The organism is Butyricicoccus sp. AF35-5AC (assembly GCF_003477715.1).
In the GTDB taxonomy this organism is placed as follows: domain Bacteria; phylum Bacillota; class Clostridia; order Oscillospirales; family Butyricicoccaceae; genus Agathobaculum; species Agathobaculum butyriciproducens.
The window spans coordinates 1-55,809 of record NZ_QUDX01000012.1 but is presented as its reverse complement, the minus strand read 5'-3'; the positions used below and the strand labels follow the sequence as shown (position 1 = coordinate 55,809).

Sequence of the window (55,809 nt, the reverse complement as noted above, 5' to 3'; positions counted from 1 at the left end):
CTGCGATATCATTCCGGCCAATACCATCCTTGCGGGCATTGAGCAGGAGCTGCACAACGTCGGCAAAGAGATGACGCTCCGCGAGAAGCTGCGCGACGAGCAGACCGGTGTAGCGGAAGCGTACGATTATATCCTCATCGACTGTCCGCCGTCGCTTGGCCTGCTGACCGTGAACGCACTGACGGCTGCCGACTATCTGCTCATCCCGACCATGGCGGAGACCTTTGCGGCGTCCGGCATCACCCAGCTGTATGATACTTACAAGTCGGTGAAGAAATACACCAATCCGGCGCTCAGGATCGACGGCGTACTGCTCACGCGCACCGAGCGTACCCGCGTCACCAAGACCATTCAGGAGCTGACCGAGAAGATCGCGGACTACATGGGCGCGGATGTTTACCGCACGACCATCCGCAGCAACGTGATCATCAAGGAAGCGCAGGCTGTGCAGGAGAACGTGTTTGACTACATCGAGAGCAAGGCACAGACCAAGGGCGAGCGCGTTTCCGAGGCCAGCCGGAATTTTGTGAATGACTGTCTGAATTTCGTCAAGGAGTTTGTGGAGAAGGAGAGGGAACAGTAATGGCAAGACTCAGCGCAGAGGAAATGTTCAAGAATATGATCGGCCGCAAGGACGAGGAGCCGCAGCCGGCACAGGAAACCGCTGCCGCGCCGACTGCGGAAAAGAAGAAAGCCTCCACCGTGCAGGTGACCGTGCGTCTGCGCCCGGAGCAGCATAAACAGCTCAAGGCGGCAGCCTTCCACCGCGACTGCGATATGTCCGAGCTGGTACGGCAGGCACTCGATCAGTTTTTTGCGTAACTTCCGGAAATACTAAAGTCAAAAAGTCACAAAGTTATAGCTTTACGACTTTTTGACTTTTTAACTTTATGCTGAAATTCTGTTATGGAATACAGGATATACGGACAATTTACCGACAATACAGGAGATAAAAGTGAGAGTATACCGTGGCCGTTTATCTCAATCCGTGCAAGCTGCGTATTGTCGGCATGACGAATCACACGCACAATAAATACAAAACCGTGATGGAAAGGATGCTGCGCCACAAGGATACCTTCCCGTGGGAGCGTCTTGTTCCGCCATCACTTCCCGTGGAAGCAGGCAGAAGATGCCGTGAAGGCCGGTATGACCCGCGAAAGCATGAAGGTCGTTATTGACCCATGGATGGAGTAAGCATCCCGCTTCCGTCCCGCCTGTAAAACTGCCGTGCGGCTGAAAAAACGGGGGCACAGGGATTCCACCCGTCAAGCCGGATTTGCACCATCAAATCCGTTGCTTGTCAGACTATACCACGCCTTTTCTTCTCAATAAGCAAAACCCGGAGCATAGACTGAAAAAGCAGTCTGTGCTTCGGGTTTATTTGGCAGCGGCAGGTGTGGAGATCAGTTGATTTTTGCTGCCGTAAGGGAGAAGTGCTTCTGAAGCTCGAACAGGGTCCGATCGGGTTTCAGTACAAGCAAGAGCACTAAAAACAGCTATGAGAATTTGGATAATACTAACGAAATAATTGCAAATATTCGTTTGGCTATTGTGTTTATTTTTCAAATATGCTATATATAAGGCAAGCAATTCATACGTATGCAAAGAGGTGGAAACAGTTGAAAACGATTACTTCCGTCGAACTTGCCAAATTAGCTGGTGTGTCGCAATCAACGGTTTCCCGTTGCCTGAATGACAGTCCGCTGGTTTCAGAAGCAACCAAGGCAAGAGTCAAAAAGCTAGCGAACAAATACTCTTTTCAGTTTAACACTAACGCACGGGGGTTAAAAACCAACCGCACCGGTGTGATCGGATATGTATTCTCAGAGGATTTTACCGGCTTTGCAAACCATTATATTCAAAGTGACATTTACTATCGCATACGTATGCAGCTCGTAAAGGAAGGGCTGGATCTGGTGCCGGTGTTCGATGAAGGGAAATACGGTGAGTTTTTTTCCATCGAGAAGAGTATCAGCAATCGACGGTTTGATGCCCTGATCTTTAACCGCCCGCAGGTGGGTGAGCGAGTCAAAAGCCTACTGCATGAAACCAAAATTCCATTTATCTATATTTACGATACGAATGAATCACTGAATGAGTCGTATATGATCGCACCGAGCCATTCACAGATTGGCGGTCTGGTCGGCAAGGCGTTTTGCGAAGCTGGCTATACACGATTTGTGGAAATTATCGGACCGCAGGATCGAATCGACGTTATACATAAACATGAAGCCTTTGCACGTGTTTTGCATCAGCATGGGCATAAGCTGCCAGATACGCACATTCTGCATGCAGATTACAACCTGAAGCAGGCTACGCAGCAGGTTTTGGAGCATATTGAACTGTTCCAGCCGGGTACAGCGTGTTTTGTGCAGAACGATATGATGGCATTAGGCGCGCTGGAAGCACTGCGCGAGCAGGGCATTCAGGTGCCGGATGATGTGGTTCTGATTGGTTCGGATAATATCCCGATGGGCAGCTGGTTTACGCCGCATTTAACCACTGTGGCAATAGATTATGACAGGATTATCAATTTAACAGTAGAATGGGTCATGGCAATGGCATCGAACAAACTGCCGGATACCTACCGGTATATACTGGACAGCAAATTGATCATCCGAGACACATTCTGTCCCTCAGCAGGAGAATAATTCTTTTATTCTCCGCAATTGAATACGTATGCAAACGCGAAAAAGCGTTTCAAATATGAAAAAGAAAGAAGGAAAAGAAAATGAAAGGAAAAAAATTGATGGCTATGCTGATGGCGGGCTCCATGCTGCTGGCAGGTCTGACGGGCTGCGGCGGTGCCAATGCAAAGGGAGGCAATGCTGCGGCAGATGCGGCTGATTACCCGAATGGACCGGTAACAATCATTTGTCCGTGGGGTGTCGGCGGCGGTGCCGATGTCATCTCCCGCAAGATCTCGGAAGTGGCCAAGAATTATTTTGATCAGCCGATCATTGTAGAAAATCACACAGGCGCTTCCGGCACCATCGGCATGATGGATGCCCTGGATGCGGATGCGGACGGTTATACTATGGTCGTCACCAACGGTCCGTTATTCTCGTTGACTCCGAAGTACATCGATGTATCCTATGAGCTTTCTAATTTCACTATGCTGCGCGGTATGCGTCAGGTTGCGCTGATGATCTTCACTAATCCGCAGAAATCCGGCATGAAGACGTTTGATGATCTAATCAACTACGGCAAAACGCATAAGATCACGTATGCAACTTCCTCCGGCCCGGGCGGTGACCAGTACGTTGTTTCTTCTGCAATGTTCAAGGCGCTTGGTATCGAAGCGGAGCCGGTCGTTATGGGCAGTGAGGCAGAATCGATCAATGCAGTGGTTTCCGGTCAGGTAGACTGCGGTCTGGGTACGCCTCCGGCATACTACTCGCATCAGGAAGAGGGTACGATCCAGGCGGTCGCAACTTTCTATCCGGAAACGGTTCAGACTCCGTACGGTGAAGTAAAGTCCATCAAGGACTGGGGTGTTGATGTTGAATTTGCCGGCATGGACTGTCTGGCTGTTCGCTCGGACGTTCCGCAGGAGATTGTAGACAAACTGAATGCAATGCTCGATGACGTATATGCCGATTCCAAGTTCACCGGTTTTATGGACGAGATGGGTTATCCGCTGTGGGATGCCAAGGGTGACGAAGTGACGCAGTTTATCGAGGATCAGATGGACAGCATGGACAAATACGTGGAGATGCTCAAGTAACAGGCTGGTCTGTTTAATCTGGTGTGAGAGGTGACAAGATTGAAAGTAAAGCTAAATTCGAATATGATAACAGGCGTTCTGTTTCTGATCGTTTCTGTTGCCCTGCATATTCTGATACCATCGCAGATCCGGACGTTTGAAACCAGCGCGGTGACTGCTGCAACAGTTCCGACGCTTCTGATCCGCGGCATGATACTTTGCAGCGTGATCCTGCTGGTACAGGGTATCCTGTCTAAGGAAAAGACCGAATACACGATTTCAGGAGCCATTTTCACCAGAGAAAATCTGCTGCGGCTGAAACCGGTAATCTATATTGCCATGCTGATCGCATACGCGCTGCTGCTTCCGCATATCGGATTCATCATTTCCTCGCTGCTGCTTTCCAATGGCATTCTGCTGTATTTTGGTACGAGAAAATGGTGGTTCTATGCGATTGCCAGTGCAAATGTAATCGTTGCGTACTTTGCATTTCAGGCAATGAGCGTGACCCTGCCATAAGAAGGAGGAAGCGCATATGTTAGATAACTTGATGACCGGTTTGGCGCTGATGGCCTCGGTAGAGAGCTTCATTGCAATTTTCATCGGTCTGCTGGCAGGTATCATTATCGGTGCCATTCCGGGTTTGACTGCGGATATTGCGATCATCCTGTGCCTGCCGATTACATACAGTATGGAACCGATCCCGGCGATGCTTCTGCTGCTTGGCTTGTATTGCGGCGGCACATACGGCGGCTCCATTACTGCAATTTTGATCAATACACCGGGTACGCCCTCGAGCGCAGCGACTGTGCTGGATGGTTATCCACTGACGCAGCAGGGCAAGCCGCTGAAGGCTCTGACGATGGCGCTGTATGCCTCGTTTTTCGGTGGCCTGTTCAGTGCGCTGGTATTGCTGTTTGCTGCACCGAAAATTGCACATTTCACACAGATGTTTGGCCCTCCGGAGTATTTCTGCATCGCAGTGTTTGGATTGTCTATTATTGCAAGCATCTCGAACGGCAATATCATCAAGGGTCTGCTCGGCGGCCTGATCGGTATTTTCATTGCACTGCTGGGACAGGATTCGGTCAGCGGTACGCTTCGGTTTACCTTTGGTGTCCGTCGACTGGGCGCCGGTATCCCGCTGATCGTTACGCTGGTCGGTCTGTTCGCAATTGCCGAATTGCTCAGCCGCTCGGATTATAATCCGCGTACAGATGCGACGCGCAGTCAACATTTGAAGCTGGACCATGAGAAGCTGTCCTGGGCAGAGATCAAGCGCTGCCTCAAAACAATGACAATCTCTTCGCTGATTGGTACGATCGTGGGTGCTATCCCGGGTACAGGCGGCGGCATTGCAGCCTTTATCAGCTACGATCAGGCGAAAAAGACCTCCAAATACCGTGATCATTTCGGTCACGGCGAGATCGAAGGCGTTTCCGCAACCGAGTCTGCCAATAATGCAACGACCGGTTCTACATTGATTCCGCTTACAACACTGGGCGTGCCCGGTGACGGTTGTACGGCAATTCTTCTGGGTGCATTTATGCTGCAAGGCATGGTGCCCGGTCCCTCCATGTTCAAGGAGCACAGCGATATTCTATACGGCATTATGATTGGTCTTGTCGTTATCAATATCCTGATGCTGATTATCGGTCGTGTGTTTACCCCACTGTATGCCAATATCACACGCATTCCTTATGAGCTGATGAGCGCAATCATCATTGTTTACTGCATTACCGGTGTCTATTCGAGCGAAGCCAGCACATTTCAGGTACTTCTGGCGGTCATCATCGGCGCGTTTTCGTTCCTGCTGCGCAGGCTTGGATTCAGTGTTGTACCGATCATCCTCGGCGTAGTTCTTGGTGATCTGGTGGAAACGAATTTCCGCAACTCGATGGTAATGTCCAGCAATTCTCTGTCCATCTTCGTAACACGGCCGTTCAGCCTGTTGTTCCTTGCGCTGGCTGTGCTTTCGATTGGAATGTTCTTCTACAAGGCAGCAAAGGATAGAAAAAGCAAAAAACAGAGTTAAAAAAGGAGTTTCAGATGAAGTATTATACTGAGCCGAGCCGGGAGATCCCGGTTGCGGCAGAAACGGAAGTCCTTGTTGTAGGTGGCGGCCCCGCAGGTTTCGGCGCCGCCCTGCACGCAGCACGCATGGGACGAAAAACGATGCTGATCGAGCAATACGGCGCGGTCGGCGGTGTGGCAACCACGGGCATTATGAGTCATTGGACCGGCAGACAGGACGGCGGCTGCTTTGAAGAGCTGCGCGAAAAGGCACGCGACTGTGAAGCGGAGCAGGTCATCAATCCGGAAAAACTGCGTATTCTGATGCTGGATATGCTGATGGAGGCCGGCGTTAATGTACAGCTGTACACAGGCTTCAGCGATGTCATTATGGATGGAAACCGCGTTGCGGGTGTAATCACAGAGAGCAAATCCGGCCGGGAAGCGATCCTGAGCAAAATGGTGATCGATTCGACCGGCGACGGCGACGTAGCCGCACGTGCGGGCGTTCCGTTTGAAAAGGGACGCTCGACGGACGGCGGTATGCAGCCGATGACGATCATGTTCAAGGTTGCCGGCGTAGATATGGATCGCGCCATGTTCTTCTGGGGCTTTGAGGATACGGTCCAGCTGCCGGAAGGCGATCTGCAAACACTCGGTCGTCAGGAATTACCCTCTCCGGCGGGTCATATCCTGCTGTATCCTTCGTCGCTCCCCGGCGTTGTCACAGTCAACATGAGCAATATGACCGATGTGGACGGCACAAATGCAAGAGATCTGAATCGTGCTGAATACGTATGCAGAAAGCAGCTTCCCGAGATTATTGCATTTCTGCGCCGCCATGTGCCGGGATATGAAGGCTGTTATCTGATCGACAGCGCCGATGTGATCGGTGTGCGTGAAACCCGCCGGTTTGAGGCGAATTATCAGCTGAACGAGCAGGATATTGCGCAGGCTCGTACCTTTGAAGACTGGGTAGTTACCAAGTCGAATTTCTTCTTTGATCTGCACAATGTAGAAGGCGCCGGACTGGATGCCAATGGTGAATACAAGGCATTCAAGCAGCCGAAGCCGTATACGATCCCGCTGCGCTGCTTTGTACCAAAGACGGTGGAAGGTATTCTGCTGAACGGACGCAATATTTCGGGTACGCATAAGGCACACTCCAGCTATCGCGTAATGCCGATTGTAATGAATATGGGGCATGCTATGGGTATTGTTGCCGCGATGTGTGTTGCGCAGAACAAGAAGCCGCTGGAATTGGATATTCACGAAGTGCAGGATGAACTGCGCAGAACGAATGTAGAACCGTAAACTCAGGAAAGGAGACACAGTTAATATTATGCTGAAACGAATGCCCCGCACGATTACAGCAGAGCAGTCGCTGAAAAGCGGACTGTTCAAGCTGAGAGATATTGCCGCCTGTGCTTATGGCAATGGAAAGTGGATTCAATACCGGGATGCCGCAGGCACCTGTAAGCTTACGATGTCCATGGGAGAGATCGTAAAAAACGCCAGTCTGGAAGATGTTGAAGCGTCAAAGGCGCTTGCAGTGCTGTCGACAGGTACTCTGCCGGAGAACGGCGTAAAATCTATGGTGATTCTGCTGGTATCTCTGTTGGAAAAAGCGGAGAACCTCGGCTGCACGGAAGCGGATGTAAACGCAGTTTATGCGCTTCTGGAATATGCGGCAGAATATCTGCCGACTATCGCGAAAGAGAATAACGGTGAGCTGCTCGGCAGCGTGCTACCGTACATGACACTGATTAAGCCATTGAACAAACGGGCGCGTGAACTGGGCAATGAACGTGCAGCAGCAACGATGGAATATGCCCTGACAACGCTGCTCCTGACGTTTACCGAAGCCAACGGTGCAAATGGATACGGTGTATATGAACGCATGAAAGCACTGGCGCCCAATCAGTTTTTCAGCCTGAATCAGGTTGGCATTGAGAGATCAATTTCCGTGGATAGTCCTTATACTGACATCTGGACGATGGGATTTGATCCCATCGACGGAACGATTAAGGATTGTCGCGACATGGCATACCGCGATAAAGAGGAGGACGTACGAAACGTATTACTCGCGGTGAAGAATGCCCTGCAGGTTATTTGGAATATTGCCGCAAGTCTGTGATACAGGAATACACTGTCTGAGACAGCAGGTATGAAACCGCTCCAGCGATCGGCGTGTATTTACCCAATCTTCATGACCGGATAAACCAATATCCGTCTCCTCCTGTTTGTTTTTCAGATCTCAGTTGTTGAAAATCATATCACCCTACTTTACCCAAAAGGAGCTTCCACGCACAGCGATGGAGGCTCTTTTATTTTTCCGGCGCCCCGAACTGACGCCGCCATTTACTGGATCGTAGGTTACTACAGTCGGATCACTGACTGTCCATTCTACCTCATCGTTCGGAATTCGATCTCCGGTAGTAGGATTATAGGCAAATATGTTGCTAACCTGTTCACAATCGTCGATTCCCAAGACTTCGTGATCGGCTGCAGCACCAGCTGCTCCTGTGCGGCCGAATCGCCAGTGCGGCAGCGTGACAGAATTTCGCTCATATCTTTTGAGGGCATACAGAGATCTCCTGAAACTTATACGTCCTTGTGACTGCCGATGTATACGCTGTAGCTCGCGCCATCCCATGCAACAGCCTGATCGAGTGCATTGGAAACGGCGCGGACCGGCAGATAGGTCGTGCCCTTGCAAAGCAGCACGTCAACCGTCTTGCCGTTGACGTCGGTCGGAACAATCAGCTTGTCGTTCACATAGACCTTAACCCCGGTTTCAACAGCCAGCTTTTCCATTCGACGTTTCGCATTGTACTCGCCCGAGGCCTTGCCGCCCAGAATGGACGACTGCGAGTTGGCGATAGCTTTCAGCTTAGCAAGCACAGCATCTGGCGCAGGAGCCAGATTCGACGGAACAATTTTATCAAAGTCTGCGTTGTAAAGTGTTGTACGGTATTGCGTTATAGTTCCCTGTTCAAGCCATGTATGCATTTGTTCAGAGGCATTTCCATAGTCATTCTGTTTGCCAGTAACAAGGTCAACACTCATACCCTCATGAGCAACGGTATTATAGTCAAGCACTACACCGTTGTCCAAGTATTCTTTCACCTTGTATACCACATCATAAAATGCATATCCCTTGGATATCTGCCATTTGGAGTCTACAATGGTTTCCACATAATCTTTACTTAGTAGTGTTTGATCTTCAATCGATACACCATCCGTTCCGGGCCATGCAACCCATTCACCAGCCGGCTGCCAGAACAAATATTTCTTTCCATCACGAGATAGTATTTCCAGACTACGCGGGAAATTACGAGAATCATTCTGTGTAAAGATAAACGGTACTTCCTTCTCAACCAACTTTACCGCAGAAGATCCATTCCACGAGTAAACCATATACTTACTGGACGCATTTGTACCATGCTTATCCCACTGGTCAGCCGGAATCTTGTCCTTCGTATTGCAAACGCAAAGCAGTTCTTCGTTTCCGTCACCGTCAAAATCAATCAGCATCGCCGTCACCAGACCGCTTATAATACTGCCGCTGACAGCGCGCTTGCCGTACTTGCTCTGCAACTGCTCGATCACCGAAACATACGCTTTTGCACGGTTTACCGCATTCTGGTCTACCTTATGCTCGCCGAGATACGCACTGGACGTCGTTCCATCCCATGCGATCGGCACATTGAGCGCCGCAGATACCGCGCGAATCGGCAGATAGGTTGTGCCGTTGTACAGCATTGGCTCTACCGGATTGCCGTTTGCGTCACCCGGATTGAGCTTCTGGTCATCCACATAAACCGTTACGCCGCGACCAACCGTGATGTTCTTCTGCGTCAGCGCGGACGCAAACGGCATACTCATCACCAGTGCCGCACCCAGCAGACCAGCGGTCAGCCGCTTGCCGAATATTTTCATCGTTTGATTTTCATGCCTGTTCATACTTTTTCTTCCCTTTTATATTTTGAATGATAATGGAAACCATAATAACCTGATTATACCACAGTTTCCGACTATTTACTATTCTCATTGCATTCAATACATGGATAGGATATAATGGTATCAATATAATTTACATTAACACGAAACAGGATAAGGGGTATGAAAATGAAAAAAAGACTGATCTCCATTGCCATGGCGGCTGTTATGGCGGTCGGAAGTATTCCGGCGGCAGGCGCACTGCTTGATGGCTTCAACAATACGCGTACTTACTCCGATCAGTTTACGGATGTGCCATCAACAGCATGGTATTACAATTCGGTCAAATCGGCTTATGAACTTGGGATTACTGCCGGTACGAGCGCATCTAAATTTTCACCCGATCAGAATTTAACTACCGATCAACTGACTGTTTTTCTGGCGCGCATTCATGCGGCATACCATCACAATGAAATCGTTGAAGTGCAAAATCCATCGAGCTGGGCTGATAAGTACTATTATTATGTAGAGCAGTATATCGACAGCAGTTATCGAGACAGCATTTTCGGTGGCAGGGATCATGAGCAGCGCTGGCATTTTGCATACTGGATCAGCAAGGCGCTGCCGGATTCTGCATATACCGCTATTAATAATGTGCCGGATGGACAAATCCTTGATTTGACCGAAAATAAAATTTATACCGAAGACGGGTCTTTCGATGAGATCTCCAACCGCATCTATATGCTTTACCGTGCAGGCATTCTGACCGGCAATACGGCATACGGACATTTTAATCCGAAAGGATATGTTACCCGTGCAGAAGTAACCGCAATTATTACCCGTATGATCGATCCGGATCAGCGTAAGACATTTCAGCTGAAAGCAAAACCGACCTCCGGTCCTGCGAGCTTTTTAGGTGAATATTTTGCTTCTGACAATGACACAAGCCGTCCTTGGCTTGGCTGTTCGCTTGAAATTACAGATGTAACAGACAAGGAAGTAACCTTTCAGTTCGACCACATCAAGTCCGGACGCGTGATTCTTTTCACGGCGGAAAAAGCGAAATTTACTTCTGCGAATACAGCAGTTGCAAACGGAACCGCGTGCTATTCAGAAGTTCCCTCAACGATGGAGAAGATTAAATATGTGCTGACGTTTACTGATCATAATATCAATGTTAAAACGTATGGCAGCGACCCTTACCGCTATAGCTATAATGTTAATTTCACCAGTACAGGCGCAATGAATTAACAGCAGTATATATCCCTACACCAGTTTACAACTTTATAAATGATAGACTTGTTGATGAATCAGCTGCTTTAAGGCCTTTAATAACCTGCTTTTTTCCTGAAATTCAGGCATAACCTGCCGGATCATGGAGGCTGCCAGTTCCAGTTTAGATTCTTTTTTCTGCCACATACGATAGCCAGGAGGAACGGAAAGGAAATATTATGTTACAAAAATCATATATGTCTTTTTGACTATCTTTTTATATCTTCTTAAATGTCCGCAAAGCCTTATTTTATAGGCTCTACGGGCATTTTGCTTTTGTGGTAAACCTCACATATCTAGGTCTATCTTCTTATATTTTCGCTATCAAGCGTGGTTAAAATCGTGGTAAATACTTCTTATGCGATTAGACGCTGAACCTCTGATTTTGCGGTATCTATGGACGCATGAGCATACCAGTTCATTGTGATACTGATGTTTGAATGTCCCATGATATACTGTAAATCTTTCGGGTTCATGTTCTTGCTTGCCAGTCTTGTGCAGAACGTATGGCGTAGCGTATGTGGTGTGATATGTGGCAAGGGGTTATCCTTGTGGTGTTTGTTATATTTCTTTACCATACGGACAAATAAGGCGTTGTAATCAATCGCAACTTTAGGATTGCCTTTCGGATTGACGAACAGAAAATCTTTGTATCCGTCTATCTCTATCAGTTTCCCCTTTGTGCGTTTCCTTATGACCCGTTGAAATGCCTGTATCGTTTCTCTGCTTAATGGCACTTGCCTTGTTCCACTCTTTGTCTTAGGCGTTTCAATATAATAGCCCTGTTCCTTGCTCTTTAATAACTGGTGGTCGATAACCACAACCTCATTCTTGAAATCAATATCGGCTACTGTCAGTCCGCACAGTTCCGAGATACGAAGTCCTGTCTTTAACAGTATCAGCACATCATCATAATACTTGTGATACACGTTATCCGTCTTGATGAATGACAGTAAGGCTTGTTCCTGTTCCTCTGTCAATGCTACTTTCTCTTTGGTATCATTTTCTATGATTTCACTTAACTTGAAATTAAAAGGGTTTTTCCTTACACAATCGTCTTGTATGGCGATATAGAATGACGCTTTTAACGAGCGTTTATGGTTGTTAATAGTGTTATAGGAAAAGCCTTTGTCTTTCATGCGTAACGCCCATTCTTTAGCGTCAGAGGGTTTTATCGTATCAATGCTCCTAGCACCTAACTTGTCCTCTTTCAATAACCGCATGAGTTGTTCCCGTTGTTTCTGTGTGCTTTTCTTCACATTTGCCCTCTGTGCGTTCTGTTTGGCGTAGAGTTGGCAAAGCGTCATTTTCTTGCCTGTGCTGTCGATACCGTCCTCAATATCCCGTCTTATCTGCTGTTCCAGTTCACGAAGTGAGGGTTTTTCCCGTTTTCCCTTTGGTGTCGGGTCTGTGGGTGTCAATCTCCAAGCATACACATATTTTGTGTTTCCAAATGCGTCTACATATTTATATAAGTATTTTCCGTCTGTTCGTTGGCTCTCTCCAGTATGCAGGATACGTTCTTTACTATCCCGTCTTTTTTCTTTCATGGTGTCTGCTCCTTTCCTTGTTGGAAAGAGCCTTGATATGACTTGTATTCATCATAACACATACAAGGCTCATTTGCATTAGATTGCGTCCAATTTATCAATGACCTTTTCAAACTGTCGGCGTTTAATCTGTATGCGGTTGCCATTCATAATGAGCCAGCCAGCGTCCTTGTTTTCCTCTGCCAAGCGTCTTAACTTGTTTTCTCCGATACGGAAATACTTTGACGCTTCTTCAATGGTAAGGGTGTATTTTTCCCATACGGGAATATCGTTGTTATTCATCAGATACCCCCTTTCCCATGTTTCGTGTCATACTGGATATAGGGGATAAGGTCGGTGCGGTCTATCCTCTGTAAGTGGGCGGTTAATTTACTGGAAAGGGAACTGCTGTATCTTGCCCTGTCAAGCATAGTTCCCACTTTTTCCAGTCCACCTAATGCATCATGTTCTTCTAAGAAATAAAAACTTTTGACAGCAGAAATCACGCCACCCTCTGTGAGCCATTGCTGTGTTTCCTCAAGGGAATTATGTAGTTTCGGTACTTGCAGTTTCAAGACTTCCACAGCCCCTAAAAATCGTTCCCAAAACCGACACGTTTTCCATCTGCTCTTATTACTTTCATTTCTGTTTGGCACGACAAAGCGTAGGTTGTTTGCCAATAGCCCGAAAGCCAGTTCCCCAAGTTCCAGCGGTCTGTCTTTGAATGTCATGGCAAAAACATGAGCCTTATCATCACGCAGTTGCATTTCTGTCCGTTTCCAACTGCCGACTTCATCAAGTGTCTTATTATGTTTTGAACAGACTTCCTTATCCTTATCATAAAAGCGGTAGGATAATCCCGATTTACCAGCACCGATATAAACAGTCTTTGCGGTGTCGAAATCATCAAACTTGCTTTCGTCAAAGTGGTAGCCCTCACTATTAGAAATAAATTCCTCTTTTTCGCATTTCTTCTTTATCTGCTCTATGGTAAAGAATGGCTTTTCGTTCTTATCATCAATGGCAATATCAAGTCTTGTGAAATGAAAGTTATCCAGTCCGTATCTTCGCTCACAGCGTCGAAACATATCCCCAAAGGTATAATTCCTACTGTCGAGAATACGGAAAATATCATCACAACCTCTGCCAGTCATAACAAGATAACAGCCTAGCCCCTGTGGGTTATCCTCTGTCTTTCTTGCGTCCCCCGATACATAAATATCTCCAATCTGCCAGCGTGCTTGATAAGTCTTGAATTTTATCATTGCTGGATAAACATTGAAAATGTCAGTCGGTAAATCTAAAATGTGCATGATTATATCTTCAGCGGTTGCCGTTTCAAATACAATGCTGATGTAATCAATCTTAACGGATAAATTTTTGTGTGTAGTTATAGTGCATTGCTCCTTTCGTATGCCCCGTTTTTTGCGGGTAAAAATCGTGTTTTTTCCTTTATTTATCACAGTTTCTAGGTACTATGACATGTATACGCAGGGCGGTGTTACATATACGCCCTCTGCGAACGCCTTTAGGCGTTCCTTTTCCAAAAGGAACTGTCTGTCCGAACACGTCTGGGGGACGTGCCCCGTCCAGCCAGCCCCTTTTGGAAACCACTATTTTCGGTCTGATAGTCCATGCTTATTCATGCTATCAAAGTGAAAATGTATCTTCTCTATGCTTACTCAAGCGTGTGATTGACCTTATCGTGCTTAATCACTCTATCTGATACGATAATAACGCCATTAGAATTACTTGTCAAGAAGTTTTTGTTGACTTTTAGATGTAGATTAAGTATGATATGCTTATAAATACCAAGAAAAGCAACGAAAGGAGCGGTTATACTAAGTTATGGAGCATTACGAAAAGAAAATCAGTTTCTTAGGAGAGAACATACAGACCATAAGAAAACACAGAGGAATGAAACAACAGGAACTTGCGGATAAAATCGGTATCAATATGCAGAGCCTTTCCAAGATTGAACGAGGTGTGAATTTTCCTACCTTCGATACATTAGAAAAGATAATGGACGTGCTGGGTGTAATGCCCAATGAATTATTATCGGGAGAATGGAAGTATGTTAATCAATCCGAAAAGGAAGTCTGCCAGTTTTTAAGAATTGAAGAACGATTAAATGCAGAACTAAAACATGGACATTATGACAACTTCTTTGACAGCGAGGAAGAATGGCTGGAATATGAGTTGGAAAAGTTACGGGAATATATTACCGACTACATCAACGGGAAAAGTATTGTAGCGTCCGACCTTTATCCAATCAAAGAATTTATCCAGCATTTGAAGTTTCAAAAACTGTTAGACCGCTATGATGATTTATACAGCATGGATATGTTCGGGGAAAGCATAGAGGGACATAAATATAGGACACCTTATCAAGTCGTAAAAATGATAAACCCCAATTCAAAAGAAGATATGGAATTATTACGGGAAGTATTGAAAAATAACCATTTTGATGATGAGGACGAATAACTTTTTCCCTCTTTGTAGAAGATACAGCAAACAAAAAGCCCAGTAAAGAGTGCAAAGCACCACCAATGGTGGCAAGGCTCTTGACAGGGCTTTTTCTTTTCTGTGGAGGGTAATCAAGAGGAAGAAAAGATAAAATTTGATTTGTGGTAAATCGGATAATATCAATGAAATTGTCACGGTACAAATTTGGGCTATATAAGGAATAGTAACTGGAAGATTGTAGGGTAATCAAAAAGGCGTGTATTTTAAATCAGAGATACACGTCTTTGAAATGAATGAAATTCAATGAATTTTATTCATTGACAATCGTTCATTCACGAGATATAATTTTAGTGAAAGGAGTTGATTACATGAATATTACGAAACAAAAATCACAAAAGACTTTTGATAAGCAAGCTGCCGATTATGATACAAATATTCAGGGGGAACATGCTCGAAAACTCTATAAGCCGATTATAGAAAATTTAAAAAATAAGAATATACATTCTATATTAGATTTAGGTTGTGGAACGGGTGCGTTACTTAAAGAAATAAAAGAATTAAATATAGCAGAACAACTATTTGGAATAGATATATCTCCCAATATGCTTGAAATTGCAAAAAATAAACTAGGAAATGATGCAACACTTATCTTAGGCGACTCTGAGAGATTACCTTTTGAAGATAGTTCTTTTGACGCCATTGTATGTAATGACTCATTTCATCATTATCCACAACCAGATATTGTAGAGAAAGAAGTGTCTAGGTGTTTAAAGCAAAATGGAGTTTTCATTATCGGTGATTGTTGGCAACCAATCGGAGCAAGACAGATAATGAATTACTATATGAAACACAGCAATAGTGGAGATGTAAAGATTTATTCAAAAAAGGAAATGTTGTTATTATTATCAAAAGACTTCCACGAAATTGAATGGAAATCTTTTGGCACAAGATCTTGTTTAATTATAGCATACAATAATTAAACCGCAAGAAAGGAAAGAAAACAATGCGTATTTCAAAAGAACCAGAGGAACGTAAACAAGAAATTTTAGAAACAGCCATTAAATTATTTAGTGTAAATGGGTTTGAAAAAACTTCAATATCAGACATAGCAAAAGAAATTGGAATAGCACAAGGATTATGTTATAGATATTTCCCATCAAAAGATGTACTTTTTCAGTCTGCTATCAATGAATATTCAAATATTTTAGTCGCCAATATGACAAAAAATATAAATATAAAAAAGGATAGTTTAAAAGATATTTTGCGGAAGATGATACTTTTTGCAGAACAAGAAGATGATACATATTATCCAGTTTTTCATAATAACCAAAATAAAAATTTCCATAATTTATTAACATTGAATGTATGTGAAAAACTTTTTCCTATTGTATCTGAAATTATTGAAAGAGCAAATTACACAAATGAAATACAAGTCAATGATGTTGAAATGTATGCCAGTTTTTGCATATATGGACAACTAGGAATTATTTTAAATACCGATATATCAATTAAAGAAAAGAGTTCACGGATAAAGGCATTTTTTAGGGACTTGTTTAGGCTTTAAATCTTCCCCTGCCAAAAGGCAGGGAATATTTAAATAAATTAAATGAATAATTTTCATTCAATAGGAGGAATTAAAATGAACAAAAATATTGATTTTGTAAACGGAAACACAAAAAAATGTTTACTTGAAATGACTGTTCCTATGATAATAGCTATGTTTTTAAATATGGCATATAATCTCGTAGACAGTCTTTGGATTGGAAATTTGTTAGGTGAGCAGGCATACGCAGCGTTAACAAACTCGACACCTATTATTTTAATCTTAACTTCAATTGGTATGGGAGCAACAAACGGGTTAGCCATTCTATTATCACAGGTAATTGGTGCGAAAAATGAGCAAAAGAAAAAGAATATTATAGTTACTTCTTTTTTTGTATCTATAATTCTTTCAGTGTTTATGACAATTGTGTTGGAGATTTTTTTAGAGCCTATTTTGATAGTTTTAAATACACCGACTGAAATTTTTGATATGGCAAAAAATTACTTATCTATATATGCTTTGGGATATGTAGCAGTTTATTTGTATTTATACTTTACAGCCATTTTAAGAAGTTTTGGCAATACTATGTTTCAAGCAGTTGCAATGCTTGTGTCTACTTTATTGAATGCTATTTTAGATCCTATTTTCATTAACATAATTGGATTTCACGGAGCGGCAATCGCAACCTTAATATCACAGATTATTTGTTTGGCGTTTATGTGCATTTATATTTATCGTAAAAAATTATTTAACCTTTCACTATCTGATTTTGATACAAAAGAGATTATGCCGTTTGTAAAAAATGCTGTGCCGTCTGTCATTCAACAAAGTATTCCTGCTATTAGTACAACATTTTTAACTGCTATTGTTAGTACTTATAGTATTTCTGCTATTGCTGGCTACGGAGTTGCTGGAAAATTAGAAATGATATTATTTTATCCTGCTATGGCTCTTAATATGGTGTTGACTTCAATCGTAGGGCAATGTATTGGAGCACAACGTATCGACAGAGCAAAGAATTATCTGAAATTGGCGTTAAAATATGGTATTGTTGTTTCAAGTGTATTATCAGCAGTTGTTATTTTCTTCTCTAAACAGTTGGCAAAATTGTTTGTTTCCAACGTAGCTGTAACAAATGTTGTCAGCCATTATTTTTTAATTGTTAGTATCGGTTATGTTCTTTACACTATTACTAGTTGCTACTTAGGTACTTTAAATGGTATAGGAAAACCAACAAAAAGTATGATACTAATGATATTCTACTATATTATTATTCGTATTCCTTTTGCCTATCTATTATCTTGGCTGGCAGAAAATTTAAATGGTGTTTGGATAGCGATTTTAATCAGTCACATAGTCGCCTGCATTATAACTATTTTAACAAGTAATCAAATTATTAAGCGGTTATATGGAAAACTTTATGATAGGACTAAAAAAGCAAGATATAAAAGCATTGAAAGTAACTGCTGTGGAAAGTTTTAGGAATAATCTTATACGATTATGCACTACCTAACAGCATTTTATCAACAACTAAATATTTTACAATATTAAAAGTTCGTACAGACGGTATATTTTGTACGGACTTTTTTCTTGTTCTTCTTTTTGTATTTTCCAAAGATATAGACGGTATCTCCGTTTATATATTTCAGCGTATGCGGAAAGGAGGTGAGATTATGAACCCATCTTCTTTCGAGCATATCGTTAGAATACAGTTTAATGCTTTGATGATGACTGTTATTAAATGCACAGTAAAAAACAGAAACAGACAGTTTGCAAGACGTTCTAAGCGTGAAGTTTTATTCTGTGAATTATCAGATACGAAAAATGTTGAATGTGTAACTAAGGATAACTATTCTTGTGATTACATTTCGTTTGAAGTCTTGAATTTTACAATTCAAATATCAAATGAGAAACTTGCTGTTGCTTTATATAAGTTATCGAATAAAGAGCGTGATGTAATTCTATTACGCTATTTTCAAAGTATGAGCGACCAAGAAATAGCCGAATTATATCATGTATCACGTTCTGCTATTTATCGCAGAAGAAGTAACGGATTGAAGAAACTAAAAACAGTATTGAAAGAAAGGAATTGAACCAATGAAAAAAGAATATGGCTACCCTACATTAAAAGTAATATGTCAAGCGTCTGCTGGAAATGAAACTGCCATAAGAGAGATTTTGAAGTTTTATGACGCTTATATATGTAAATTATGCTTGCGTCCGTTTTACCACTCTGAAAGTGGTAAAATCATTATGCAGGTTGATGAAGAATTAAAAGGTCAAATCCATACAGAAATGATGAAAGCAATCTTGAAATTTGAAATCAGAGTAAAATAATCATACTACATGAATGAAAAACGGGAGATACACAGATATTTGTGCTATCTCCCATGTTGTTTTTGTGTCATATCAAGGCTCATTCAATCGTGGTAAATTCGTGGTAAAATGAATAGTTTTCTATACTTCAAAATGTTTGAAAGTATAGTGTTTATGCGGATAATCAAAAATCAGATATAAAATTTTTTACAAAATTATATGTTTTTTTCAGGAAAGAAACCGTTTTGTCAATTGCAGTGATCCTGGCGCTTCTTTCTATGTTCTGGGTCAGAACGGATAAGGCTTATTTTACTTATATCGATTTCAGGACTCTCGGGCTCCTCTTCTGTTTGATGGCAATTGTAGCTGGTTTGAAGGCTGTTGGTGTTTTTGATATACTTGCCAAAAAACTGCTGATGGGAACATCGGGAACTGTGGGTGTGATCAGGCTGTTGGTACTCTTATGTTTTTTCCTGTCAATGGTGATCACCAATGATGTGGCATTGATTACTTTTGTTCCTCTTGCACTGATCATTGTGCATAAACTGCCAAAGGAACTGGGCAATTACTGGCTTCTTAAAATAGCAGCCATGCAGACAATCGCTGCTAATCTCGGAAGCATGCTCACACCAATCGGAAATCCGCAGAACCTTTATCTATATGCCAGAGCAGGGATGTCCGCGGCAGAATTAATAACCCTGATGCTTCCCTATTCCGCCACAGCACTTATCCTTCTTCTGATATGGATACAGGCAGCCGCTGCCAAAGCACCTCACGTATGCGGTTCCGAAAAAGATAAAACTCTTTTGGGATTCTCGGACAGAAAAGAACTTAACATGGAATACCTGGCCGCTTACCTGATCTTATTTACAATCTGCCTGCTCACTGTTGCACGTATCATTCCATACCAGATTCCTCTTGTATTGGTTCTTATATATATACTGCTAAGAAACAGGGAAAATATAAGCAGGGTGGATTACTCCCTGCTTGCCACCTTTATCGCATTATTTATTTTTATCGGCAACCTTGGAAGGATTCCGCAATTCAGCAGTTTGCTGGAAAGAATCATGGCAGGAAGGGAAACACTTACTGCTGTTCTTGCCAGTCAGATTATGAGCAATGTTCCCGCTGCGCTTCTTTTATCCGGCTTTACAGATAATTACCGGGCCTTAATTGTCGGAACCAATATTGGAGGTCTCGGCACTCTGATTGCATCCATGGCAAGCCTGATAAGTTTCAAATATATTGCAAAAGAAAACAGGAATCTGAGAGGGAGGTATTTGGGAATATTCACAGCCTCCAATATTATATTCATGATATTCATGTTAATATTGTATTTTTTTCTTAGATAAAGGTTTTCCCGGAATTACAAAAGCTATAGCAATTCTTTCTTCGCAAAAGATTCTCCGCGGCACTTTGCTTTTTCCAATGAAAAGATCGGAGATTACTATACAGAAAAGCGACAGGCAAGAACCTGTCACTTTTCTTTTATTTGAGGAAAATGAAATTACCACTTTTTAAGTTCCCATGCCTTGAAACTATTGGGATCATTCCCCCATGCAGCCGAATTCCATTCTTTCATTCCAACAAAAAGAACGGTTTCGGTTTCAGTGACGGTGATGCCGTCATACGTGCCGCCAATGCCGCCGCCAGTGCTAATGAGGTAATTCTTTTGCACGTGAGTTCTTAAACCACTTGGCATATGGATTGCATTTTCCTCCGCTTCCTCTCCCGGATGAGCGTGGACTTGCTGATGCCGGTGAGCTTGACGACCTGCGCGTAGGAATGGTCCTCAAGCAGAGCCATTGCATGGTCAAGCTGCTCGGTGTCGAATTTCGGCGGCCGGCCTTCACGGAAATTCGGGTCGGTGGCACGCGCGACCGCCTTGCCCTCCTGTGTGCGCTGCACGATCATGTCGCGCTCGAACTGTGCAAACGACAGCAGCACGTTACGCAGCAGCGTGTTGACCGAGTCGTTGGACAGGATGCCGAGGTTCAATACGTTGATGGTGATGCCCTCGTCGATCATCTCGGTGATGAGGCCGGACGCCTGCGACACCGACCGCGCGAGGCGGTCGAGCTTGGTGACGATGAGCACATCGCCTTTTCGTAGCTGCGCCCGCAGCCTGTCGAACTCCGGGCGCTCGATCTTCGTGCCGGTGAAGGTGTCTGTATAGATTTTTTCCGCGCCCGCCGCCGTCAGCGCCGCCTGCTGCGCGTCCAGACTGTTGCCGTCGCGTGCCTGCGTTTTGGTGGATACTCTCGCGTAGCCGAATGTCATGTAAATTCCCCCGTTTTCCCGGTTTTGACACCGCGAGTTTTGAATATATGTTTTGATACCCATATTATAGCTTATGCCACCGGGTTTTGCAACCGGTGGCAATACTTGAAGGTTTTGAGACCGGTTGATTTGGTGCGAACCTCGTGTTATAATAACAGTAAATAAGGTTGTTACAGGCAGGTTCGCACCGGGGAAAACCGACAATATCACGAATGGATACGCAAAAATACAGAAGATAATACAAAAAGATTGTAGGAATGACGAAAATCCGCATTGTATTTTTCGCATTTTTGCCGTAACAGCTCGCGCCCCTGCGGGGGACAGCAACGTCAGTTCGCTGAAGAGAGGCTTCAGTGCGCTAAAGTAACAACTCGCGCCCCTGCGGGGGACAGCAACTCGGTGTGTTGATGGTTTGTTATCGGTGTGTTATCGTAACAACTCGCGCCCCTGCGGGGGACAGCAACTCTGCGCTACACCAAATTCGGCATTAGGAAGCTGTAACAGTTCGCGCCCCTGCGGGGGACAGCAACGAGAGCAGCGGGTTGCTTTCGTGATTAGCGAAGTTATCGTAACAGCTCGCGCCCCTGCGGGGGACAGCAACTCAGCGGAATGTGATAGTTGATAATCTTCTTTTGTAACAACTCGCGCCCCTGCGGGGGACAGCAACGCGTGGTCTGGAGCTTGTAGCTAACCTCGTTCATGTAACAACTCGCGCCCCTTTGGGGGCAGCAAAAACCGATCTGTCAATTTTGACAGGTCGGTTTTATTTTTTTGCCCGAACTGTGAAAACCCCGCCCCTCCCACCGATAACATTGTGTAAGGCAAAGAACCTTCTCAAAAAAATTTTTTCGGGAAGTGTGAAAACCGCCGAAAAATTTCTGATATATAAGCAGAAGGATTTCAAAGGACAGGAGGTGAACCGAATGTTTGTAATCCGTGAGCCGTGGCTGGATTTTCCGCTGTTCGGCGAGGACAATCCGCTCCTCGACTGGGTGAAAGACACCATCTGCTACTAAGCAGACCTAAATCCACAGCAGGGGAGGTGAAAAATTGAAAACCGTGTTATGGATATCGCGCCACGCCATGACCGAACCGCAGCTGCGCGACCTTGCGCGCGTGCTGGGCGATACGGTACAGGTGCTGCCGTACACCCAAACCGTAAAACAGGCGGACGTACTGCGCCCGCTGATCGAGCAGGCGGATGCAATCGCCGCCGTACTGCCGGTGGAACTGCTCGCCGAGCTGGTAACGCTCGCGGACGAACGCCCGGTGCTGCAGTCGGTCGCCGGACGCAGGTTCACCGGCCGCACGCTGCATCTGGCTGACGGACAGACCGAGCCGGAAATCGCCTTCGAGCACCTGTACTGGCAGCAGATCGTCAAGCTGGAACTCCAAACCCGGCGGCTGTGACAAAAAGGAGAACAGCGGTTTTCCTGTTCTCCTCAAAAAATTTTTTCGTGAAGTGTGAAATCGGTCGGAAATCCGCTGATATAGAAATAGAAGGGTAAAAAGAGGTGAAGCATTTGAGCGTACATACCGCAATCCGCCGCGGTGAGGTGTTCTTCGCCGACCTACACGGCGGCGTCGGTTACGAACAGAACGGCGAACGGCCGGTGGTCGTGCTGCAGAACGATATGGGCAACCGGTACAGTCCGACCGTCATTGTGGCGCCGCTGACCAGTAGCCGCACGAAAAAGCCGCTGCCGACACACGTCTGGTGCGGTGCGGACAGCGGCCTGCTGAAAAATTCCTGCATTCTGCTCGAGCAGATTCGCGTGATCGACAAAACGCGCTTATCTCGCTATCTGTGCAGCCTGAATGTGGAAATGATGGTCCGGGTCGATCAGGCTGCGGCAATCAGTCTGGGTCTGGCGCAGTGAGCAAAAAAATTTCCCGGGAAGTGTGAAAAACCGCGTGTGAAATCCGATAACTAAGTGAAGGGAGGGAAAACACCATGAAAGATATCAAGCCGAGCGTTATCATCACCGCGATTGCGATGGTGATCGAAGCTGTGAAGTTCGTCGCAGAGCAGGTGGAGACGGCAAAGGACTGATTCTCCTGAAATAAATACATAGCAAAGGCAGGTGAAATATATGACGCCGCAGACAATCATCGCTATTCTCGGTCTGGTAGCCGAGATCATCGACACGATCGACAAGAACTGACACGTTCTGAGAATCCAAAGACAGGGAGGCAGGAAGCATGAATGAATTTGCAAGACGCATGGCCAACGGCGCATCCTGTGCGGCTATGGGCGGCACCACCGATGCCGGAATCGGCGGCGCGGTCGTTGCCGGTGTCGGTGCGGTAGGCGGTTCGGTTTTCGGACCGGTCGGCACGTTCTTCGGCGCGGAAGTCGGTACGGCGGCAGGCGCAGCCGTCGGCGGTGCTATCGGCTCGATCATCGGCTTTATCGGCGGCTTTGCCGATGAGCCGTTCTAAATCCTCAGGAAATGGAACAGGGAGTGGTGATACATACATAGATGGACAGGCATTCCGAATCACAGCAGGAAAGGCAGGTGAATCCGCATGACGCCTCAGGGCATTATCGCAATCCTCGGTCTGGTAGCCGAGATCATCAGCATCGCAAACGATGACTAAAGCCGCAGAAAGTGCGCAAATCCAACAAAAAGGCAGGTGAAATCCATGACTCCGCAGACGATTTTGGCTGTGATCGGTCTGGCCGTGAAGATCATTTCCATCGCGACCGACGACTGACCGCGTAACATAAAAAATCCACATAAGAAGGAGGTGATGTCTGTTTTCACTTTTTTCTCACCCGAAACAGGGCGAAATGCACAACAAAAGCCGGGATGCACCTACAAGAACTTGTTGAATATTATTGAACATTTGCCAAATCGTGCTATAATGAAATCATGTCGAAAGGAGGCAGTGCCTTGAGCAAAATACTTTTGATTCTGGAGGTTTCCAGAAAGCAGGATTATATATTTTCAAGCATCCACCTAAGGGATAACGCGGCACGTTCGGATATCATCCGCTATGTGACGAGCGAGGAATTTTTCAAGCAGGCTGCACCGGAATATTACAACAGCCGTGAGAATTTTGTGTACGCAGGCGGCGGACACACCATTCTCCAGTTTGGGGACAGAGCAACGGCAACACGCTTTGCCGAGCAGGTAACGCAGAAGGCCATGCGCGAGTATGACGGCCTTGAGCTGTTTGCCAAGCAGATGGAATATCGGGAGACAGACGAGAACGGAAAACCGGCGACACCGGGTCAGAATCTGGTTTGGCTGTCCGAAGCGCTCGAGCAGAAAAAGTCTCTGCGAAAGGCGTCTTTTCGGCTGACCTCGCTCGGCATCGAGCAGAAAGCGGAAGCTGCATCGCTTACTGCACCGAACGCAATCGACCCGCCGGAAGGCTGGGCGTTCGCCAAGGACTTTGTAGACCTGCAGGGCCTGACCGACGAGAACTTTATTGCTGTCGTTCATATTGACGGCAATTCGATGGGCAAGCGTGTAAAGAATCTGTACGATTCAGAAACCGAAAGTTGGGACGCCTGTTGCGACAAGCTGCGCTGCTTCAGCGAGGGCATTCAGCACGATTTTGAATCCGCCTTTCGGGAAATGGCGGCAGAGGTGGCCGATTACGAGGCCGACAATCCCGCAGGCCGCACCGGAATCCTTCCGGTACGTCCGGTCATTCTTGCCGGTGATGATGTGTGCTTTGTCGCGCGCGGCTGTCTGGGTCTGGAATGTGCCGAACGGTTTATGAAGCATCTTTCCGCAAAGACCAATCCGCAGGACGGCGAAACCTATGCGGCCTGTGCGGGCGTAGCTATGGTACACCTGAAATATCCGTTCCATCAGGCATATGATCTGGCGGAGGCACTGTGCAGCAGCGCGAAGAAATACGGCGTTTCGCTCTGCGGAGATGGTTCGGTATCTGTGATGGATTGGCATATCGAATTTGGTCAGCTCAAGGAAAACCTCCGCGAGATTCGTGCGGACTACCAGACCGAGGACGGAAAACGCATGGAATTACGTCCGGTGGTGGTGCTCGAGGGCAAAATGGACGAGGCTGCGCGCACGAAAATGAATGTACGCACCTATGATTTCGTACGCGGTATGTGTATGCAGATGAAGCAGGCGGTGCAGGAATGCGGCGAAAAAATTGCGCGCGGTAAGCTCAAGGAACTGCGCGGTGCCATCAAGCAGGGCGATCTGGAATGCCGCTATGCGCTGCAGGACAGTGAAATCACCAAGTTGCTCCGCACGATATTTGAAGCGCAGTTTGATACGGCAGATAAGCAGTATGCCCAATTTGCCGCCATGCTGAAAAACGGCAAAGAGATCGACAAGCAGCCGTTCCGCACCTTTGATGACGGCAGCAGGAACAGTGAACCGGTTTCTCACTGTCTGTTTTTTGACGCGATCGAAATGATGGATCACTTTGAGCGACTGGAGGGGAATGCATGAGCAGGCAGGTAGAATTACAAGTCAGATTGGAGCTGCTTTCCGATACGATTTTCGGCTCAGGTCACAGCATTCCCGGCGGCGAGGATATCGCGGTCTGTCAGGACGAAAACGGTTATCCGTATCTCAAAGGTACTACCTTCAAGGGCCTGCTGCGTGAGAGCATGCACGATCTGCTCGAGTGGAGCGGCGGCCCGACGGATACCGTAGAGGCACTGCTCGGCAAGGAAGGCTGGACGGGTACGGCAGGCGGACGCCGTCTGCACCTGACACCGCTGACACTCGAAGAAAAGCCGGAGGAGAGCGAGACCTGCTATGATCACCGCACGTTTACCAGTTTAGAAAACGATGTTGTGAAAACGGGTACATTACGTTCGGCGATGTGTATTTGCAGAGGACAGAAATTTATCGGCAAGATTTTCTGTGAGGAGCAGGATGTGTCGCTCGTGCGGGAGTCCGCGCTCGGCATCAAGTGGCTTGGCACGATGCGGAGCCGTGGCTTCGGCCATGTAAAAGTTATCGCAGAGCCGGTAAAAGCGCAGAAAACCGCCTTTCCGGCAGTTGGAGCGACCCATTGCCTGCATTACACGCTTTATACGGAAACGCCGGTCAGCATGACCGACTACAACCGTTCCGGCGAAAACAGCTGGGATACGCACGGCTGCATTGCCGGTTCAGCTGTGCGCGGTATGGCGGCCAGCCTGCTCGCTCAACGGGAACCAGACTGGTTTGCTGCCAACAAAATTGCACTGCTGACCGAGAAAACGCGCTTTCTGAGCGCATTTCCGGTGCAGAATGACAATCCGGCGGTTCTCCCGTCCCTCAAGGGTTTTTATGAGCAGAAGGACGGCAGCGATTTTCGTTCGGTTTTAGAGGACGGCGAAATTTCCGAAGGCTCCAAACGTGCCGATGTAGGTTCGTTCTGCACGATCGAAAACGGCGTTCTGCACTACTGGAATGCAAGGACCGGCGGCAGTCAGCGCATTCAACGCGGCGCTGACAAGACGAATATCTTTCAGACACGCAGTATTGACGCAGGACAGCGGTTTGACGGCTACATTCTGCTCGATGATGCATCCATTGCGCCCAAGCTGGCAGAGGTGCTGTGCGGTACGGTTTGGATCGGCGCCGACCGTTATGATGGCATGGGAAAATGCCGCATGAGCATTGAAGCCTGTGATGCTCCGGCGTACCGCCGATACGGCAGCATGCAGCGTCATGATAATAACAAGGTGCTTTATATGCTCGCGCTGTCACCTCTCAGCATGACAAACGAGTACGGTGAGCCGTGCGGTATCAACTGGGATGTGCTCGCGGAAAACCTCGGTGTGGCAAGTGTAAAATCCGAGTTCAGCAGCACTTCGGTCTCCGAATACGGCGGCTTTAACCGTCAGTGGGGATGCCACACACCGGCCGTCCGCATGTACGATGCAGGCAGCCTGTTCAAAATCAGCTTTGATGGTGAATCGCCGGATGAGGCACATCTTTCCGCCATCGAGCAGAGCGGATTGGGTCTGCGCCGCGCAGAAGGGTTCGGACAGGTGCTGTTCCTGTCGGAATCGCTGTTCGGCAGCATCAAGGCAAAACAGCCGGTGGAGTACACCGCTGCACCGCGCCGACAGAATATGGCTGAACTGCGTCGTAAGCGTCTGACATGGATCATGGAGCAGTGTGAAAAGAAATTCGCCGGCGATATTTCGGACAGCCAGCTTGGCTCTATCCAGGCCATTTGCGAGGAACACAAACACAAAGCCGATATTCTGCAAAAACTGAATGGATTTTTTGCTCATAATGCGGAAAAGGGTGAACAAACGTCCAGCAAGTTTGCGAAAATGAAGCAACTGGTCAACACAGTGCTGTCTCATCCGTCAGAACCGTGGATGGAAAATATAAATACAACGGAACGGGTACAGCTGCTCTGCGACCTGTTCGATCACAGCCGAAAGGAGGACGCAGGCCATGGCAACGTTTGATAAAGCAGTTCGTTATGAGGTAACGGCAGTTACGGAAACGCCCTTGCGTACCGGTCCTTCCGACGGCAGTATCGACCGCGTACTTCGCCACCGGGACGGACAGGCATTCCTGCAGGCTGCTTCTCTGGCAGGTGCATTGCGCGGCTGGCTGGAAAAGCAGGATAAGAACGCCGCAAATGCGCTGTTCGGCTCACAGGAAAAGTTCGGACAGCTCATCGTTTCCGATATGGAAATCAAGGAAAAAGCAGTGGAATCGGCGGAGGATACCACGATACAGCTTCGTCCGCGCCTGCGCATCAACGGCAAAATGGGGTCTGCGGCAGACGGCGGCAAATTCGATGTGGCCCACATTGCACGCGGCACTGTGATGAAATTCTCGCTGACATGGCTGGGCGCGGAAAGCGACACGGACGGTCCGGCGCAGATCGAGCAGATGCTCGGTGCGCTGCACGCGGGCGAGATTCGTTTGGGCGCACAGAAGTCCAACGGCTTCGGACGGGTTGCGCTGACAGTCCGCAGTCAGATCTATCACATGACCGACAAGGCCGACCGGGAGGCTTGGCTGCAGGATGAATTTGACGGCCAAACGCTTGAACTGCCGGAGATTTGCACGGAAAGTGTATGTACATTCACAGTCAACGGCGTTGCGGACAGCATTCTGATCAAGAGTTCGGTTCCGCGTGTTGAATACGATGAGAATAACACGCGTAAGGAGATTATTCAGAACATTAAGGAGAACGGTACGGCAGTTTTGCCGGGTTCGTCGGTCAAGGGTGCTGTGCGTGCCCGTGTGCAGGCGATCGCCGACTTACTCCACTGCTCGGAGAGCGTGGATGAACTGTTTGGACGCGGTGCGGCACAGGGCGATAACGGCATTGCCGGTCGGGTGCAGTTCACCGATGTGGTGCTGGATAAGGCGAAAGAGCAGAAGATCTCGCGTATCCGCATCAATAAATTCACCGGAGGCGTAATACGCCGCGGACTGTTTACCGAAGAACCGCTGAAAAGCGGCGTCACGCTGACCATCACAGCACCGCAGGATGATATCTGCGGCTGTGCGCTGTTGGTTTACGCACTGCGCGACCTCGGTCTCGGGTTATATAATCTGGGCAGCGGCGGCGCTGTCGGACGCGGTTATATTAAGGTATCCCGCATTGCGATCGCGTGCGGGGACAAAACCGCCGATATGACATTCGGCGCGGACGGCTGCAAGCTGAACGACACGGACAATCTGGTTTCGGCCTGGCTGCATGCACTGGAGGAACGCACATGAAACGGATAGATAGCATAGAACAGGCTCTGCAACAGGCCGAAAAGCTGCAGTTCGTCATGGTGACCGAGCTGAGCCGTGTTGTTATTGGCAAAATGCCGATAGATATCAACTGGGATGAGCTGATAGAAGCACGGTTTTTCGATCACGATACCGAAATCCGCATTTTCCGGGAGAACGGCGAACTGAGGGCCCGCAGTGTGATTTTACAGGACGATATGCCGTACATCGAAAAGCAGTATAAGAAATTACAGGGCAATCTGGGCAGTGAAATCAGCGTGCGCGAATATTTGACGTTTGATGAGGACGGTCAGGCCGGTGTGAGCGCCGTCTGCCTGTACGATTGGAGGGAATAACGAATGGCGAAGGACGATAACTACTATCCGCCGAAAACATTGGAAAACACCGTTCGTGCACCATATAACTTCGTGCCGTTTACCGATCGTCAGCCGTTTATGCGGTATACCGATGTAAGCAAACTGCCTGCGCATGACGAACTTTGTGCAGACCTGCTCACCGGTGAGATTCATCTGACGCTTACCGCAGAAACGCCGGTTTTCGTGTCGGACGGACAGAAAAACGCGGATTTCTTCCGCGGCGCCAACGGAAACTATATGATTCCCGGCTCTACCATTCGCGGCATGGTAAGGGAGAATATGCAGATTCTTGGGGATGGTTTGGTTCTCAAGGATGAGGATTTGGAGGATTACCAGATTTATTACCGCGAAATTGCAGGAAAAGGTGCGCGCAAACCGCTGCGCAAATACTATCAGGATACGCTGGGTGTAAAGCCGGAAAAGGCCCGGAGCGGCAAGTCGATTTCCATACCGCACAATATCAACGCGGGTTATCTGGTGCGAGAAAACGGCTTATACCGGATCTATCCGCTGCCGAAAGAAACGCCGGTACTGCGTGTATCGCGTGAACTGACAGAAAAAGTATTCGGTAAAGAAAAATATGCCTGCACAGAAGCAGTCGCATATGAGTCGGACGGCAAAAATGTCACCGCACTGTATCAAGCGGAAAATGCACCGGCATACAAGGAACGCGGTATCCTGCTGTTTACCGGAAAACCGGTACAGAAAGAAAACCATTTGTATGTTTTTCCGCCGATCGACAGAGATCAGCACGGCATTGATATTTCGGAAGCTGACCGCTTGTCCTATCAGGCGGACTGTGAAGCGCGCAAAAATACGGCGAAAGCGTATCAGGAGTTCTGGAAGCTGCCGGAGGAGGGACAGAGTAAGCCGGTTTTCTATGTAAATTATGATGGGCACATTTATTTCGGCATGGCACGCTATCTGCGCATCGGTCATTCGCATTCCATTGCGGAAGGGCTGCCCGAGCGTTTTCGGAAAATGCAGAAGCGTATTACCTCGCAGAATGAGCTTCCACTGGACTATCCACATGCGGTTTTAGGGTTTACACATAATTTTAAGGACGAAAACAAAAAAAGCAGTAATACATCTTACCGTTCGCGCGTGTCCTTCGGCGATTTTGAAGCCATAAGCAGTGCCGTGTCTGCTGATGAGTATAAAACTGTTCTTGGTGAGCCAAAACCCAGCTTTTTCGAGGGATATGTGCAGGAAGGAAAGCACTATTCTTATGAGCCTAATGAGCCGAAAGACGCCTTCCAATTAAACGGTTTTAAGCAGTATTGGCTTAAAGATGTAGAATTCCCGCTGCCGCAAAGCGGCAATGAAAAGGTTTTGACTACCTTGCGTCCTATGAAGAAGGGAACTGCGTTCAGCGGTACAATTCGCTTCAAAAATCTTAAGGAGGACGAACTCGGTCTGCTGCTATGGTCGCTGCTGCTGAATGATGGCTGCTATCAGTCGATTGGCATGGGCAAGCCATACGGCTTCGGCCGTATGAGCGTCAAACTGGACAATCTGCGGCTGTTCGATTTCGCAGCACTCTATTCGGCTTCCGGATTCGAGAGCGCAGGAAGAACCGCAGAGTATAAGCCATTCATCCAGGCGTATAAACAGTTTATGAACGATAATAAATCGAAAACCGTACCGGAAATGGATGATAGACCTGAAATCAAGGACTTCTTCTATCTGAAAAAGACGATCCGAGAGGATACGGAAATGGTGGATTACCTGACGATCGACCAGAAGAAGGAACCGAAGCGGCTGCTGTTCAAGGAAATGTATTATCCGCTGCCGTCGGTTGCCGAACTGCGTGAGGAAGCCGAAAAGGATGCGCCGAAGTATGATTCTGCAGAGGATGCAACAGCTGCACTGCTCCTGAAATTTGGTGCAAAGACTAATTCGTCGAATACCGGAAAATCCTCGAAAAAGAAGAAAAAGTGAGGTCAGCATGGCGAAAAAAATTATTTTATTCCTCAGCTTGCTGAGCGAGGATGAATCCAAGCGGAAAACCCAGGACTATGCCTGCGCGGCCGGTGTACTTGGCATGGACGAGGCCCACAAGATCACCGGTACGCAGACCAACGAAGCGCCGGTCAAGGCCATGCTGCTGGCACATCCGGATGTCCGGTCGATCATCTGTATCGTAACGCCGCAGGCAAAGGAAAGCACGCTGGATTTTTTCAAAACGCATATTCTGGAGTTCGCACGAGAAAAGCAGATTAAATTACCGGACGATATCTTTAAGATTATTGATTTTCAGAATGACGAGGTGTTTACCGAAGGTCCGCTGCAGCGTGTTCTGAACGAGATCCAGCCGGGCGGCATGGGCAAAAACAGCATGGGTGATGAAATTCTGCTGGAAACGACCGGCGGGTGGCGCAACACGATGATGTATCTGCTGCTTCTCAGCCGCGTACTGACCTATAATCACAATCAGACGATCGGTGCAACCTATGCTGATTTTAACAACCAGCAGATCACCGATGTATCCGATCTGCTCCGCATGTTCGACCTGGTAGGCGGCATGCAGGAGATGAGTTCGTTCGGCAATGTGCGCACCCTGCGCAAGTATTTCGGCGCAGAGCCGCAGGACGAACGGATCGGCGAACTGCTCGATGCACTCGAAGCGCTTAACGAGGCGATCACGCTGTGCAGAACACGTCAAATCAACGACTGTATGGCACAGTTCAATCGGGCGCTGAAAGCAGTCGGCGAATGCAGTGATCCGCTGCTGCGTGTGCTCATTCCGGCTTTTCGCTACACATTTCGAGAACGGGAACTGACTACGGTAGGACTGATTCGATGGTGCCTGTCCGCAGATATGCTGCAGCAGGCAATAACGGTTTATACCGAACGCATTCCGGCGGAAATCTTCGGCAAGCGTGATATCCTCCGCATTGATGACGGCACACCGCTGCAGCCTTCAAGCGAATATGTCGATGCGGATGTATCGCAGTTTGTAAAAGGCTTTTTACGGTCCTCGCACTGTACGCAATATTTGAATAAATTCGGTTTGAGCGACTATTACCGTGCACAAAAGGACAAAAACGGCGATGCACACTATGTCGAGCAGATTGAAACCATTGTAGATATGGGAAAGATCCTGCCGTATTCTGGATATAAGCTAAATCCAGCCTATTCGACACCGCAGATGCAGACAATTGCACGGGATTATCTGTATATTAAGCAGCTTCGCAATATGACAAACCATGCTAATGATGAGGGTACCTCGGATATCGACCTGCTGATGGAGTATCTGGTAAAGTGCGGCTATCATCCGCTTGAAGAAGTCACAGCGGCTTATATCAGGCAAGTGATTGAAAATGCACTGAAGCACCTGGAGCCGCCACCGCGTGAAGCAAATACGAAGAAAAAGAAGGGTAAGAAATGAAAATATTCTTTAGTATGACACCGTTGCAGGCACCGGGATCGCTGCAGAAGTATGTATACCATGCGGTCGATAACCCAGTATTGCAGATGGATGAGGGAACTGCGTTTCCGATTATAACTGCACTTCACGCGTTTGCAAAGCCGCAGGAAGAAGTTCGTATTATCGCAATTCAGACAGATATCGAAAATTGCCGGGAAAATCTGAAAAAGTTTGAAAAAGAGGTAAAAGAGATGAGTGAAAAGATCGGTTTCACTTATCCGCGTGGTATTGAAGTGGTATCTGCTCCGGCAGATGCAGGTGTACGCAGCAATATCGAGGCCTTCCAGAGGTTAATCGAGATGGTGCATGACAACGATGAAATGTACGCCTGCATGACCTATGGCGTGAAGCCGCTGTCTCAGATTATGATAATGGCCATCCAGTATGCGTACCGCCTGCTGGATAACGCTTCGATCTCCTGCCTGGTATACGGACGTATCGACCGCAAAGATAGAGAAGTAAAGGGTGCGTATGTCAACGATATGACCGCGCTCATCCAACTGGACGAAATTACTCGTCTACTGGCAGCCAACAAGGTCAAGAATCCGCGCGCTGTTATCGAGCAGATCATCTCGGAAAGCTGAGGTGAGCATTGTGGCAAATCAGGTTAATTTAGATGAATTAGCAGTCAAGTGGAGCCAGATGTCAGGTGAAGATCCCAATAAACAGGGTCTGTATATTAAAATATGGGGCGAAGTATATAATGAGGATAGTGCGTTCTGGCAAGACCAGCCTATTGATGCAATCGGCAAGCTGCTCGAAAGATTTAATGTAGAAGAAGGCCAATTCACGCATTTTCTTCACAAAACAATGAAATATCTGCGGCTGGATGCACAGAAGAAACGTACCAAGAAAACAAACACTGAAGTATCCATTGATGACGAGGAGAGCAATGCAGAACCGCTGCGCGCTTGCGAATCAGAAGTAGGCTTGGCGATGGAACTGCAGGACAGCTTGCTTGAACTGGCAACAGTGATTCAGAATTTCGGTAAGAATCCGGCAGCACGTTCGGAAAACAAAGAGTGCAAAATGTGGTATGATCTGTTTTATACCGAAATGATAACGCGCGGTTCCAAAACGGAACCTAAATTGCTCCATTGTATCGAACGCGATATCTTTCAGGCGATGGAACTTCCCTATCTGGATTACTATATGAAGGCGGTTTGCCGAGGTGTGGAGAAAATATGTGATACACCGCTGAAAAGTGAGCGCGAAGTAATCGACAGCAGCTTTACAGCAAAAAGCGAACTGTCTGATGCAGAGCTGGAAATCAATGATAATGTATCGAAATCCGCCCTGCCTGCTGCCGTACCGCTCAGTTATTTAAAAAGAGCACGCGGCATTGTCAGCCGAAATTCCACGCACAGTAAGTATTATCGCAAGTATCAGGAAATGACAGGACAGTATAGACCATGATCACCCACTACCAAATCACCCTATTGCCGGAGCACGAAACGCGTATTTTTCCGGAATGGGGCTACCACCTGTATTCTTCGCTGCTGTCACTGACACCGCACGGCTTTGGCGAGCGTATGCACAGCAACGGCGTCACGCCGCTCAGCAGCTGTATCACTGTGCAGGACAAGCAGGTGATCTGGCATGTAAATCTCCTCGGCGCGGACAGCGAAGCCGTGCTGGCCCCGATCATTGAGCAGCAGGACCGCTACTGGCTGCGTCGAGAAAACCAATCACTGCATGTCAACACGATGCAGATTGAGCATATTGATTCGGCGGACACACTGCTGCAGCTGCCCGAGCACCGCACAATGAAGCTGCGGTTTCTCACGCCGACCACGTTCAAAAGTGATGGCAGCTATGTCAATCTGCCGTCCGTGCCGCTCATTATGCGAAATCTGCTGAACAAGTGGAACGGCTGTTTTGCGGAGGTCTGTCCGATCGAGGACGAGGACGGCGAAGGCATTCAGGCGATCGCAAACGGACTTCGCATTGCCGAGTACCGGCTGTCGAGCCGTGATTATCTGCTCAAAGGACAGTCCATTCCCGGATTCACCGGAGAGCTGACGCTTAAATGCCGTCTGGATGGGTTTCATCTTACGATGGCGAATCTGCTGCTGCACTTTGCACCATATGCGGGCGTCGGCATTAAAACGGCGCTCGGTATGGGCGGCGTAACATGTAAATAACAATAGCGGATAAAGTAAAAACCGATATGTCCAATTGGACATATCGGTTTTCTTTTTGTCCCCATAGGGGTATGAAATGTTTCGTTTTGCAATGGGTTCTGGCACAGAGGTTGCTAAGGAGTTGCTGTCCCCATAGGGGTATGAAATGTTTCACCGTTCACGAAAAAACAAGTGGATTATTTCTATGTTGCTGTCCCCATAGGGGTATGAAATGTTTCCATTCGACACCGGCGCGGACATGGACGGTTTTAACGTTGCTGTCCCCATAGGGGTATGAAATGTTTCGTGCTACCTATCAGTATGGTGATTACACTTACGCGGGGTTGCTGTCCCCATAGGGGTATGAAATGTTTCGCGAAATGTACGAGACAATGCCTCTCGCAATCGTGTTGCTGTCCCCATAGGGGTGTGAAATGTTTTCTCGCTGCGCAGGTGGACTACATCAGCATGATGACGTTGCTGTCCCCATAGAGGTATGAAATGTTTCGGCAAAACAGCATAAAAATAACGAAGTAATTCAGTTATTCAGCTGTTTTTTCTGTAACTTGTTATAATAATCACTGCAAAAATTTGATATTACAGCGCTATTACCGATAAAATTAGCCGTTTATTGCGGTGCAAACCTGCCCCAAACCATCTCTTGAATAATATTATATCACGCGGTTCGCACCAACGCAACCAAAGGACCCGAGGGCCATTCCTATTGCATACGCCGGAACAGCCCTCGGTTCTTCGTTCAACTAATCCTATTGGGTTATCGCCTGTTTGTCTTACGACTGCGCGTCCAGATACTCCACCTCGACAAAAAAGCTCTTGATCTCGCCGCTGGTGTCGGTGCTGAACCCGCTCTTTACCTTGCGAAAATCCTTACCGGCTACCATGCCGTCCACGACATTTCCTTCGTAGAAAGCGTTGTTCGCACCCCAGGAAATGAAGTCCTTCTCGGAGGAAACCGGCGTAAAGCCCGGGTCGTATGTGCTCGGCACGTCAACCGTGATGCGGGTCTCGCGGTTGCGGATACCCTGTTCAAACACCTCTGCCCACGCTTTGATTCGGTTCTGCTCCCAGCGGTGATTGAGGATCTCCACGCTGGTCGGCATCTCGAACAGCATGTAGTCTATGTGGGTATAGTCCTCAAAGCTGTAATCGTCCGCGTTCATGCGGTCGCAGGCGTACTTGATAGCCGCTTCCGAATAGTTCGGGCAGCTGTAGACGTAGTCCGCCGCTTCACCGGACTTGATTGCGCGCTGCAGCTCGAGGATGAGTTTCTCACCCTGTTCGGAGACCGCCTGCGAGTTCTCGTCCTGACGGCGCTGAATCTCCGCCTGAATGTCCTTGCGGAACACCGAGAAATACCACCGGTTGTCCTCGGTCTTCTGCGTTTTAGCCGTACCGCAGATGACGAAATCCTCACGGGTATTCAGTTGGGTCAGCTTTTCCCACGCCTTCTGCATCGGTCCGTACTCATACTTGTCAGCAGGAATATAGATCTTGCAGGAAACGTCATCGTTCGTCAGGGTTTCGGCGTTTCGCAGCGACTCGGCATCCTGATACGGCATCGCCGCCAGCTGCTGCTGCATCTGCGCAAGGATTTCATTGACCAGCGCGTTGTACTGCTCCTGTTCCTCCTGCTGCTTCTGCTCCTCGTCATTCAGAACGGTCGTGTTGTCGTACTTCGTGCTGGTGCACTTGCGGGACGCCGTCCACCCGGAATGATCGCGGGACATGAAGCTGTCGCTGCGCAGGAAGTAGTCGTACCGGACATAACCCTTGCGGTCAGGCGTCGGGTCGTCCCAAGTGGTATCCACATGGTACCACTCACCGTCGATCTGCACGATATCCCACGCATGGTTGCTGTTGCGGACGTATTCGACCGGAATCCCCGCTTCTTCGAGCAGCATTTTATACGCATAGGCGTATCCGGCGCAGACCGAGGTATGCTCGAGGATAGCGCCGTACGCGGTGTACGAAATGTGCGGCATATTGCCGGAGTACAGGCGCATATCATACTCGTTGTTCAGCACCAGATAATCATGCAGCGCCTTCGCCTTGTCGTAGTCGCTCATATCGTCGGTGACAGCTTCGCCTACGATGATCTTGACCGCGCTGCGCAGATTCTTGTACTGTTCTCGCTTGATATTAACGTCTGCACCGTTCAGATACTCGTACCCGATCGTCAAGCGAGCAACCTCGTTATTGGTCTTGCGCGTGGTGTCAAAGGAGAAATGCCGATACGGACCATCCGGGTCGAACACATAGGCGTCGTCGATCGCTTGGTTGCACACCTTGTAGAAGGTATTCCAATCGACATGGTACTGCCGCAGGTCCACTTCCGTTGTGTAGCTGACGATTGCTTGATAGATGGCGTTGTACGCACCTTCCGCATCGGTGACGCACGGTGTCTCATGCGGCTCCCGCGTGTCCTCCGTCTTGTCTGATTCGACGATCTCCGGCTTGGTCTCTTCCTTCTTCTCGTCGAGCTTCGTCAGGTCGCTGACCGGCTTTTCCGTCACTTGAGGTGTCGGTTCCGGCGCAGGTTCCGGTTTTGTCGTCTGCGTGGAACCGTTTTTACTGCGGTACAGGAAGGTCGCTATCTCGGCACGGGTACACCCCTTATCCGGCGAGAAAGCGGACGCAGACGTACCTGTTGTTATGCCGCTGGCTGCAGCCCAGGAAACAGCGTTCGCGTAATACGCGCTGCTGCTCACATCCGCAAATCTGGCCATACTTTGCGGATTCGGACTGCCGACGGCTCTATGCAGGAACGTGGCGACCTGAGCGCGTGTTACCTGTTTGTACGGCGAAAATTCAGTTGCCGAGGTGCCGGATGTGACGCCGTTCTGCACGGCCCACAGCACCGCCTGATAGAAATAATCCTCCGGCGCTACATCTGTGAACGGATTGTTCCCGCTGACCGCAGGCGAGCCGTTTGCCCGCCACAGGAACGTGACCGTCTGTGCACGCGAGCACAGCTTGTCCGGCGAAAAGTGTTCCTTGTCCGAGCCCGATGTAATGCCTTCGGAGGCCGCCCAATCCACCGCCGTTTTGTAATAAGCATTCGGTGAAACATCCGAGAACGCTTGCGCACTGACGGCGGACAGTGATGCGATGCACAAAGCCGCCGCGATACAGCTCCGTACTTTGAAAAAACGTTTTGCCATGAAAAATTCCTCCTTCTATGGCACTCTGGTGTGGATAATCTTCTGTCTCTATGAAAGGAGTAAAGAAATGCCGCCATCCCTTGACGGCATTTGCAGTATACCGCAAAAGTACCGTTCTGTTCTTTCAAAAACGATAGAAAACACGGGTACAAAAGCTGATTTCTCGGCTGCGGTTCCCTTGCGCATCAAGGCAAATGTGCTATAATTAAAATTGGTTTTTTGTAACATTTCAGGCAGGTGCGATTTCTATGGAAATTGAAAATTATCCTGCTGCATATATGATAAACTGGAAACAACACAAAAAGGGATTGGCAGGGAGAACGATGGCGAAAAAACAACAGCAGAGCATCGAACTGGATTATGAACAGAAACGCATGGCCAACCTGTTCGGCAAAAACCTGACCGAAGCCGATGGTGTGCGCCGGTTTCTGGCCGAAGGCTGCCGAGCGGCGAATAAAGACGACGGTGTATCCGATGCGGAGTTCTGGAGAGGACTTTTTCTGGAAAGTAAAGTAAAAGGTAAATATGGCAAGAATCTTTTAGGGAAAAACAAGTATGACGGCGATCCGAACAAAGTACCGTCCGACCCATATTCCTCTATTGATTACCAGTGTACATTAAAATATCTGGCTCACGGTCATGAACGTGTATTCGATAAGAAAAAACCGGACGAGCACCCGATAGACAGCGAAAATTTCTTTCGCTACTTCAATTTGATGGATAACACAGAGAGTTATACCTCAAACTTGAAAACAGCGATTCACCTGCGAAACAAGTACTCGCACGACACGATCGAGGGCATTCAAAACATCACAGCAGACAGCTTAAAGCAGGATATTCAGCTGCTGCAGCGCATTACGGTACCGCTGTGCAAAAAAGAGGATTTTCCGTTTGCGGACGAAATTCGCGCGTACTGGAAACGCATCGAAGAAGAGTACCACCGGAAATTCAGTGCGCCGCCGATCGACCTTGACGACGCTGCCTGTGTGGTATTCCGTACGGACGAACTGACGTTGGAGCAGATCGCCGCTGTCAAGGACGTGATCCGAAACTACAACATCAACGAAAAGGACGGAAAAATTTACGAATATCCGGACCGCACAAAGCTGGAAGAACTGTTGTCCTATTCGATGCTCCGTCCGCGCGGCAGCGAGGAAGAACGCAGGCAGCTTGCCGAGCAGACCGAAAAACGATCGAAAAAGCGCCGTGAGACCACGGAAAAACTCGAGAAGCTCGATGAGACCGGCGATACCTCGGAGTTCGCCGAGAACAAACCGGATGAACTGCGTCTGCCGGAGGAGGTCAGCGCGGCTCTCCGTCCCGAGCGCCGTATGTTCAAGCTGGAACAGCAGCTACAGGCCGTCCTGCAGAATTTTGTGCTCACAGCAGATGAAACGCTGTTCGAGTCCGCAGTCGGCCGCCGTTATATCTCCGCAACGCTGCTGCCGCTGCTCGCAAAGGAGAAAAAGCAGCTCTGGCTGGATTCGTCCGTTATCGGCACGATGTTCTCCAAATTCCGCAGCAGCCGTCCGTCCGACACCGAAGCATTCGACGAGGAACGGCGCCGCGCGCTGGAAAAGCTGCATAAGAGCGAAAAGAACGCGATCAAGGCTCTGCGAGCACTCAACGAACACGGTCTCATCCGTGTGGTGTACAGCCCGACCACCAGCCGCAGCAGCAGTGACAATCTGCGTGCCGCCGCTCTCCAGAACCCGACTACGCGCTTCTGGCTTCTGACCATGGACAAGTCCATGTCAGAAGCCGCTGCCGCGCTGCCCTGCCGCAACCTCGTCACGTCCAAGCCGATGGACGAAGCCGAACTGCTGTTATTCGGTGCAACCTGTCCGATACTCTCCGAGATGAGAGACCCAAAATCCACACCGGCTCCCGCACCTGCACCGGTTCCCACAGAGCCGAAGGCGCCGCACAGCACAACCGGCACCGTGCTCAACGCCGCATGGCCGGACGGACACTATTCCGAAATTCGCTTACTGTCCAAGATCGGTGAAGGCGGTGAAGGCCAAATCTTCAATACCAATTCGCCGGAACATCTGGCGGCCAAAATCTACACCGGAAAGCGAATGAACACTGAGCGTAAGAACAAGCTGGACTACATGGTGCAGCATGATCCGCATATTCACGGTCTTTGCTGGCCGTGCGCGATGCTGTACACGAAGGATGAAATCCCGGTCGGTTTTCTCATGCCGAGTGCCGCCGGTGTCGAACTGGCGCTGACCGTGTTCCATCCCGGCCGTGGGCAGCGCCGCATCATCGAGCGCGGCTGGACGCGCAAAAGTCTGGCACAGATTGCTGCCAATATTGCGTCCATCTTTGCGCAGATGCACAGCCACGATATTTTAATGGGCGATATCAATCCGCGCAACTTTATGGTCGCGCAGGACTGCAGTGTCAGCTTTGTAGACTGCGACAGCTACCAGGTCGGCGCTTTCGGCTGTCCAGTCGGCACGGTGCGCTACACGCCGCCGGAACGCCATCGAGAGATGAAACGCCTCGGCAGAGTGGACTTTGGCTTTACCCGCACCATTCAGGATGAGCAGTATTCCCTCGCGGTACTGCTGTTCGAGATCCTCACGCTTGGCCGTGCTCCCTACGAGAGCCGCAACAACAACAATCAGGATGTAGTCGATGCTATTATTGCCGGTACATTTCCGTATCCCTACCGTTCGGACGATGAGGACCAGCCTGCCAACAGCAAACTCAACCCGCCTGTCGGCTTTTCGCGCTACATCTGGAGCCACACCACACGCCGTGTCAAAACGCCGTTCTACAACACGTTCACCAACAAAAAACGTTCAACCGCTGCCGAGTGGGCCGAGACCATGACCGAGTATGTCCGCCAGATCGAGCTTGGGCACAGCACGGACGAACTGATTCCGAACTCGTACAAGGATATTTCCGATGTGTCCGAGGACGGCACCGAAATGGTCGATCTGGTCTGCGAGGACTGCGGAAAACCATTCAATCTGGGCAAGGATGTATATGAACGCCGTCAGGCGAACCGTGAGCCCATGCTCTGTCTGTTCTGCTGGGATATTCAGCAGAATCTGAACCACCAGACTTACCGCGTTACCTGCTCGGAATGCGGCAAGGAATTTGCCACAACCGCCGGTAAAGTCCTGAGCCTTCAACGCAAGAACAAAGACATTCTGTGCCCGGACTGCCTGAGCGCCAAACACTGTGACGACTGCGGCGCTTTCATCTACAACCGCAGCGTGGCTCAGATCCGCGAGATGCGGATGAAAGGAAAATCCGTCTGGTGCTCCAGCTGCCTTGCCAAGCATTTGGGAACCCGATAACCTCCGTGCACGAAAGGAGAAACCACTATGGCTTCCAGTAAAAAACCCAAATATCCGGTAGAGACACCGGAGGAAAGCAAGATCAGCCTTACAGAACTGGCCAACAATCCGGAATCGCGCACACCGATCATCGTATGCGTGGACTGCTCGTATTCCATGCTGCAGAACGGTCGTCTGCACAAGATGATGGAGGGTCTCGAACGCTTTCGCCGGGAACTGGAGAACGATCCGATCGCGGCGGATTCGGTTGAACTGTGCATTGTCAGCTACGGCGGAACCTCGGCCCGTGTAGAATGCGATTTTGAGTCGCCTGATCGGCTCAAAATTCCGGAACTGCACGCCGACGGTGAAACGCCGCTTGCCGACGCCGTGTTCACCGCACATACCATTCTGCAGCGGCGTCTCGAGCGGTACAACAAGGTCGGTGTCAGCCATTACCGTCCATGGCTCGTCCTGATCGGAGACGGCGACGAAAGCCAGTCCATGCGTGATCTGGACAAGGCCGCCAGGCTGCTCAAGACCGAAAGTGACGAAAAGCACCTCAGCGTGCTGTGCGTGTCGGTCGGCGATGCGGATAAGGCGGAGTATACGTCGCTCGGCAAACTGTCGCCGGACGGTCAGGTGCAGTATCTGAACGACCTGCGCTTTATGGACTTTTTCGGCTGGCTGAGCCGCAGTATCCAAAAGACCAGCCGATCGCTCAGCGGCGAGGAAGTCAAGTACGATCCTACCGCTGAATGGGGTGAAGTAAAGACCGTTTACAAGAGGTGAACCGTATGGAATTCAAGATCAGTTTAGCAAGGGTGACCGGCTCGGACCATAGTCTGCATAACATCCCCTGTCAGGACAAAACAGCGGTATTCGCCGGTGATGATTACACCACGGCTGCACTTGCAGACGGCGCCGGAAGCCGTCCGTACAGCCACATCGGTGCAGAGCTGGCAACCGTTGCGGTTGCAAGCAAGCTGAACGTACGCTTTGAAGATTTTTGGGAATACGAACCGCACATGGTCGCAACCGGTGCATGGGTCGAAGCCACCAATGCCATGCTGAACAAACCCTATTCGCTTTACGATCAGGCGTGCACGCTGCTGTTTGTTGCCATCGCTGAGGACGGCCGCTATATCTCCGGTCACATCGGAGACGGTGTGCAGATTCTTGTAGAGCCGAATGGCGAAATGCGCACATTCAGTCCGCCGGAAAACGGCGAATACGAAAACGAAACCTGGTTCATCACCGGCGACGATGCGGTCGAGCATCTGCGAATTCAGAAGGGCACGCTCCAAGCCGGCAGCACCCTGCTCATGATGAGCGACGGCACGGCGAAAAGCCTGTATCAGACTTCGACCGGCGAGCCTGCTCCGGCCTGCCGGACCATTGCACGCTGGCTGAAAGAGAAGGAAGAGGACGAGGTCAGCTTTCTGCTGGAAAAGAACATGAACGAAGTGTTCTGGTCCCGCACCTCGGATGATATGAGCCTGATCGTCATTCGGGTGCAGGAAAAGCAGGAGGGCCACACGGATCCCAATCTGCTCAAACTCTGAGAGAAACGAAAAAAGGATGGGTTATGGGTAAAAACATCACAGGACGGCGGCAGTACGAGAGCATTCGCAGCCTGCTCAGTCATATCTACTTATACGGCTTTTTCTCCCGCGAGGATTTTGAAGCGGCGAATATCATCAAGGTCAAATCCTACGATCAGGAATTGCGGCTGATCTACGATATCTTTCCGAAGGATGAGCAGAATGCACTTGTCCGCGGCGGACACAAGTACCCGCGGATGGAACGGCTGTATACCGAGAGCGGAAAATACGGTCTGTCCGGCAGCTACTCGCTGTACACGATGGACGAGCAAAAGGAACTGCCGCTGACGCTCTCCATGCTGAATGGTCTGGCGCAGAAGCCAGCTACCGCACCTGAACTGTGCAGCCGACTCGAAAAAGAGGGTAAAAGCGATGCCGACGGCACTTCGCTGTATAACTGGGTGCTGCGCCACCTGAAAGACCTGGCGAGCGCCGGTTATCTGTGTAAAAACGGCAGCCGGTTTGCCGTCTCGCCGGACATTCTCGGCATTCTGTCCGAAGATGAGCTGATGCAGTTCGAGCATTTCGTCACCTTTGCTTCGGGTGTCGGCTATCCTCGCGCAACCGGATATTTTATCTGCGAACAGGTGGCACACGAGCGCTATCGCCGTGGCGATACGCATGAGCATCCGTCTCCTTTCCTGCTGCGCCATAACACAAACGCCAATATCCTGGACGAGGATCTGGTCTATCAGCTGCTGGATATCATCGCGCAGCACGCCGAAGCGGAAGTCAAATGGGACAAGCTGAAAACCGAAAAGGCCGTGCAGGGACGTGTCAAGCCGGCGGCAGAAACCGTAACGCTGCTGCCGGTGGCCGTTCGCATCGACACCCGGCTGGGCCGCTGGTATTTGCTCGGTATGCGCGGTGAAATGCCGACGATGGTGCGGCTCGGCAGCATCCATGCGGTGAAAAAGGGTAAACCGGTATCCGAGGAGGTCTGGGAACACGCGGTGCAGACGGTTGCCGACACCTTCACGCACACCGGCTGCTCGGGCCGCATCACCTACGGAGATACAACCGAGGTTCGTGCCGAACTGCATTTCGACAGCGCGCCCGGTATGCGCACCCAGTTCGAACGCGAGATACGGCAGGGACAGATCATCGAACAGGACGGGCAGGAATACTACTGCGCTTATGTCAACGATCCGGGTGAACTGGTGCCGTTTTTGCGCTCCTTTGCGCCGTGGCTGCGCATTCTGCCCGGAGAACACGATCTGGACAGCCGGATCTCGTCCCATCTGACACAAATGCTCGAAAATCTGGAGAGAAATATGCCGTGAATTTGTTTCATAAATACTATAATCGCGCCTTTCTTCTCGCGCTGGAGCTGCTCGCGCGGCTGCAAGGCGGTCAAACGATTTCCGTCCGCGAAGCCTTTGAACTGGCGAGAAAAAAAGGGCTTACCGAAGCAGATTCGGTCATAAAACCGCTGCTCGATTACGAAATTGTCCAACGCGCGGACAATCGCTATTATCTGAACCTTAACTACCGAAAACTGCGCCTGCCGATGCAGCAGACTGAAAAGCAGTGGCTCTCGTACATGCTGGCCATGCCGGAGGCGCGGCTGCTGCTCGAGGAAAACCTGTACGACCGCCTGTCGGAGTTCTGCGGCGGCAGCGATTCGTTTGACGCAATACAGCGTTATGCACCGCATGCAGCGCCATGCGGCCTGCAGGAGCAGGAGAAAATTCGGACGCTGCTCCGCGCGATACGTGGTCGGCAGAACATCCGCTACCGATTCCGCACCCGGGATGACAAAACGCCGCAGACCGCCTCCGCTCTGCCATGGAAGCTGGAATACAGCGCGTTTGACCGCCGTTGGTGGCTGATCCTCTATTCTGAGGAGCAGGGCCGCACGATCAAAGCCAAGTTAGAGAACATCCTCGAACCGGAACCGATGCAGACGAGCGATGTGCCGGAAGAGAAGATCGAACAGGCGATGGAACGCCTGCTCATACCCGAACCGGTGCGGCTGGCCGTCAAACCGGAAAAGGGAGCCGTCGAACGCTGTTTTCTCGTGTTCGAGAACCAGCAGTTCGAGGAAACGCGGCAGACCTCGCACGATATGGTGCAGCTGTCCTTCCGGTGGTACCGGTTTGACGCGCATGAGATCGTTCGGCGGCTGCTGTATCTCGGCCCAATGGTGCAGCTGCAAGGACCAAAGGTGCTGCAGGAGGAGCTTGCGGCGGTACTCCGAAAAGCACTGTCTGAAAATACAGAAACAAGGGGGAACATCCAATGAACAGAGAAGATCGTTTTTATGATCTGATGGAAGAAAACACCGATGACGCCGGCATTCAATATGAGATCGGCCTGTGTTATCTGAACGGCGACGGCACGGAGAAGGACACCGCCGAAGCCGAAAAGTGGCTGACACGAGCCGCAAATCAGGGACACGAGCAGGCGAAAGCGCTGCTCGAAAGCGGCAATCATGGCACGCCGGAGGAACCTGCGGAGACCGACATCCTCGAACTGTGTATGAAAGCCGAGGATGGAGACAAGGACGCGCAGTACGCGGCAGCGCGGTACTTCATGGCGCACGGTATGGCGCAGACCGAAGCAGACCGCTATCTGAAAGCTGCGGCTGACCAGGGCAACGGGCAGGCGTGCGACGAACTCGGCGAAAGCCTGCTGCAGCAGTCGATGAACTGTGCAAACCAGAATGATCGGTTCGAGAAGGAAAAACAGGCAGTCCGCTATTTCAAAAATGCGCTTGACTGCGGTATTCCGCATGCGGCAGAACGGCTGGCCGACTGCTATCTGAACGCACGCGGTACGCTGCAGAACGACCCGGAACAGGCCGAGGCGTATTTTGTCAAGGCCGCCGAGCTGTACGCACAGCAGGGAAAGCCGATGGCGCTGGTCGAGCTGGCCGAGCGTTACGCGGTCGGCAACGGCGTGCCGGAAAGCTACGGTAAGGCACTCAGCTACGTCAAGCGCGCGCAAAACGCCGGTGTGTCCGATGCGATGGAGCAGTTCAGCAGCGATGTAGAGAACTATCGCGCAGCGAAGCAGCGTGACGCCGAGGAGAAGGAGCGGCAGAGGCAGGAAGCCGAAGCCGTCAAGCAGCGCGAGGCCGAGGAAAAAGAACAGCAACGTCAGGCGGCCAAAGCCCAAAATCAAAAGCGTTATGATGAGATTCAGCAGGAATTGCAGGAATGGGAAAACAAACTGCAAGAGCTGCGAGTAACACGCGCGCAATCGCAAAAGTTTGAACGCGAAAATGTGCATAAATGGCTAACCATGCCGCATGATATCAGCACACCGCCGGGAAAGGCTCAGAGAACCCTTTTGGTCATCGGTGCAGTAGTTTCAGCAATAAGTATGCTGGGGCTTGTGCTGCTATCCTTCCAGTCTGGCAACGGCACCAACGCGGTTATAATCAGCCTGTGCGAGATTCTCAGCGGTATATTTATGTTTAAGTTTTGGCGTGAAGGAAGCATCCGCCGCTATATTTCGGAATTTATCTTCCTGTTTATGACGCTGATGTTCTGGGGCGTATTGCTTCCGCAGGATCCGGACGCAGATAATGTAGGTATGATGATGCTTGCATGGGCATTTGTTATTCTTCTGGCCATGCTGTGGAACATCTTCCAGACGGTGCAGAAGATCCGGAATCTCAAAAATCATTCGGCGAATGTTGACCGTAACAACCAGCTAAAACAACTGCTGAACACGCAGATCAAGGAAGCACAAGAAAGGATTTCCGCGCTGCAGCAGGAGATGCAGACCATATTGAACGACCTGTAATAACAGAAAAACAGCCTGACCATAAGGTCAGGCTGTTTATTTTACGAAAAGATATGTAATACCTGGCTTCCTGCATACCAAATTAACGCTACAACAATAAACAGCAGTATACAGCCGCAGGAAGATTCGTCTTTATCTTTTGAACCTATCAGGGAGAAAATACCACCAAAGATAAACATCAGCACTTTGCAGATGCCGCCAGCGATCTGACCCAAAATCTCCAACACGCGGTCCAGATAACGATAGAACGTATCTCTTATTTGCTGCTTTTGGCGTTCGCTATGTAATTTCTTTGCAGCAGCGTCAATTTCCTCCTGCCGCTGTTTGGTCTCCTCCTCCCGGCGCTTCCTCTGCTCGGCTTCGGCAGCTGCCTGCTGTTTCTGTTCCTCCGCCGCGATAGCCTCCTGGTGCCGCCGCTGCTCGGCGGCCAGCTGCGCCTGCTGTCGCTGCCATTCGGCGTGCGTTTCTGCCTGCCGCCGCTCCTGTTCTGCGCGTTCCTTCTTCTTCTGCTCGTACTGTGCGAGCCTTTCGTCAAATTGCGCACGCGCGTCCGTCATACCGGCTTGCTCGGCCTTTCGCACCCAGCTGAACGCCTTACCCAGACTTTTGTCAATATCTTCTCCTTCGGCATACCGGAGTGCTAACTGAAGCATCTGTTCCGCCGCCTGCTCTGGCGTGGAAAACCGAACCGCGCGTTCAAAATTCTTTTCCGCCTGTTCGCGGTCGTGCGCTACGCCGAGTCCGTACAGGTAGCACTGCGCCAACATCTCCGCTGCCGGTGCACAGCTGCAGTCCACCGCGTTTTTAAGCAGCGTTACGGCTTCCTGATAAGTCGGCTGTTCCTCGTGTACAGCACATCCATAATCGAGCGTATCCGGCAGCATGGTTCTGGCCAGCTGGTAGCACGCCATCGCATGACCCTGCTCGGCCGCCATACGCAGGTAACGCTGTGCTTCGGAGCGATTATTCTCCAGAAACTGCATTGCCGCTGCATACTGCGCATCCGCATCTCCCTTTTCGGCGCGCAGACACAGTTCCGGCAGGCTAACATTCTCGGTATTCGGAGATTGATCGGCAATACTGTCCTTCCCCAGCATCTCCGCTGCCGCTGCATGCCCCAGTTCGGAAGCACGGCGGAAATACGTTTCTGCTTTCTGGGTATCCTTATCGGTTCCGTCGCCGTTTAAATAGCACAGACCGATCTGATACTGCGCTTCCGCATCGTTTTCATCGGCCTCTAACAGGTCGTAAAAGCGTTCTTCTCTGTTTTCGTCCATGTCGTTCCCCCGTGATGTACTGTATTGTACGGTATTGTCCTTAGTATACCATATTTTCCGAAAAAATGGAACACAGCCATAGACCCAGCTGTCAGCGGTCCATGGCTGTGTTTTCTATTGTTTTTGAAATCTCCGATGGATATCCCGATGCTATACTATGTACATCAGCTGAAAACAAAACAACTTTTAAGGAGCGATTATTATGTATTTCATTGATCTTTTCAAACGAATCCTGCGGAAATCCAACATTTCTCTGATCATTTACCTCATCCTGAACGTCCTCATCATCAGCGGCTGCTCCGCGCTCGTGTTCTACTCCAGCAATGTTCCTGTGCCGGTTGGACTGCTCATCGGCGCCGTCCTTTATGCGCTGTCCCTTGCGGTTGCGCTTTCGCCGTTCGGCGAGTGGCTGCTGCGTCTGCAGACCGGCTGCAAAAAAATCTGCCGAACCGATTACCTCAACTACATCATGCCGCTGTTTCGTGAAGTACACGAGCGTGCACGCGAGCTTGACCCGTCCGTTCCCGCAGACGTGCAGCTGTTCATGAACGACGACAAGTCCGCCAACGCCTTTGCCACCGGCCGCAAAACCATCTGCATCACCGAAGGACTGCTGCACATGCCGCCGGAGCAGATCAAGGCTGCACTCGCTCACGAGTTCGGCCACATCGCCCACAAGGACACCGACCTCATCCTGTTCGTCACCATCGGCAACATGATCATCACCACCGTTCTCCTGCTCCTTCGTTTGTTCATCAACTTCATTCACTGGGGTGCCGATCTGGCGGCGCTGCTGGTCGGCGGACGAGACGGCGTATTCGCACTCGTGATGAACTCGATCTGCCACGCGATGATGATCCTGTTCGTCGGCTTCTGCAGCTGGGTGTGGAGCGGCGTCGGCACCACCCTCGTCATGCACTCGAGCCGTTCCGCCGAGTACGAAGCGGACGAGTTCGCGTTCCATCTTGGCTTCGGTGACGCACTCTGCGCACTGCTTGACCGCATCGGTGACGAACGCGAGACCGGCCTGTTCGCAAGACTCGCCAGCAGCCATCCGGATAAGAACAGCCGCATTGCTCACCTGCAGCAGTTGGGCGCATATACCACGGTGCCGTTCGGCAACTGAGCGGACACTGATTTGAAAGGAGAATTATCATGTTGTATACCGTAGAAAAGAAATTTGCCGAGCACCTCGAAGAGACCGTTAAGAAGTATCTCATCTTCATCGACACCTGCAGTTTAATGAATGAAAACGCCGATCAGTTCTGGGGCAACATCATTCCCCTTCTCCTGCGCGAGAACAAGCAGATCATCGTGCCGCTGCAGGTCTGCCGCGAGGTGGAAAAGCACGCGAAAGCGCCCGAACACGTCGATCCGCGCCGCAGTCAGCTGGCCTGCAAAGCGCTCAGCACCATTGACCGCCTGCAGAAAGCCAACCTCATCACCATCTACGGCGATGACAACGACCGCCTGTTCGCGGACAACGTGTTCCAGACCGTCTTTACCCGGTTCCGTCTGCGCTACGATCTGCTGCTCATCACGCAGGATCACAATCTTGCAGCCGATATTATGAACATCCGCAGCAGCAAGGCGGTAAACGGCGTGCGCAGCATCCGCGTTGAGCGCATCACCGAGAACGGCTGTCTCGGCATCTTCGGCAGACCCAAACGCCGTGAAACACCGGTAAGCAAGTCGGAGACTGCCGCCGTTCGCCGTCCGGCTGCCGTGCCGCCGGATGACTGCTTCCGGCTGGCCGACAAGGTGAAATCCTACGCCTGCAACTGGATGGTTTCGTCCGTTCCATCCGAAGGCGCGACTGTAACCGCGCTGTACGACAGCAACCGTAAGAACATTCAGCTGTGCCGCAAGATCACCGCTGGCGGTGAAGGCACGATCTACCAGACCAACATTCCCGGCATGGTCGCCAAGATCTACAAAAAGGAAAAGCTGAACCGCACCCGGCACGAAAAGCTGTGCCTGCTGGCGCGCAAGAACCTCAGCTGCGACGGCGTTTGCTTTCCGCTGGCGCTGCTGTACGACAAAGAATACAACTTTGTCGGCTATCTGATGCGGCAGGCGCACGGACGCGAACTGCAAAAGTGCGTATTTCAGCCGCAGCTGCTCAAAAAATATTTCCCAAGCTGGACCAAGCAGGACACGGTGACGCTGTGCATCACCATCCTGAAAAAACTGAAGTACCTGCACGACCGCAACGTTATCCTCGGCGATATCAACCCGAACAATATTTTGGTTGTCTCCCCGACCGAGGTGTACTTTGTTGATACCGACAGCTACCAGATCGAAGGCTTTCCGTGTCCAGTCGGCACCATCAACTTCACCGCACCGGAGATCCAGCGCAAGGACTTCTCGACCTTCCTGCGCACCATCGGCAACGAGCGTTTCGCTGTTGCAACGCTGCTGTTCATGATCATGCTGCCCGGCAAGCCGCCGTACTCCCTGCAGGGCGGCGAAAACCAGGTTGAGAACATCTTAAACGGTGATTTCGCCTATGCCTCCGGCGAACGCTGCTCCGGCAAGGCTCCCGAAGGGATGTGGCGCTTCTGCTGGAGCCACCTGCCGCGCTACCTCAAGAACGACTTCTATGAGACCTTCCGCAAGGGCGGTCTGCACAGCACCGAGCAGACCCGTTTCAGCACGGATGTGTGGCTGCGCAAGTTCGAGTATTACCTCGACCTGCTGCAGAGCGGCAAGCTGTGCGAGCACGACAGCATGTCGATGGAGCTGTTCCCGACCCGGCTGAAAAAGAACCCGCACGTTGCGTACATCAAGTGCCGCATCTGCGGCAATGAAGTGCCGGCTGACAAGGCGATGGAGGGCATCTGCGGTGACTGTCTGAACAAGGGCGAGACCTATCACTGTGCCGAGTGCGGGCAGGAGATGGTGTACAAAAACTACCACAAGTACATCAAAAAGGCGCCGAGACGGACCGTGTGCCCGGACTGCTACCACAAGAAGAACGCCGTCTACACGACACTGCTCTGCGCGGACTGCGGAAAGCCGTTCTCCATCACCTACGGCGAAAAGGAATCCTACGACAAGAAGGATTTTCATCTGCCGCGCCGCTGCAAGGTCTGCCGGACACGCCGAAGCGGCTCTATTTTCAGCGATATTCCCTATCAGATGCCGCGTGAAGAGAAACCGCAGACCGATGAGCCGATCAAATCCGACCGCTCCTCCTTCCTCTCCGTACTGGAGAAGTGGTTCCGTATGTAACCTGTTCCCTGAAACCAATTCAATTCGCTAAAGGAGTGTTTTCTATGTATACTACCGAAAAATATCTGTTTGATTGCAAAAACCTGGTCAGCAACCCGTCTGCCCGCGTTCCGGTGTGCCTGTGTCTGGATGTCAGCGGCTCGATGGACGGCCTGCCCATTCAGGAACTGAACGAAGGTGTTCACCAGTTCTATCAGGCCATCAAGGAGGACGAGACCGCGCTGTACGCCGCTGATATCTGCGTTATCACCTTCGGCGGCACGGAGCCGGTCTGCCTGCGGGATTTCTCCGGCCTCGACCAGCAGCCGGAGGTACCGATGCTCTCAGCCGGCGGCATGACGCCCATGGGCGAGGCTATCAACCTGGGGCTTGACCTGCTCGAACGCCGCAAGGAGCAGTTCCGTAGTGTCGGCGTGGACTACTTTCAGCCGTGGTTCGTGCTGATGAGCGACGGTGCACCGAACGGTGCTGCCGACCAGCTGGCACGCGCCAAACAGCGTATGGACAGCCTTGCAAGAGACAAAAAGCTATCCGTTTTTCCAATCGGCATCGGCGCCCATGCCGATATGAAGGCGCTGGCCGAATTTTCACCGATGCGTTCGCCGCTCAAGCTGAAAGGACTGAAATTCCGCGAGTTCTTCGAGTGGCTCAGCCAGAGTGTTTCCACCACATCCCAGTCCATCGCCGGTGAGAGCATTTCCCTCGACTTTGAAGGTATCAAGGGCTGGGCCGAGCTGTAACAGAAAGGAGCGATCACATGTGGAGATCGGTATGCTGTGCCGCACAAGGCAGCGGACACCGGAAAAGCGGTGTGCCCTGTCAGGATAAGACCTTCCGGTTGGACAAAAACGGCGTGCATATCATTGTGCTGTCGGACGGCGCCGGTTCGGCTCGGCTGTCGCATTTCGGCGCGGAACGGGTGGTCCGAGCCGCCGCCGAACTGGCCGCGGACCGGTTTGCTCAGTATCAGGAATGTGAGGATGCCGAGGCTGTTCGGCAGGAGATGCTCTCCGTCCTGCGGCATGAGCTGACCGAAGAAGCCGAAAAACATCGCTGCAATATACACGATTTGGCATGCACGCTGCTGTTGGCGGCGGTCAGCGAAAACCGGTTTCTGCTCGCGCATATCGGGGATGGCGTGATCGGGTATCTGGATGGCGATACACTCAAAGTAGCGTCCGTGCCGGACAACGGCGAGTTTGCGAATGAGACCACCTTTGTCACCTCGGACAAGGCCGCCGAGACCATGCGGCTGTTCAAGGGCGAACTGCGGGACAAAGCCGCATTCGTGCTGATGAGCGACGGCACCGAGCACAGCCTGTATCACAAACCGAGCCGCGCGCTCGCGGATATCCTGACCGATGTGATACAGCGCGCGTGTCTCATCCGCGCCGATGTGCTACAGCGGCAGCTTGCCGACACGTTCGCTTCCGTGGTCTGTCCGCGCACACAGGATGATTGCAGTATTGCCATTCTCGCACGTCCGGGAAAGGCGCTGCGCATCGTCGACCAGCTTAGTGTCGAGGAACGCCGACGGTTGTATCATATCCAGCGCGCAAGGGCACATACGGCGCGCAGGATCAGGCGGTATGATGCGATGCTCGTGTTGCTCGAGCAGCCGCATAGCCTGCGGCAGATCGCGGTGAAGATTCATCTGAACCCGCGCTATACCAAGCAGCGGCTTGGGCAGCTCGAGCAGCTTGGGCTTATTGAACAGACGAACGGCTGGTATCAAAAAGCGTGATAGAAAGCAAAAAAGCATGCTATATGCATGCTTTTTTGTTTTTGTTGCTGTCCCCCGCAGGGGCTCGAGTTGTTACTATTTATTGTTATTATAACACGAGGTTCGCACCAACTCAACCGCTGCTGCACATCCTCTGCCGCACGGCAGTGAAACCTTAAAAATGCGATTTATATGCAATAACTCGCTCATAAAATGTGAACAGACTAATAATTCTCGCTTTAATTTTGTGCGGGCAATTGCATTTCTTCCTCTGTCGGGGTATAATACCCTCATGAGAGGTGAAACAAAATGCTCTATCTAAAACGCAAAATCGACGCTTTTCTGTCGGCATGGAAAGCAAATCCGGATAAAAAGCCGCTTATCGTCAAAGGGCCGCGGCAGGTCGGCAAGACCGAATCCATTCAGCGCTTTGCCGATGGCAACTACACGAGCGTTATCACGATCAACTTCGTGGAAGAGCCAAAGTACAAAATGATCACCGCGGACGGCTACAAAGCGGCGGATATCATCAAAAATATCTCGCGTATCGACCCGTCTAAGCGTTTTATCGAGGGTGAGACCCTGATTTTCTTCGATGAACTGCAGGAGTTTCCCGACATTGCGACCGCGCTCAAATTCTTTAAGATCGACGGCCGGTTCGACGTCATTTGCAGCGGTTCCATGCTCGGTCTCAACTACCGTAAAATTGAGAGCAACAGTGTCGGCTACAAGACCGATTACGAGATGTTCTCGCTGGACTTTGAGGAATTTTTGTGGGCCGGCGGCTACGATGATGCCTTTATCGACGATATGCTGACGCATATGCACACGCTGACACCGTTCAACGAACTGGAAATGTCGGTCTGCAGCGAGCTGTTCCTTAACTACTGCATTCTCGGCGGCATGCCTGCCGTTGTCCGCGAATTCATCGAAAAGGGCACGTTTGAAGGCTCACTCGAAACCCAGCGCCAGCTGATCGCGGACTACAAAGAGAACATCCGCAAATGCGCTGACGGCATGGACCAGACCCGCATTTTGAATGTGTTTCAGCACATTCCGGTGCAGCTTGCCAAGGATAATAAGAAATTCCAGATTTCCAAGGTCGCGTCCGGTGCGCGTTTCCGCGATTACCGCGGCTGCATTGAGTGGCTGAACGATGCCGGTATGGTCAACATCTGCTACTGCCTGAATTTCCCGGAACTGCCGCTCAAGGGCAATTACGACGAGACAAAGTACAAGCTGTATTTTGCGGACAGCGGCCAGCTCGTCGCCATGCTCGATGAGGAGGCGCAGGAGGACTTGCGCGCCAACAAAAACCTCGGCGTGTACAAGGGCGCACTGTATGAGAATGTGGTCGGTGAGGCGCTCGTCAAGGCCGGGTATCAGCTGTATTACTACAAGCGCGAGGATTCCACGCTCGAGCAGGATTTCTTCGTCCGCACGGCATCCGCGCTCATTCCGGTCGAGGTCAAGGCCCAGAGAGGCACGGCGAAATCTCTGCGCACGCTCATCACCAGCGATAAGTATGAGGATATTCACTATGGCATCAAATTTACCGCCGGAAATATCGGGTTCAGTGATGATATTTATACGTTCCCGTACTTTTGCGCGTTTCTGCTCAAACGGTATCTGGCGGGTGAGCAGAGCGGAAAGTTGTAACTTTATAACTTTATACTATAACCAGTATAGAAAAAGGAGAAACTGCACCCGCAGTTTCTCCTTTTTTCATTACTTATTTGCTGCCTTATAGCCGATATAGAAACGTCATAATCTGCGCTCTGGTGCAGTGCTGGTTCGGCGTCACAGGGAGAGCGGTCGGGTTGATGGTAAACGCCCCGCTGTCAGATGCCAAATCGCTTACCGCTTCAAATACCGAGAGTGTCAACTGACCGCTATCTCGTCTACAGTTTGAGTCTAAGCAAATAACATAAATCTCCTCGGAACCATACCCTATATTCTATCCGTCTAATCCGAATATAAATCGTTCTAACGTATGAGATGGAAGGTGGATGTGACGCTGTAAATCAATAGTATATAACTTTATAACGTTGTAAAGTTATAACTTTTATTTAGATAATATTTTATAAAATACAAAATTCCGACAAAATACGCCTTATTTTGTCGGAATTTCTTGCATATAAAGTTCTAACGTTACAACTTTACAACGTTACGCGAAAAACTGATCGAGTGCCTGCCGTACCAGCTCAGACATATCGCAGTCGCGGTGGAAGGCTGCCGCCTTGAGCTGCTTATGCTGCTCCGGGCGCAGACGCACGGTCACCTGCACGGTGGAGGCTTTCTTCTTCTCCGCAGTCGGTGCGGCAGCGGTTTCCTGTGCCGGCTGCGGTTCCTCGTCCTTGCGGCCGATCATATTCTTGAACATTTCCTCTGCACTGAGTCTTGCCATTACTGTTCCCTCTCCTTCTCCACAAACTCTTTGACGAAATTCAGACAGTCATTCACAAAATTCCGGCTGGCCTCGGAAACGCGCTCGCCCTTGGTCTGTGCCTTGCTCTCGATGTAGTCAAACACGTTCTCCTGCACAGCCTGCGCTTCCTTGATGATCACGTTGCTGCGAATGGTCGTGCGGTAAACGTCCGCGCCCATGTAGTCCGCGATTTTTTCGGTCAGCTCCTGAATGGTCCTAGTGACACGGGTGCGCTCGGTGCGCGTGAGCAGTACGCCGTCGATCCTGAGCGCCGGATTGGTGTATTTCTTTACCGACTTGTAAGTATCATACAGCTGGGTGATGCCGGACGCCGCAAAGGTCTCCGCCATGGTCGGGATGAGCAGATAGTCGGCAGCGGTCAGGGCGTTCACGGTCAGCAGACCGAGTGACGGCGGACAGTCGATGAGGATGTAATCGTATTCTTCCGCAACGCCGGTCTGCTCGTCGCGCAGCTTCTCGCGGAGCGTCATCTCTTTGCCGACGTTGTGCAGCTCCTGCTCAATGCCCGCAAGGATGGTATTGGCCGGAATGATATCGCAGCTGGATGTGTGCTGGATGGCCTCCCGCGCCGAGGCCGTTCCCTTCATGACCTCGTACATGGTCGCGCTGTCCTGA

Annotated in this window: 50 protein-coding genes and 1 CRISPR repeat array; of the genes, 40 read left to right on the top strand and 10 right to left on the bottom strand. The window is 49.9% G+C overall.

All coding sequences use genetic code 11. The annotated features are described in order from the left end of the window. The 9 genes from DWZ82_RS12745 to DWZ82_RS12705 all read left to right on the top strand — a co-directional run. The coding region (locus DWZ82_RS12745; RefSeq protein ID WP_118481114.1) for a ParA family protein at nucleotides 1-583 on the top strand (583 nt) is incomplete at its 5' end. Then, complete coding sequence (locus DWZ82_RS12740; RefSeq protein WP_117491941.1) at nucleotides 583-822, top strand: hypothetical protein; 240 nt, start codon at nucleotides 583-585, stop codon at nucleotides 820-822. The genes DWZ82_RS12745 and DWZ82_RS12740, both read left to right, overlap by 1 nt. Before the next feature lie 146 nt (nucleotides 823-968). Further along, the gene (locus tag DWZ82_RS12735; protein ID WP_118481113.1) at nucleotides 969-1,178 is read left to right on the top strand and encodes a hypothetical protein; all 210 of its coding nucleotides are present in this window, start codon (nucleotides 969-971) and stop codon (nucleotides 1,176-1,178) included. A gap of 441 nt (nucleotides 1,179-1,619) precedes the next feature. Next, nucleotides 1,620-2,651 (top strand): LacI family DNA-binding transcriptional regulator, encoded by a 1,032-nt coding sequence (locus DWZ82_RS12730; RefSeq protein WP_158575240.1) that lies wholly within the window; start codon nucleotides 1,620-1,622, stop codon nucleotides 2,649-2,651. Nucleotides 2,652-2,731: 80 nt separating this feature from the next. Beyond that, complete coding sequence (locus DWZ82_RS12725) at nucleotides 2,732-3,727, top strand: tripartite tricarboxylate transporter substrate binding protein (RefSeq protein ID WP_118481111.1); 996 nt, start codon at nucleotides 2,732-2,734, stop codon at nucleotides 3,725-3,727. Nucleotides 3,728-3,766: 39 nt separating this feature from the next. Then, nucleotides 3,767-4,225: a tripartite tricarboxylate transporter TctB family protein gene (locus tag DWZ82_RS12720; protein ID WP_147356938.1), complete on the top strand. Its 459-nt coding sequence runs from the start codon at nucleotides 3,767-3,769 to the stop codon at nucleotides 4,223-4,225. Nucleotides 4,226-4,241: 16 nt separating this feature from the next. Next, nucleotides 4,242-5,741: a tripartite tricarboxylate transporter permease gene (locus DWZ82_RS12715; RefSeq protein ID WP_118481109.1), complete on the top strand. Its 1,500-nt coding sequence runs from the start codon at nucleotides 4,242-4,244 to the stop codon at nucleotides 5,739-5,741. Nucleotides 5,742-5,755: 14 nt separating this feature from the next. After that, complete coding sequence (locus tag DWZ82_RS12710) at nucleotides 5,756-7,033, top strand: FAD-dependent oxidoreductase (protein ID WP_118481108.1); 1,278 nt, start codon at nucleotides 5,756-5,758, stop codon at nucleotides 7,031-7,033. A 28-nt stretch (nucleotides 7,034-7,061) separates the two neighbouring features. Continuing rightward, nucleotides 7,062-7,856 (top strand): hypothetical protein, encoded by a 795-nt coding sequence (locus tag DWZ82_RS12705; RefSeq protein ID WP_118481107.1) that lies wholly within the window; start codon nucleotides 7,062-7,064, stop codon nucleotides 7,854-7,856. Between the two features lie 467 nt (nucleotides 7,857-8,323). On the opposite strand, the gene DWZ82_RS15210 is transcribed toward DWZ82_RS12705, so the two are convergent. Continuing rightward, nucleotides 8,324-9,685 carry a stalk domain-containing protein gene (locus tag DWZ82_RS15210; RefSeq protein WP_158575238.1) on the bottom strand — a complete coding sequence of 454 codons (1,362 nt, stop codon included), beginning with the start codon at nucleotides 9,683-9,685 and terminating at the stop codon, nucleotides 8,324-8,326. Between the two features lie 165 nt (nucleotides 9,686-9,850). Here DWZ82_RS15210 and DWZ82_RS12690 point away from each other — a divergent pair, with 165 nt between their 5' ends. Continuing rightward, a complete protein-coding gene (locus DWZ82_RS12690) occupies nucleotides 9,851-10,912 on the top strand; it encodes an S-layer homology domain-containing protein (RefSeq protein WP_158575236.1) in 1,062 nt (353 codons plus the stop codon). A gap of 377 nt (nucleotides 10,913-11,289) precedes the next feature. Here the strand turns inward: DWZ82_RS12690 and DWZ82_RS12680 are convergent, their stop codons facing one another. The 3 genes from DWZ82_RS12680 to DWZ82_RS12670 all read right to left on the bottom strand — a co-directional run bounded on the left by DWZ82_RS12680 (nucleotide 11,290) and on the right by DWZ82_RS12670 (nucleotide 13,826). Continuing rightward, nucleotides 11,290-12,483: a site-specific integrase gene (locus DWZ82_RS12680; RefSeq protein ID WP_017143963.1), complete on the bottom strand. Its 1,194-nt coding sequence runs from the start codon at nucleotides 12,481-12,483 to the stop codon at nucleotides 11,290-11,292. A 78-nt stretch (nucleotides 12,484-12,561) separates the two neighbouring features. After that, a complete protein-coding gene (locus tag DWZ82_RS12675) occupies nucleotides 12,562-12,765 on the bottom strand; it encodes an excisionase (RefSeq protein WP_002610247.1) in 204 nt (67 codons plus the stop codon). After that, nucleotides 12,765-13,826, bottom strand: coding sequence for a replication initiation factor domain-containing protein (locus DWZ82_RS12670; protein WP_268885626.1), 1,062 nt, complete (start codon nucleotides 13,824-13,826; stop codon nucleotides 12,765-12,767). Before DWZ82_RS12670 ends, DWZ82_RS12675 begins: the two co-directional genes overlap by 1 nt. Nucleotides 13,827-14,310: 484 nt before the next feature. Between DWZ82_RS12670 and DWZ82_RS12665 the strand changes: the two genes are divergently transcribed. The 7 genes from DWZ82_RS12665 to DWZ82_RS12635 all read left to right on the top strand — a co-directional run bounded on the left by DWZ82_RS12665 (nucleotide 14,311) and on the right by DWZ82_RS12635 (nucleotide 20,139). Further along, a complete protein-coding gene (locus DWZ82_RS12665) occupies nucleotides 14,311-14,946 on the top strand; it encodes a helix-turn-helix domain-containing protein (protein ID WP_005946876.1) in 636 nt (211 codons plus the stop codon). A 275-nt stretch (nucleotides 14,947-15,221) separates the two neighbouring features. Then, entirely contained in the window at nucleotides 15,222-15,908 is a 687-nt protein-coding gene (locus tag DWZ82_RS12660) for a class I SAM-dependent methyltransferase (protein WP_223380606.1), read from the top strand. A 23-nt stretch (nucleotides 15,909-15,931) separates the two neighbouring features. Continuing rightward, a complete protein-coding gene (locus tag DWZ82_RS12655; RefSeq protein ID WP_008728836.1) occupies nucleotides 15,932-16,492 on the top strand; it encodes a TetR/AcrR family transcriptional regulator in 561 nt (186 codons plus the stop codon). Between the two features lie 75 nt (nucleotides 16,493-16,567). Beyond that, a complete protein-coding gene (locus tag DWZ82_RS12650) occupies nucleotides 16,568-17,953 on the top strand; it encodes an MATE family efflux transporter (protein WP_008728838.1) in 1,386 nt (461 codons plus the stop codon). A gap of 191 nt (nucleotides 17,954-18,144) precedes the next feature. Beyond that, nucleotides 18,145-18,564 (top strand): RNA polymerase sigma factor, encoded by a 420-nt coding sequence (locus DWZ82_RS12645; RefSeq protein ID WP_008728841.1) that lies wholly within the window; start codon nucleotides 18,145-18,147, stop codon nucleotides 18,562-18,564. Nucleotides 18,565-18,568: 4 nt separating this feature from the next. Further along, a complete protein-coding gene (locus DWZ82_RS12640) occupies nucleotides 18,569-18,808 on the top strand; it encodes a helix-turn-helix domain-containing protein (RefSeq protein ID WP_005946862.1) in 240 nt (79 codons plus the stop codon). Between the two features lie 224 nt (nucleotides 18,809-19,032). Continuing rightward, a complete protein-coding gene (locus DWZ82_RS12635) occupies nucleotides 19,033-20,139 on the top strand; it encodes an SLC13 family permease (RefSeq protein ID WP_199667493.1) in 1,107 nt (368 codons plus the stop codon). Between the two features lie 155 nt (nucleotides 20,140-20,294). Here the strand turns inward: DWZ82_RS12635 and DWZ82_RS12630 are convergent, their stop codons facing one another. Both DWZ82_RS12630 and DWZ82_RS12625 read right to left on the bottom strand, forming a co-directional pair. Then, nucleotides 20,295-20,489 (bottom strand): hypothetical protein, encoded by a 195-nt coding sequence (locus tag DWZ82_RS12630; RefSeq protein WP_118481103.1) that lies wholly within the window; start codon nucleotides 20,487-20,489, stop codon nucleotides 20,295-20,297. Further along, on the bottom strand, nucleotides 20,474-21,067 hold the full coding sequence (locus DWZ82_RS12625; RefSeq protein ID WP_118481102.1) for a recombinase family protein: 594 nt from the start codon (nucleotides 21,065-21,067) through the stop codon (nucleotides 20,474-20,476). The genes DWZ82_RS12630 and DWZ82_RS12625 overlap by 16 nt, the downstream gene beginning before the upstream one ends. 1,050 nt (nucleotides 21,068-22,117) lie before the next feature. Between DWZ82_RS12625 and DWZ82_RS12620 the strand changes: the two genes are divergently transcribed. From DWZ82_RS12620 to cas6, 12 genes are all read left to right on the top strand, one after another. After that, nucleotides 22,118-22,477, top strand: coding sequence for a hypothetical protein (locus DWZ82_RS12620; RefSeq protein ID WP_118481101.1), 360 nt, complete (start codon nucleotides 22,118-22,120; stop codon nucleotides 22,475-22,477). A gap of 113 nt (nucleotides 22,478-22,590) precedes the next feature. Next, nucleotides 22,591-22,947, top strand: coding sequence for a type II toxin-antitoxin system PemK/MazF family toxin (locus DWZ82_RS12615; protein WP_118481100.1), 357 nt, complete (start codon nucleotides 22,591-22,593; stop codon nucleotides 22,945-22,947). 322 nt (nucleotides 22,948-23,269) lie between these two features. Continuing rightward, the gene (locus DWZ82_RS12610; RefSeq protein WP_118481099.1) at nucleotides 23,270-23,509 is read left to right on the top strand and encodes a hypothetical protein; all 240 of its coding nucleotides are present in this window, start codon (nucleotides 23,270-23,272) and stop codon (nucleotides 23,507-23,509) included. Between the two features lie 455 nt (nucleotides 23,510-23,964). Further along, a complete protein-coding gene (locus DWZ82_RS12605) occupies nucleotides 23,965-25,506 on the top strand; it encodes a Cas10/Cmr2 second palm domain-containing protein (RefSeq protein WP_118481098.1) in 1,542 nt (513 codons plus the stop codon). Further along, on the top strand, nucleotides 25,503-27,476 hold the full coding sequence (locus DWZ82_RS12600) for an RAMP superfamily CRISPR-associated protein (protein ID WP_118481097.1): 1,974 nt from the start codon (nucleotides 25,503-25,505) through the stop codon (nucleotides 27,474-27,476). The genes DWZ82_RS12605 and DWZ82_RS12600 overlap by 4 nt, the downstream gene beginning before the upstream one ends. Beyond that, nucleotides 27,463-28,749: an RAMP superfamily CRISPR-associated protein gene (locus DWZ82_RS12595; protein ID WP_118481096.1), complete on the top strand. Its 1,287-nt coding sequence runs from the start codon at nucleotides 27,463-27,465 to the stop codon at nucleotides 28,747-28,749. Before DWZ82_RS12600 ends, DWZ82_RS12595 begins: the two co-directional genes overlap by 14 nt. Continuing rightward, entirely contained in the window at nucleotides 28,746-29,102 is a 357-nt protein-coding gene (locus DWZ82_RS12590) for a hypothetical protein (RefSeq protein ID WP_118481095.1), read from the top strand. Before DWZ82_RS12595 ends, DWZ82_RS12590 begins: the two co-directional genes overlap by 4 nt. A gap of 3 nt (nucleotides 29,103-29,105) precedes the next feature. After that, complete coding sequence (locus tag DWZ82_RS12585; RefSeq protein WP_118481094.1) at nucleotides 29,106-31,064, top strand: TIGR03986 family type III CRISPR-associated RAMP protein; 1,959 nt, start codon at nucleotides 29,106-29,108, stop codon at nucleotides 31,062-31,064. 7 nt (nucleotides 31,065-31,071) lie between these two features. Further along, nucleotides 31,072-32,514 (top strand): TM1812 family CRISPR-associated protein, encoded by a 1,443-nt coding sequence (locus DWZ82_RS12580; RefSeq protein WP_118481093.1) that lies wholly within the window; start codon nucleotides 31,072-31,074, stop codon nucleotides 32,512-32,514. A gap of 230 nt (nucleotides 32,515-32,744) precedes the next feature. Then, nucleotides 32,745-33,137, top strand: coding sequence for a hypothetical protein (locus DWZ82_RS16130; RefSeq protein ID WP_442861238.1), 393 nt, complete (start codon nucleotides 32,745-32,747; stop codon nucleotides 33,135-33,137). Between the two features lie 10 nt (nucleotides 33,138-33,147). Further along, nucleotides 33,148-33,969, top strand: a complete 822-nt coding sequence (locus DWZ82_RS12570; protein WP_147356937.1) for a hypothetical protein — start codon at nucleotides 33,148-33,150, stop codon at nucleotides 33,967-33,969. Beyond that, nucleotides 33,966-34,697, top strand: coding sequence for a CRISPR system precrRNA processing endoribonuclease RAMP protein Cas6 (gene cas6 / locus DWZ82_RS12565; protein ID WP_118481090.1), 732 nt, complete (start codon nucleotides 33,966-33,968; stop codon nucleotides 34,695-34,697). Before DWZ82_RS12570 ends, cas6 begins: the two co-directional genes overlap by 4 nt. Before the next feature lie 51 nt (nucleotides 34,698-34,748). Further along, nucleotides 34,749-35,184: direct repeats of the CRISPR family, unit length 32 nt; unit sequence GTTGCTGTCCCCATAGGGGTATGAAATGTTTC. Nucleotides 35,185-35,467: 283 nt separating this feature from the next. Here the strand turns inward: cas6 and DWZ82_RS12560 are convergent. After that, complete coding sequence (locus DWZ82_RS12560) at nucleotides 35,468-37,858, bottom strand: S-layer homology domain-containing protein (protein WP_118481089.1); 2,391 nt, start codon at nucleotides 37,856-37,858, stop codon at nucleotides 35,468-35,470. A 323-nt stretch (nucleotides 37,859-38,181) separates the two neighbouring features. Here DWZ82_RS12560 and DWZ82_RS12555 point away from each other — a divergent pair, with 323 nt between their 5' ends. From DWZ82_RS12555 to DWZ82_RS12530, 6 genes are read left to right on the top strand one after another with little or no spacing between them, the layout of a single operon-like run. Beyond that, the gene (locus tag DWZ82_RS12555; RefSeq protein ID WP_118481088.1) at nucleotides 38,182-41,175 is read left to right on the top strand and encodes a hypothetical protein; all 2,994 of its coding nucleotides are present in this window, start codon (nucleotides 38,182-38,184) and stop codon (nucleotides 41,173-41,175) included. Nucleotides 41,176-41,202: 27 nt separating this feature from the next. Continuing rightward, complete coding sequence (locus DWZ82_RS12550) at nucleotides 41,203-41,946, top strand: vWA domain-containing protein (RefSeq protein WP_118481087.1); 744 nt, start codon at nucleotides 41,203-41,205, stop codon at nucleotides 41,944-41,946. A gap of 5 nt (nucleotides 41,947-41,951) precedes the next feature. Then, nucleotides 41,952-42,719, top strand: a complete 768-nt coding sequence (locus DWZ82_RS12545) for a PP2C family serine/threonine-protein phosphatase (RefSeq protein WP_118481086.1) — start codon at nucleotides 41,952-41,954, stop codon at nucleotides 42,717-42,719. Nucleotides 42,720-42,742: 23 nt separating this feature from the next. Further along, nucleotides 42,743-44,041, top strand: coding sequence for a hypothetical protein (locus DWZ82_RS12540; RefSeq protein ID WP_118481085.1), 1,299 nt, complete (start codon nucleotides 42,743-42,745; stop codon nucleotides 44,039-44,041). After that, the gene (locus DWZ82_RS12535) at nucleotides 44,038-45,003 is read left to right on the top strand and encodes a WYL domain-containing protein (RefSeq protein ID WP_118481084.1); all 966 of its coding nucleotides are present in this window, start codon (nucleotides 44,038-44,040) and stop codon (nucleotides 45,001-45,003) included. The genes DWZ82_RS12540 and DWZ82_RS12535 overlap by 4 nt, the downstream gene beginning before the upstream one ends. Continuing rightward, on the top strand, nucleotides 45,000-46,511 hold the full coding sequence (locus DWZ82_RS12530; RefSeq protein WP_118481083.1) for a tetratricopeptide repeat protein: 1,512 nt from the start codon (nucleotides 45,000-45,002) through the stop codon (nucleotides 46,509-46,511). The genes DWZ82_RS12535 and DWZ82_RS12530 overlap by 4 nt, the downstream gene beginning before the upstream one ends. Before the next feature lie 41 nt (nucleotides 46,512-46,552). Here the strand turns inward: DWZ82_RS12530 and DWZ82_RS12525 are convergent, their stop codons facing one another. After that, complete coding sequence (locus DWZ82_RS12525; protein WP_118481082.1) at nucleotides 46,553-47,788, bottom strand: tetratricopeptide repeat protein; 1,236 nt, start codon at nucleotides 47,786-47,788, stop codon at nucleotides 46,553-46,555. Nucleotides 47,789-47,990: 202 nt separating this feature from the next. Here DWZ82_RS12525 and DWZ82_RS12520 point away from each other — a divergent pair, with 202 nt between their 5' ends. From DWZ82_RS12520 to DWZ82_RS12500, 5 genes are all read left to right on the top strand, one after another. Continuing rightward, complete coding sequence (locus DWZ82_RS12520) at nucleotides 47,991-48,914, top strand: M48 family metalloprotease (protein WP_118481081.1); 924 nt, start codon at nucleotides 47,991-47,993, stop codon at nucleotides 48,912-48,914. A gap of 29 nt (nucleotides 48,915-48,943) precedes the next feature. Continuing rightward, the gene (locus tag DWZ82_RS15720; RefSeq protein WP_118481080.1) at nucleotides 48,944-51,022 is read left to right on the top strand and encodes a zinc-ribbon domain containing protein; all 2,079 of its coding nucleotides are present in this window, start codon (nucleotides 48,944-48,946) and stop codon (nucleotides 51,020-51,022) included. Between the two features lie 44 nt (nucleotides 51,023-51,066). Beyond that, nucleotides 51,067-51,762, top strand: a complete 696-nt coding sequence (locus tag DWZ82_RS12510; RefSeq protein WP_118481079.1) for a vWA domain-containing protein — start codon at nucleotides 51,067-51,069, stop codon at nucleotides 51,760-51,762. A gap of 17 nt (nucleotides 51,763-51,779) precedes the next feature. Beyond that, on the top strand, nucleotides 51,780-52,766 hold the full coding sequence (locus DWZ82_RS12505; protein ID WP_118481078.1) for a PP2C family serine/threonine-protein phosphatase: 987 nt from the start codon (nucleotides 51,780-51,782) through the stop codon (nucleotides 52,764-52,766). A gap of 288 nt (nucleotides 52,767-53,054) precedes the next feature. Further along, the gene (locus DWZ82_RS12500; RefSeq protein WP_118481077.1) at nucleotides 53,055-54,404 is read left to right on the top strand and encodes an ATP-binding protein; all 1,350 of its coding nucleotides are present in this window, start codon (nucleotides 53,055-53,057) and stop codon (nucleotides 54,402-54,404) included. Between the two features lie 508 nt (nucleotides 54,405-54,912). On the opposite strand, the gene DWZ82_RS12495 is transcribed toward DWZ82_RS12500, so the two are convergent. Further along, nucleotides 54,913-55,152: a hypothetical protein gene (locus tag DWZ82_RS12495; protein ID WP_117491941.1), complete on the bottom strand. Its 240-nt coding sequence runs from the start codon at nucleotides 55,150-55,152 to the stop codon at nucleotides 54,913-54,915. After that, on the bottom strand, nucleotides 55,152-55,809 hold a 658-nt coding region (locus DWZ82_RS12490; RefSeq protein ID WP_118481076.1), incomplete at its 5' end, for a ParA family protein. The genes DWZ82_RS12490 and DWZ82_RS12495, both read right to left, overlap by 1 nt.

Bases quoted from the DNA above. Each gene is read 5' to 3' on its own strand.
- DWZ82_RS12740 (WP_117491941.1), top strand. From the start codon at position 583: ATGGCAAGACTCAGCGCAGAGGAAATGTTCAAGAATATGATCGGCCGC.
- DWZ82_RS12725 (WP_118481111.1), top strand. From the start codon at position 2,732: ATGAAAGGAAAAAAATTGATGGCTATGCTGATGGCGGGCTCCATGCTG.
- DWZ82_RS12715 (WP_118481109.1), top strand. From the start codon at position 4,242: ATGTTAGATAACTTGATGACCGGTTTGGCGCTGATGGCCTCGGTAGAG.
- DWZ82_RS12710 (WP_118481108.1), top strand. From the start codon at position 5,756: ATGAAGTATTATACTGAGCCGAGCCGGGAGATCCCGGTTGCGGCAGAA.
- DWZ82_RS12705 (WP_118481107.1), top strand. From the start codon at position 7,062: ATGCTGAAACGAATGCCCCGCACGATTACAGCAGAGCAGTCGCTGAAA.
- DWZ82_RS15210 (WP_158575238.1), bottom strand. From the start codon at position 9,685: ATGAACAGGCATGAAAATCAAACGATGAAAATATTCGGCAAGCGGCTG.
- DWZ82_RS12690 (WP_158575236.1), top strand. From the start codon at position 9,851: ATGAAAAAAAGACTGATCTCCATTGCCATGGCGGCTGTTATGGCGGTC.
- DWZ82_RS12680 (WP_017143963.1), bottom strand. From the start codon at position 12,483: ATGAAAGAAAAAAGACGGGATAGTAAAGAACGTATCCTGCATACTGGA.
- DWZ82_RS12675 (WP_002610247.1), bottom strand. From the start codon at position 12,765: ATGAATAACAACGATATTCCCGTATGGGAAAAATACACCCTTACCATT.
- DWZ82_RS12665 (WP_005946876.1), top strand. From the start codon at position 14,311: ATGGAGCATTACGAAAAGAAAATCAGTTTCTTAGGAGAGAACATACAG.
- DWZ82_RS12660 (WP_223380606.1), top strand. From the start codon at position 15,222: ATGAAATTCAATGAATTTTATTCATTGACAATCGTTCATTCACGAGAT.
- DWZ82_RS12655 (WP_008728836.1), top strand. From the start codon at position 15,932: ATGCGTATTTCAAAAGAACCAGAGGAACGTAAACAAGAAATTTTAGAA.
- DWZ82_RS12650 (WP_008728838.1), top strand. From the start codon at position 16,568: ATGAACAAAAATATTGATTTTGTAAACGGAAACACAAAAAAATGTTTA.
- DWZ82_RS12645 (WP_008728841.1), top strand. From the start codon at position 18,145: ATGAACCCATCTTCTTTCGAGCATATCGTTAGAATACAGTTTAATGCT.
- DWZ82_RS12640 (WP_005946862.1), top strand. From the start codon at position 18,569: ATGAAAAAAGAATATGGCTACCCTACATTAAAAGTAATATGTCAAGCG.
- DWZ82_RS12630 (WP_118481103.1), bottom strand. From the start codon at position 20,489: ATGCCAAGTGGTTTAAGAACTCACGTGCAAAAGAATTACCTCATTAGC.
- DWZ82_RS12625 (WP_118481102.1), bottom strand. From the start codon at position 21,067: ATGACATTCGGCTACGCGAGAGTATCCACCAAAACGCAGGCACGCGAC.
- DWZ82_RS12610 (WP_118481099.1), top strand. From the start codon at position 23,270: ATGAATGAATTTGCAAGACGCATGGCCAACGGCGCATCCTGTGCGGCT.
- DWZ82_RS12600 (WP_118481097.1), top strand. From the start codon at position 25,503: ATGAGCAGGCAGGTAGAATTACAAGTCAGATTGGAGCTGCTTTCCGAT.
- DWZ82_RS12595 (WP_118481096.1), top strand. From the start codon at position 27,463: ATGGCAACGTTTGATAAAGCAGTTCGTTATGAGGTAACGGCAGTTACG.
- DWZ82_RS12590 (WP_118481095.1), top strand. From the start codon at position 28,746: ATGAAACGGATAGATAGCATAGAACAGGCTCTGCAACAGGCCGAAAAG.
- DWZ82_RS12585 (WP_118481094.1), top strand. From the start codon at position 29,106: ATGGCGAAGGACGATAACTACTATCCGCCGAAAACATTGGAAAACACC.
- DWZ82_RS12580 (WP_118481093.1), top strand. From the start codon at position 31,072: ATGGCGAAAAAAATTATTTTATTCCTCAGCTTGCTGAGCGAGGATGAA.
- DWZ82_RS16130 (WP_442861238.1), top strand. From the start codon at position 32,745: ATGAGTGAAAAGATCGGTTTCACTTATCCGCGTGGTATTGAAGTGGTA.
- cas6 (WP_118481090.1), top strand. From the start codon at position 33,966: ATGATCACCCACTACCAAATCACCCTATTGCCGGAGCACGAAACGCGT.
- DWZ82_RS12560 (WP_118481089.1), bottom strand. From the start codon at position 37,858: ATGGCAAAACGTTTTTTCAAAGTACGGAGCTGTATCGCGGCGGCTTTG.
- DWZ82_RS12555 (WP_118481088.1), top strand. From the start codon at position 38,182: ATGGCGAAAAAACAACAGCAGAGCATCGAACTGGATTATGAACAGAAA.
- DWZ82_RS12550 (WP_118481087.1), top strand. From the start codon at position 41,203: ATGGCTTCCAGTAAAAAACCCAAATATCCGGTAGAGACACCGGAGGAA.
- DWZ82_RS12545 (WP_118481086.1), top strand. From the start codon at position 41,952: ATGGAATTCAAGATCAGTTTAGCAAGGGTGACCGGCTCGGACCATAGT.
- DWZ82_RS12540 (WP_118481085.1), top strand. From the start codon at position 42,743: ATGGGTAAAAACATCACAGGACGGCGGCAGTACGAGAGCATTCGCAGC.
- DWZ82_RS12530 (WP_118481083.1), top strand. From the start codon at position 45,000: ATGAACAGAGAAGATCGTTTTTATGATCTGATGGAAGAAAACACCGAT.
- DWZ82_RS12525 (WP_118481082.1), bottom strand. From the start codon at position 47,788: ATGGACGAAAACAGAGAAGAACGCTTTTACGACCTGTTAGAGGCCGAT.
- DWZ82_RS12520 (WP_118481081.1), top strand. From the start codon at position 47,991: ATGTATTTCATTGATCTTTTCAAACGAATCCTGCGGAAATCCAACATT.
- DWZ82_RS15720 (WP_118481080.1), top strand. From the start codon at position 48,944: ATGTTGTATACCGTAGAAAAGAAATTTGCCGAGCACCTCGAAGAGACC.
- DWZ82_RS12510 (WP_118481079.1), top strand. From the start codon at position 51,067: ATGTATACTACCGAAAAATATCTGTTTGATTGCAAAAACCTGGTCAGC.
- DWZ82_RS12505 (WP_118481078.1), top strand. From the start codon at position 51,780: ATGTGGAGATCGGTATGCTGTGCCGCACAAGGCAGCGGACACCGGAAA.
- DWZ82_RS12500 (WP_118481077.1), top strand. From the start codon at position 53,055: ATGCTCTATCTAAAACGCAAAATCGACGCTTTTCTGTCGGCATGGAAA.
- DWZ82_RS12495 (WP_117491941.1), bottom strand. From the start codon at position 55,152: ATGGCAAGACTCAGTGCAGAGGAAATGTTCAAGAATATGATCGGCCGC.